The organism is Caballeronia sp. KNU42, assembly GCF_053760385.1.
In genome coordinates, this window is record NZ_CM132388.1 from 2351936 (window position 1) to 2409606 (window position 57671).

The window sequence follows — 57671 nt, forward strand, 5'->3', positions numbered from 1 at the left end:
CGCTGCATGGATGCCGGCACGAGCGTGATGCCGCCGCCCGCCGCCACCAGGTTGATCGCGCTCAACATGCGCGGCACTTCGCTCACCACCTCCGGCTTGAATCCTGCCGTCTCGCACGCGCGGATGAAGTCAGCGTACATGCCCGGCGCGCCCGGCCGCCGCACAAAGATAAACGACTCGCCGGCGAGCGCTTTCAGCGGCACACGCGGCTGTTTGCCCGGACGCACGCCTTTTGCCGGCAGCAGCTTGTGACCGACCGGCAGCACGAGCACCATCCTCTCTTCGTGCAGCAAGTCGAAGCGCAACTCCGCGGGCATCTCGATCGGCTTACGCAAGATGCCCGCATCGACGCGCCCATTCATCATCCGCTCGATGATGTCAGCCGCATTGATCTCGTTCAGGTCAATGGCGATATCCGGATGGGTCGCGCGAAACCGGCGGATCGCGGCGGTGGCAAGCGGATGGAATGCTGCGGAACTCGTCAGCGCGATCCGTACGGAGCCGAGCTGGCCGTTCGCCACCCGCCGTGCGTTGACCACGCCTTGATCGAGCGCGTCGAGCACGGCGCGGGCATCGGCCTCGAAAGCAGCGCCCGCCGACGTCAACTCCACCCCGCGCGGCAAGCGCGTGAAAAGCGCAAACCCAAGCTCGCGCTCCAACTCCTGGATCTGCTGCGATAACGGCGGCTGCTGGATATGTAACCGCGCCGCCGCCCGCGTGAACTGGCGCTCTTCGGCGACGGTGAGGAAATACCGCAGGTGACGCAGTTCCATCCAGAAGCCTCATATATTTAACCGATATGGCAATGCCATTCGATATGTATTTTACATTTGCCACTGCGTTTCGTACTCTTCGATTCAAATACACATAAATGCATCGATCCGGAGACATATGGAAACCACTTTCCCACCCAACGCGGCCGGCCATCCGCCAGCTTCATTGGCGTCTCTAAGCAAGGCGCAGATTCGCCGCGCGGTGCTGGCGTCGGTGATCGGCAACGGGCTGGAATGGTTCGATTTCCTGATCTACGGTTACTTCGCGAAGATCATCGCCCACGTGTTTTTCCCGGTTGGGAACACCGCGCTGTCCACCGCGTTGACGCTCGGCACGTTTGCCGTCGGGTTTATCGTGCGGCCGCTTGGCGGGATCTTCATCGGCGCGTATGCGGATCGCGTCGGGCGCCGCAAGACTCTGTCCATGCTCATCCTGTTGATGGCCGCCAGCACCTTGTTGATGGGCCTGACGCCCGGCTATTCGAGCATCGGTATCGCTGGGCCTTTGCTGGTGCTGCTTGCTCGGGTCATGCAGGGTTTGTCTGTCGGCGGCGAGTTCGCCACCGCTGCGGCGATGCTCACCGAATACGCGCCGCGCGGCAAGAAGATGTACTTCGGCAGCTTCCAGATGACATCGCAGGCGGTGGCGCTGGTGCTTTCGTCGGCGTTTGGTTATTTCCTGACATCGAATCTGGATCGTGCTTCGCTTGAATCGTGGGGTTGGCGCGTGCCGTTCCTCGTCGGCGCGCTGGTGGGGCCCGTGGGGTTCTATATACGGCACAAAGTCGCGGAATCGCCAGAGTTCGTCGAGTTGCGTGAACGGCTGGGGCACGCACCGCGGCAGACTATCCGCGGCTTTTTCCGGCAACGCGGCGATGCATCGTTGTGCGCGATGGGCGTGATCATCGTTGGGACTGCAACGAATTATCTGTGGCACACGTTCATGCCGCTGTATGTCGAGCGCCAGTTGCACCTGCCGCTCAGGAATGCGTTGTTTGGCACGGCGGTGTCGGGGCTGGTCTCCATAGTGGGCTATCCGCTCGCGGGGAAACTCGCGGACCGGATTGGCGCGTACCGGCTGTTCTTTCCGGTGACGATTGTCTGGGTCGTGATCGCGTATCCGCTGTTTGCATGGGTGCTCGCGTCCCCCACGCCCGGTCGCGTTTTCGCGGCGCAAATGGTCGCGACCGTCGTGCTGAGCCTGATGTCCGGGCCGCATCCCGGCATGCTCACGCAGTTGTTCCCCACCGCCAACCGATCCACCGGTGTCGCGCTCTCGTACAACATCGCGGTGACGCTGTTCGGCGGCCTCGCGCCGCTGACCGTCTCCACGCTGATCACCGTGACCGGATCGAATATCGTGCCGGCGTATTACCTGATCTTCGCAGGCTTCGTGTCGCTCGCGCTGGTCGGGCTGACACGCTCCGGGCAACGTCTGCGCCGCGATCCCGACGCCCTCCCGCTGGATTGAAATGACTGCCGTGCACCCTTCTCTTCCTAAACCTCGCAATGAGCGCCCGGTCAGCGCAGTCGGCAACGAGCGGCTGCGCGTGATTACCTCGCGCGGTGCGGGTGTGGTGCCGTTTTATCGGTCGATCGAAGAAAGCGATGCCGCGAACGTCTCGCGAATCGTGATCCTGCTGCACGGCCGGTTGCGCGATGCCGATGCCTACCTGCTCTCGGCACAACGTGCGCTGGCGGCGGCATCGACCGATCCCGCCCATACATTGCTGCTCGTCCCGCAGTTCCTGGCCACCGCGGATATTGCCGCGCACGGATTGTCTGCGGACATGCTCCACTGGGAATGGACCTCATGGATGGGCGGCGATGATGCAGTCGGCCTAGCACCGCTCAGTTCCTTCGATGTCCTCGATGCATTCATCGAGCAATTCGCCGATCTCGCGCGCTATCCGGCTCTGCGCGACGTAGTGGTCGCCGGGCATTCGGGCGGCGCGCAGGTCGCGCACCGGTACGCAATCGTAGGTGCCGGTTGCAACGTGGCCGGCGTGCGGTGCCGGTACGTGATCGCGAATCCATCGTCGTATGTGTACTTCGATTCGATGCGCCCCTACACGGACGGCGTTTTGCGTCCCGCCGATACCATCGCATGCCCGGGTGTGGATGACTGGAAGTACGGCGTGCGGCGCGCGCCGCGCTACGCAGAGTCCACGTCATTCGATGCGCTCGAAACACGTTACGCGGCCAGTGACGTCATTTATTTGCTCGGCCAACTTGATTGCGATCCACACCACGACGCACTCGACCGTTCTTGTGCGGCACAAGCACAAGGGGCCCATCGGCTCGCGCGTGGACGTTCTTACTTTTCTTACCTCAAAGCCCGCCACGCAGGGCTTGGACATCGCTGTTGGGAAGTCGCCGGCGTAGGCCACAACGGCGCAGCGATGCTCGGTTCGCATGAAGGCGTGCAAGCGTTGTTCGATGCACAACGGCTCGCGAATGTAGTCGATTCAGCGACCGCCGGCGCGACGGACTAGACACCTCGCAACACACCACGATAGTAAAGAACGTTGCCTCGGCGACGGGACCGCTGTCGTCCGGACGGCGCGCCGTTTTCTTTATCGGTTCATCGGCAAGCGTTTGGTTGGCTCGTTTGCCCAATGCAAGCAGCACTCAATAAACATACGGAGACAGCATGATGAAAACCACCCTCGCCGCTTGCGGCGTATCCCTTGTCGTCGCTGCGCTGGCCGGTTGCGGCGGATCATCGTCGAATAACGGCGGCACGCCACCCACACCACCCATTTCGTCTGCCGCTGCATGTTCCGCGCTCGGCGGGACCAAGATTGCAGCGACATCGATAGGCGCGCCCAGCAACGGCGCAACGGTGGCGAGCGCGACGCTGGTCGCGGCGTCGGCTACGTCCGGCGAGTATTGCCAGGTGAACGGCACCATTGCACCCGTCGATGCAACCGCGCCGAACATCAATTTCGAGGTGAACTTGCCGACGGCATGGAACAAAAAGGCGCTCCAGTACGGCGGCGGCGGTTTCGATGGCACGCTCATCACCGGCCTTGCCGCACTCGACATGGCGCCCGCCGGTTCCTCCACACCGCTCGCGCGCGGCTACGCGACCTTCGGCGATGACTCCGGTCACCAGAGCAAAAGCATCACCGACGGCTCGTTCGCCGCGAACGACGAAGCACTCGCCAACTACGGCGGCCTGACGCTGAAAAAGACCCACGACGTCGCCATGCTGCTGCTAAATGCGCGTTACGGCGTGGCCCCCACGAAAACCTATTTCTTCGGCAGCTCGACCGGCGGCCGCGATGGCCTCACCGTGATCCAGCGATGGCCCACTGACTATGACGGCATTGTCGTCAACCGGCCGGCGCTCAACTACACGGGTCTGCGGCTTTCAAACATCGTGCTGGGCCGCGCCCTTTATCTGAATGGGGGCGCGGGCTGGCTCGACGTGAACAAGACCGTGCTGCTCGAGAACGCCGTGACGAAAGCCTGCGACTCACTCGATGGCGTTGCCGACGGCATCATCTCGAACGTCGCAGCCTGCAAGCTGCAAGCGCCCACGGTGCTCGCGACCCTGCGCTGCCCGGCTGGAAAGGACACGGGGGACACCTGTCTCTCCGACGCCCAGATCGCAACCGTGAACACCATTGCCTCGCCATTGCTGCTGCCCTATCCGCTCGCGAACGGCGTCACCCGTTACGCCGGGTACAACATCCTCGCGGGTTCCGTGTTCGCGGGTCAGTACACCACGCGCAATTTCGGCACTTCACCCACACCGGCCAACCCCGCCGGCAAGAACGACGCCAACCAGTGGGTCACGGGCGACCAGTGGGTGAAGTACTTCATCACGCGTATCCCAACATTCAATTCCCTCACCTTCGATCCGCTGAATCCAGGCGCGTACCAGGCGCAAGTCCAGCAAGTTTCCGCTGAAAGCGATGCCACCAACCCCGACCTCTCGGCGTTCATCGCGAAGGGTGGCAAGGCGATCATCACTCACGGTCTCGCCGATGAAATCGTCAGCACCGATTCGTCCGTGGACTACTACAACGCGCTGGTGCAGAAGTTCGGTCAACCCTCGGTCGATAGCTTCGTGCGCTTCTACCTCATGCCGGGTGTCGGCCACGGCACCGGACCGTTCCTGCCGCAAGTCGATTCACTCGGCGCGCTGGAACAATGGGTCGAAAACGGCACCACGCCGGAAACACTCACCGTCACGGACTCGACCGCAGCAACTGCCGGACGGTCGCGCCCTCTGTGCCGTTACCCGACCTGGCCGAAATACTCCGGCGGAGACGTCAATTCAGCCGCGAGTTTCACTTGTAGCCAGTAATTGCCGCGGGAGGATGGAATCGGTCAAACGATCGTCCGGAAGGCTTGTCGCGCAAGAGAAGCAATCGCTTTCTGCTCTGCTATAGTCTTTCCCATCCTCCCTTTCCAGATCGCGCGTGGACCACATTCCCTTATGGGCGCAAATCTGCGCCATTTTCCTGCTGTTGTTTCTCTCCGCATTCTTCTCGATTTCCGAAACGTCGATGATGGCGCTCAATCGCCATCGGCTGAAACACCTCGCCAACCAGGGTTCGCTGCGCGCGCGCGTCACGCAGGGCCTGCTTGGCAAGACTGATCAGCTGCTGAGCGTGATCCTGATCGGCAACAATCTGATCAACACGATCATTCCGGTGCTGACAACGTCCATCGCACTGCGCACCTTTGGCCATAACAATCTGGTGTTGTCGGTGACAACGGGGGTCGTTGCGTTCTTCATCATTGTGTTTGCGGAGATTGCGCCGAAGATTGTCGGCGCGACGTACCCGGAAAAGGTCGCGCTCCCGGCCAGCCTGGTTTTGTCGCCGTTGATGCGCGTCGCCAGGCCGGTCGTGTGGTTCGTCAACCTGTTCGCGAACGGCGTACTCAAGGTGCTGCGCATCAATACGAAAGGCGGCCGGGACCAACGGCTCTCCACTGAGGAACTGCGCACCATCGTGCTGGAATCGGGCAATTTCATGCCGACCAAGCATCGCAGCATTCTGCTGAACCTGTTCGATCTGGAGAACATCACCGTCGACGACGTGATGATTCCGCGCCGCCGGATCGAAGCACTGGATTTCGATGCCCCCTTCGACACCATCCTGCATCAGCTCGAGACCTGTTATCACAATAAGCTGGTGGTGTATCAGGGCGACATCGATCGCGTGCTGGGCGTTCTGCACGTGAGAAAGACGCTCTCGGCACTGCATAACCAGGAATTCGAGCGCGAGACCTTGCGCGAATTGTTGGCCGAGCCGTACTTCGTTCCGGCAGGCACGCCCGTATTTCAGCAACTGCAATTCTTTCAGGAGAGCCGGCATCGAATTGCGATTGTGGTGAACGAGTATGGCGAGCTGCAGGGCCTGGTGACGCCGGAAGACATCATTGAAGAATTGATTGGCGAATTCACCACGACCATTCCGCGCGGAGCCGGTTCGCGTAGCGGATGGAACGAGGAAGGCGAATGCATTGTGGCGGGCAGCATGCCGTTGCGCGAGCTGAACCGCTGGCTGAAACTGACGCTTCCCACCGACGGCCCGAAGACCCTCAACGGCCTGATCCTCGAGACTCTGGAAGAGATTCCGGACGGCGACGTGAGCGTGCGTATAGCGGGCGTCCACTTTGAAGTCATGCGCAGCGATGATCAGGCCATACGCACCGTAAAGATATTCCGGCCGCAAGGCGTGGTGCTGAGAAAGCAAGCGTAGCAACGAAGTTCGGTTCATGGCGTATAGGGATCGGGTAGGGCTTCTGGATGCATCAGCTTGCGCTGTTTTCGCCTTCAGAAACCACCTTCCTGGCCGCGTTAGCCATTCGGTCGACTTTTCAGCATTGCCAAGCGTTAGCCATTCGGACGAGTTGGAACGAGGGACGTGGAGGGACAAGATCGGGGTATCCCGTTCACCGAGCTATGTCCATGCAACCTTCTCTCCCGGTTACGTTTTCTCGGCCGCCGCCGCAGCTGTCCACGCGCCCGGTTGATGCAATCCCCGACGCCGACAACGCACCCGCCGTTGCGCTGCTCACCGAGACCTTGCGCGAAGCGGCTGCACGCGGCGCATCCGATATCCACGTCGAACCGGGCGAGCACGAGTGGCGCATCCGCCTGCGGATTGACGGTGCGTTGCACGTCTTTCTCAAGCCGCCACCACATTTGCGCGACGCGTTCATCACGCGGATCAAAGTGCTTGCGCGCATGGACATTGCCGAGCGGCGCGTGCCGCAGGACGGGCGTCTGCGGTTGCCGCTTGCGAACGGGAATCCGGAAGACTATCGCGTGAATTCGCTGCCGGTCCTGTTCGGTGAAAAACTGGTGCTGCGCCGTCTGGAGTCACTGCCGGCGGATTTGTCACTGGCGGCGCTGGGGCTTGCCCCCGGTCAGCAGAAGACCGTGGAAGCCGCGATCCACGCGCCGCACGGACTCGTGCTGGTCACCGGCCCCACGGGTAGCGGCAAAACCCTGTCGCTGTATTGCTTTTTGCAAATGCTCAACGCGGAGTCGCGCAACGTCTGTTCCGTCGAAGATCCCGCCGAAATCCAGCTTGCGGGTATTAATCAGGTCAGTGTCCGTGACAAAGCGGGCCTCACTTTCGCGGTCGCGTTGCGCGCGTTCATGCGGCAAGACCCGGACGTGATCATGGTCGGTGAAATCCGCGACGCCGAAACCGCCGACGTTGCCGTGAAGGCCGCGCAAACGGGCCATCTCGTGCTCTCCACGCTGCATACCAACGATGCACCCGCAGCCATCGCACGATTGATCGATATTGGCATTGCGCCGTACAACCTGGCGTCGGCGCTGAGGCTTGTCACAGCGCAACGGCTGGTGCGGCGGCTTTGCGGCGCTTGTCGTTTGCCTTCGGACCTGGAGTTCGAACCCGGCTTCAAACCGTTCGAGCCCCATGGATGTGCCGCGTGCCATGGCATTGGTTATCGCGGCCGAGTGGGCGTGCATCAACTGATGCCCGTCTCCGACACGTTGCGCGAACTGATCGTCGCACGCGCTGCCACGCACGCCGTCACACGGCAGGCGCAAAGCGAGGGCATGCCGAGCCTGCGCGACGCGGCCTTCGCCCGCGTACGCGAAGGCATGACAAGCGTAGCGGAAGCCGCCGACGCGACGGAGCTCACATGAACATGAGCCCACTATCCTTCGATACACGCTTCGGCTGGCGAGGCGTTGACGCAAACGGCGCAGACAAACGCGGCAAGACGATCGCAGCGGATTCAGCCCATGCCCGCGCCACACTAAAACGCGATGGGGTCACGGTGCTGGAACTCACCGCGCTCGGTTCGGCGCCGCCGCCCAAAGCCCGCGCTGCCGACGTCACGCTGTTCACGCGGCAACTCGCCGGCTTGCTGCGCGCCGGCTTGCCGCTTGCGTCGTCGCTGGATCTCATCGCCAACACCCCTTCACGCGGCGGCCTGCCGCGCATTGTCGGATCGGTTGCGCGGGATATCACGCAGGGCATTGCGTTCTCGGAAGCGCTCGCACGTCATCCCGCGTGTTTCAACGCACTGTATTGCCAGTTGGTTGCCGTCGGCGAAGTGGCCGGCGCGTTGCCGGTCGTGCTCGCGCGGCTGGCCGAGGACCGCGAACGGGCGGGCGCTCAACGGGCGAAACTGCGTGCCGCGCTGACCTATCCGGTTGCGGTGCTGTTGTTATCGCTTGCCATTACCGCAGGATTGCTGATTGGCGTAGTGCCGACCTTCAAGACCATCTTCGATGGTTTCGGCGCTAAATTGCCGGCGCCGACGTTGTTCGTGCTCGCGTTATCGGATGGCGTCACGCGCTGGTGCGGACCGTTCGCGCTCTTTTGCGCGGTGTCGGGCATTGCATTCAAGCGGCTTCTACGACGAGTCCCCGCAGCGAGAAGCGCGTTTGACCGCACGTTGCTGAAGCTGCCGCTCGCCGGCTCCCTCCTGCGCGCGCTGGCGGTGGCACGCTGGAGCCGCGCGCTCGGCACGTTACTGGCGGCGGGCACACCGTTATCGGATGCATTCGATTCCCTGGCGAGCGCCACGGGCAACCGTATCTTCGATACCGCCACCGTCGAGATCGCCCGGCGCCTTCGGCATGGCGAGCGGCTCGCCGCCGCCATGCGTGCGGTCGGCTGCTTTCCGCCTGATGTGGTGCAGCCTATCGCCGTGGCCGAGGAATCCGGTTCGCTAGACGCCATGCTGCTCGATCTCGCTACACTGGGCGACCGTCAGGTGGACGAACAGACCGGCGCGTTCGCGAGCCTGTGCGAACCGGTGGTGATCGTGGTACTTGGTTCGTTGGTGGGCGGTCTCGTCGTCGCCATGTATCTTCCGATCGTTCAGCTCGGGAACGTGGTGTAGGTGGTGTAGGATCGCAGCCGAATTCAACCCAGGATAGTCATGCAGCCTTTGTATCAGGCGGAGTTTTCAGGCCGCTATCTCGACGCTTACGGTTCCGCTTTCGGCGCTTTGCCGCTCGTGGCGCAGTATGGTTTCGCGATCGTCTTCGGGCTGGTGATCGGCAGCTTTCTGACGGTCGTCGTGCACCGCCTGCCGATCATGCTGGAACGCGCGTGGAAGGCCGAGAACGTCAACGACCACGAGGACGACACGCGTGTAGACGCGCCACCCGCTCGCTACAACCTCGCCGTACCCCGCAGCGCCTGCCCGCATTGCGGCCACGTGTTGCGCGCGTGGGAGAATATTCCGGTCGTGAGTTACGCGCTGCTGCGCGGCCGTTGTGCGAAATGCAAAGCACGCGTGAGCCCACGTTATCCGCTGACCGAACTGGCTACCGCGCTGTTCGCGGCCCTCTCGCTATTTGCGTTTGGACCTACGCTGATCGCGCTCGCAGCATTCGGCTTATGCGCGACGCTGCTGGCCGCGAGCCTGATCGACTTCGACACCCGCTATCTGCCCGACACGCTGACCTTACCGCTGCTGTGGGCCGGCTTGATCGTCAACCTCAGCGACACCGCCTTCGTTCCGCTGCGCGAAGCAGTGATCGGCGCCATCGCGGGTTATCTGTTTCTCTGGTGCGTGTATTGGCTGTTCAGGCTGGTGCGCGGCGTAGAAGGCATGGGTTACGGCGATTTCAAGCTGCTCGGCGCGCTGGGTGCCTGGCTTGGCTGGCAAGCGCTGCCGCAGATGGTGCTGGTGTCGGCGGTGGCGGGCGCGATCTTCGGATTGGCGGCGACGGGTATCGGCAAGATGCGCTTCGAAGAACCGCTGCCGTTCGGGCCGTTTCTCGCGGCAGGCGGCGTGATTACGCTATTTTTTGGGACGCCGCTTTACGGATTGTTCGGCGGATGAAGCGAAACAAGAAGAGGAGTTGAACGATGTTCAGCATCGGCTTGACTGGCGGGATCGGCAGCGGCAAGACCACGGTGGCGGACATGTTCGCCGCGCGCGGCGTCCCCGTCATCGATACGGACCTGATCGCGCACCAGATTACCGCGCCGGGCGGCATCGCGATGCCGCTGATTGAAGGCACGTTCGGCCCGGAATATGTCGCCGCCGACGGATCGCTGGATCGCGCAAAAATGCGCACCCGTGTTTTTTCCGACAACACCGCCAAAGCGCAGCTCGAATCGATCACGCATCCGCTGATCCGCGCCGAAAGCGAGCGTCAACGCAATGCAGCACAAGGGGTTTATCACATCGTCGTGGTGCCCTTGCTGATTGAAGCGGGCGAACGCGCGAGCAAGGTGGAGCGGATTCTCGTGGTCGACTGTCCTGAGGACACGCAAATCGAACGCGTGATCCAGCGCAACGGCTTTACGCGCGATCAGGTGCTCGCGATCATCGCGCGTCAGGCCACGCGTGAAGCGCGCCTGGCGGCCGCCGACGACGTCGTCGTCAATGACTCGGCCGCCACCCTGGAAACGCTGCAGCGCGAGGTGGACGCCCTGCACGCGCGCTATCTGGCGATGGCCTCGAAGGCAGGCAAAACAAGGGGTGAAGCGAGGAGCAAACCGGGGAGCAAACCGCGTACCTAACAAGTGCATGCAACGCGCTCGAACTCCTCACAAACGGCGCTGAATATGCGCACCGGATGCTATTAAACGTGCGGATTTGCCGTGGGTTTGATGCGGCATTAGAATGTCCTCACTTTCTGCCATCGAACCCTTCGACCAACGCCGAGGCGAGCGCGCTTGATCCTTTACGAGTACCCCTTCAACGAGCGAATCAGAACGCTGCTGCGTCTCGAAGACCTTTTCGAGCGCTTCACCTTCTTTCTGACTCAAGAAGACCCGCGCGAACATCACGCCGCACTGACCACCTTGTTCGAGATTGCCGAAGTCGCGGGCCGCACGGATTTGAAAGCGGACCTGATGAAGGAGTTGGAGCGGCAACGTCAGACGCTCGCGCCCTTCCGCGGAAACCCCGGTATCGAGCAGGAAGCGCTGGAGTCGGTGCTTGGCGAGATCGAGCAGACATTAGCCGGCCTCGGACAGATGCAGGGCAAGACAGGCCAGCATCTGGCCGATAACGAATGGCTCGCAAGCATTCGCAGCCGCACGATCATCCCGGGCGGAACCTGCCGCTTTGATCTGCCGTCATACTTCGCCTGGCAACAAAATCCTGCCGAAGAGCGTCGCGGGGACATCGCGAAATGGGTCACTCCCATGCTGCCGTTACGCGACGCCGCCACTATCGTGCTGCGTCTTGCACGGGAATCGGGCCAGGCGTCCAAGGTGATGGCAATGCAAGGCAGCTATCAGCAGATGCTCTCGGGTCGAACTTATCAACTGATGCAGGTGCGGGTGCCGTCCGACACGCGCCTGATCCCCGAAGCGAGTGCGAACAAGTACATGCTATGGGTGCGCTTTACGGTGCAGGACGGCGATCTGAGGCCACGTGCGGTAGACGCCGACATCCCGTTCCACCTGACGCTATGCAGTCTTTAAGTTGGGCTTGAAAACCCCATTTACTGAACTCAACCTCTTTAGATCCGCTCTGCAGAATGACCACTATCGTTAAATGCCCGACTTGCGAGAAGGACGTCCGCTGGGTTCCCGAAAGCCGCTTTCGTCCGTTTTGTTCAGACCGTTGCAAGCAGATCGACCTCGGTGCCTGGGCGACCGAGAAGTACAAGATTGGCGGCAGTCAGCAAGACACGCCGCCCGATGAAGACTCGCATAGCGGCCTGAATTAGCCGCCGCGAATCAAAGCGCCAGAGCTAAACCGCTTCAGCCGCGAGCCATTCCAGTACAGGAATGGCTGCAGGCAACAACGGCGCGACATCGGCGGGAAGATGCTGCCAGGCCAGCGCCTGGCCTTCACGTCCGATCGGCTCACCGCGCCACGCAGTCACCTTGCAGAAGTAGAGCCGCACGTACGCATGGGGGTAATCGTGCTCGAGGGTCCGCCAGCGCTCGCAACCGGTCACATCGATACCCAATTCCTCGTGCAATTCCCGCGTGAGCGCCGCTTCAACGCTTTCCCCCGCTTCCAGCTTGCCGCCGGGAAACTCCCAGTAACCTTCATACGGCTTGCCTTCCGGACGCTGAGCCAGCAGGTAGCGGCCATCCGGCTGCACGAGCACGCCGACTGCGACGTCCGTCACCTTGCGCCCATCGGGCGCCGTGTTTGAAACGCTCATAGCAGAAGCCGTCATGCCTTGCGGCCCGACCAGTCGCGCGCGAACTGCCACGCCACACGTCCCGAGCGCGAACCGCGTTCCAGCGCCCACACGAGGGCATCGCCGCGAGCACCGGCAATCTCTTCTGCCTCGCATCCGAAATGCTTCAGCCAGTGCCCGACGATCGTCAGGTAATCGTCCTGCTTGAACGGGTAAAAGCTCACCCACAGGCCGAATCGCTCGGACAGCGAAATCTTCTCTTCAACCACTTCGCCCGGATGAATCTCACCGTCGGACGTGTGTTTGTAGGTCTCGTTGTCGCTCATGTATTCGGGCAACAAATGGCGCCGGTTCGACGTTGCGTAGATCAGCACGTTGTCGGACTGCGCAGAAATCGATCCGTCGAGCGCCACTTTCAGCGCCTTGTAGCCAGACTCGCCCTCCTCGAACGAGAGGTCATCGCAGAAAACGATGAACCGTTCCGGCCGCGCGGAAATCAAATCGACGATATCGCCGAGATCGTGGAGATCGTCTTTATCGACTTCGATCAGACGCAGCCCTTCCGTGTGATACGCATTCAGGCATGCCTTGATCAGCGATGACTTGCCGGTGCCGCGCGCGCCCGTCAGCAACACGTTGTTCGCCGGCGACTTGCGCACGAACTGCCGCGTGTTCTGCTCGATCAGCCCCTTCTGGCGCTCGATGTTGCAAAGATCGTCGAGCGACAACGACGACAGGTTCGGTACTGGCTGCAGGTACCCGCGCCCCTGACGCTTGCGCCAGCGAAATGCCACGGCGCTGTTCCAGTCGATTTCGGGCGGAGCCGGCGGCAACATCCCTTCTACGCGCGCCAAAACAGCTTCAGCACGCGTCAGAAATTGTTCGAGTTTATCCATGGGAAATGTGCGGTTCAGGACCGGTAATCGGCGTTGATGCTGACGTAATCGTGCGAGAGATCGCACGTCCAGATGGTGGCGTCGGCCTGACCGCGGCCTAGCAGCACGCGGATCGCGATCTCGCTTTTCTTCATCACGCGCTGGCCGTCTTCCTCACGATAATCAGGATTGCGGCCACCGTTCTTCGCGACCAGGACGTCGTCAAGATATAGATCGATCTTGTTCACATCGAGATCCGCCACACCGGCATAACCGACAGCCGCGAGAATTCGGCCGAGGTTGGGATCCGACGCATAAAACGCGGTCTTGACGAGCGGCGAATGACCGATCGCGTACGCGATCAGGCGGCATTCGGCTTCGCTCGTGCCGCCTTCGACCGTCACCGTCATGAACTTCGTCGCGCCCTCACCGTCGCGCACGATCAGTTGCGCCAGCTCCTGCGCCACCGATTTCACCGCGTCACGCAACGCGACATACGCGTCCGAATCCGTCGAGGTGATCAAAGGCAGCGTCGACTTGCCCGAAGCAATCACGATGAACGAATCGTTCGTCGAGGTATCGCCGTCAATGGTGATGCAGTTGAACGAGCGATCGGCGACGTGCTTGATGAGCGTATCGAGCACGGGTTGGGTGACGGCGGCGTCGCAGGCGAGGAAACCAAGCATGGTCGCCATGTTCGGCCGGATCATGCCGGCGCCCTTGCTGATACCCGACAGCGTGACCGTATGGCCATCGACCTGAACCTGACGCGATGCGGCCTTCGGCAAGGTATCGGTGGTCATGATGGTTTGCGCAGCGTCGTACCAGTGAGCCGGCTTTTGATTCGCCAGCGCGGCGGGCAATCCCGCTTTCAAACGATCAACCGGCAGCGGCTCGAGAATCACGCCGGTTGAAAACGGCAGGATCTGCGTGGCTTGCAAATCCAGCAGCGCCGCCAGCGCCTCACAGGTTTCGCGCGTGTGCGCCATGCCCGGCTCGCCGGTTCCCGCATTCGCGTTGCCCGTGTTCACCACCAGCGCACGAATACCCTTGGCGCCCGCACGCACGGCGTCCAGATGCTCGCGACAGACCGTCACCGGCGCCGCGCAAAAACGGTTCTGGGTGAACACGCCGCCGACCGTCGCACCTTCTTCGACCTGTATGACGAGCACGTCCTTGCGGTTCGGTTTTCGAATGTTCGCCTCGGCCCAGCCTAGCGTGACGCCGGCGACGGGAAACAGGTGGGCGGGATCGATCGAGGGGAAATTGACGGCCATGTTCGCGACTCGCTGAAAGTGGCGAGTGCCGGCGCGCAGAAAGCACAACGGCACGGAGATGAAAGAAACGGAGCCTGACTTGATTGCAAGACGGACGCCCGCGGATACCAAAACCTAAAACCAGCCTGCCAAAGACAAACGACGCATCGCTGCGTCGCCTGTCTTCAATACTCTTTGTTACTGGCTACTGCTCTTCAAGCGTCGATTATGCGAGCTTGCCGTGACAGTTTTTGTACTTCTTGCCGCTGCCGCATGGGCACGGGTCGTTGCGCCCGACCTTCGGCACCTCGTCGGTCGCCACGCGGGTAGCGACTGTGGTGTCGTCGCCATACGCCATCGCCTGATTGATCATCTGCGTGGTGGCGCTCGCTGCAACGGCTGCCGCTGCCGCGCCGCCTTCCTCGAAGTCCGCATGCTGGAACGACACGTTCTCCAGATGGCTGCCCTTCTCTTCGTACTGTTCAGCGGCTTCTTCAAGCTGTTCCGGCGACTGGATCTGCACGTTCATCACGACGCGCGTGACTTCCTGCTTCACCGAATCAAGCATGGCGGCGAACAGTTCGAACGCCTCACGCTTGTATTCCTGCTTCGGATTTTTCTGCGCGTAACCACGCAGATGGATGCCCTGACGCAGGTGATCGAGGGCGGCGAGGTGCTCGCGCCAGCGGCTGTCGAGCGTCTGCAGCATGATCGAACGCTCGAAAGAGCTGAACGATTCACGTCCGACCAGCGCGACCTTAGCGTCGTAGCTTTCATCGGCGGCGGAAACCACGGCTTCCAGAATCTCGTCCGCATCGATGGAATTCGACTCGTTGATCATCTCCTGAACCGCGAGATCGAGCGACCACTCGTTGCGCAGCACTTCTTCCAGTTCCGGCGCGCTCCACTGCTCTTCAATGCTTCCCGCCGGAATGTACGTGTGCGTGACTTCACCGATCACGCTCTGGCGCATGGCAGTGATCGTCTCGGCCACGTCGGTCGCTTCGAGCAGTTCGTTGCGCTGCTGGTAGATCACCTTGCGCTGATCGTTCGATACATCGTCGTATTCGAGCAATTGCTTGCGAATGTCGAAGTTACGCGCTTCCACCTTGCGCTGCGCCGATTCAATCGAACGCGTGACAATGCCCGCTTCGATCGCCTCGCCTTCGGGCATCTTCAGGCGGTCCATGATCGAACGCACGCGATCACCCGCGAAAATACGCAAAAGCGGATCGTCGAGCGACAGGTAAAACCGCGACGAGCCCGGATCACCCTGACGTCCGGCACGTCCGCGCAATTGGTTATCGATACGACGCGATTCGTGCCGTTCCGTACCAATGATATGCAGCCCGCCCGACGCCTTCACGCGGTCGTGCAGCGCTTGCCATTCGTCTTCAAGATGCTTGATGCGGCGTTGTTTTTCTTCGTCTGAGAGCGCTTCGTCCGCTTCGATAAACGACGACTGCTTCTCCACATTGCCGCCCAGCACGATGTCCGTACCGCGACCGGCCATGTTCGTCGCAATGGTGACCGCAGCCGGGCGCCCGGCTTCCGCAACGATCGCCGCTTCGCGTGCGTGCTGCTTCGCGTTCAGCACTTCGTGCTTGAGACCGGCTTGCGTGAGCAAACCGGACAGCAATTCCGACGCCTCGATGGACGTGGTACCCACCAGCACCGGCTGCCCGCGCTCGACGCAGTCGCGGATATCGCGCGTCACGGCGTCGTAGCGTTCCTTCGCCGTCTTGTAGATCTGATCCTGCTTGTCGATCCGCTTCGGCGGCCGGTTCGTCGGGATCACGACCGTTTCCAGCCCGTAGATCTCGTTGAACTCGTACGCTTCGGTGTCCGCCGTACCGGTCATGCCGGACAGCTTCGAATACATGCGGAAGAAGTTCTGGAACGTGATGGACGCAAGCGTCTGGTTCTCGTTCTGGATCTTGACGTGTTCCTTCGCTTCCACGGCCTGATGCAGGCCATCCGACCAGCGGCGGCCGGTCATCATGCGGCCTGTGAACTCGTCGACGATCACGACTTCGTTGCCCTGAACCACGTAATGCTGGTCGCGGAAAAACAGCGTGTGCGCGCGCAACGCGGCATACACGTGGTGCATCAGCGTGATGTTCTGCGCTGCGTAAAGGCTTTCGCCTTCACCGATCAGGCCCCACTCGGCCAGCAGGCGCTCGGCCTTTTCGTGACCTTGTTCGGTGAGGAAGACCTGACGCGCTTTTTCGTCGAGCGTGTAGTCGCCTACTTTCTCGACGCCCGTGCCGTCCGCCTTCTCTTCGCCGATCTGCTGTTCGAGCAGCGGCGGCAGCGCGTTCATGCGCACGTAGAGTTCGGTGTGATCTTCGGCCTGGCCGGAAATGATCAGCGGCGTACGCGCTTCATCGATAAGAATCGAGTCCACTTCGTCGACCACCGCGAAATTCAGCGGACGCTGCACGCGCGCGTGGGTCTCGTAGACCATGTTGTCGCGCAGGTAGTCGAAGCCGAACTCGTTGTTCGTGCCGTACGTAATGTCCGCGGCATAGGCTTCCTGCTTCTGCGCGTGTTCCATCTGCGACAGGTTGATGCCCCACGACAACCCCAGGAAGTTGTAGAGCTTGCCCATCCACTCGGCGTCGCGTTGTGCGAGGTAATCGTTCACCGTCACCACGTGCACGCCGCGTCCGGACAACGCGTTCAGATACGCGGCCAGCGTGGCGACGAGCGTCTTGCCCTCGCCCGTGCGCATTTCCGCGATCTTGCCGTAATGCAGCACCATGCCGCCGATCAGCTGGACGTCGAAGTGACGCATCTTCAGCACGCGCTTGCTGGCCTCGCGGCATACGGCAAACGCTTCGGGCAGCAAGCGGTCGAGCGATTCGCCGCTCGCCACGCGCTGCCGGAATTCATCGGTTTTCGCGCGCAGTTGCTTGTCCGTGTACTGCTCGATCGTCGGCTCGAAAGCATTGATCGCCGCAACGGTCTTTTGGTACTGCTTGACTAGGCGCTGGTTGCGACTGCCAAAAAACTTTTGGAGGAAACCGGTGGTCATCGGATCAGTGTCTGCGTCGCGGTATCGGCTTAGAGCGCGCTGGGTGCGTCCCGGTTCGGGGAACCTCGGCGGCTTAAGTCCATGGGTGAAATCGAATCGGGGATTTTAGCACGCGCCCCCGATGGAGCTTGCGCGCACATCGTTTCCGGCACATCCGCCCGGCGGCATGCTAGCGCGCTTTCAACCGGAAAGCGCGCTGCCATGCCGCACGGTGCGCAGCGTTACAATCGGCACATCGCCGCCAGCCCCACAGAAACGAAAAATGAGCCGATTTCCGCCGAATTCAAGGCCCCCGCCACGTTTCGATCCCCGCAAGCCGCAGGCGCTGACGGACGTGCTCGGGCGCACCAGCGAGTTTCTCGCGCTGCGCGCGGGCGTCGAACAGGTCACGGCGTTGCAGCGCGATCTGGCGGCGTTGCTTCCTGATTACCTTGGATCCAACGTGGAACCGGGTTTCATCAAAGAGGGCGTACTGGCGCTTTTCGCCGGACATAATGCGCTCGCCGCGCGGCTTCGGCACATCGAACCACGTCTTTTGGTCGATTTGCAACAGCGCGGCTGGGCCGTGAACGCTCTGAAGATTCGCGTACGGCCGCAGGCGATGAAAGATGTAGTGCCCCCCAAACAAGCGCGCATGTCTGCAGCCGGGGCCGACGCGTTGCAAACGCTCGCCGAAACGCTCGAGCCATCGCCGCTTCAGGAAGCGCTCGCCAGAATGGCCGCGCGCCATCACGTGAAAACACAAAAAAAATGAGCGGCGCTCGAAAGCAGCCGCTCATTTCATTCTGACTGGGTAAATACTTTACGCGAATGCCGTCTGGGTATCGAAAGCGAAACCACGCGGCGCCGCTTGCTTATCTTCAAACGTGACGATTTCATACGCGTCTTCGTGCGCCAGTAATTCACGCAACAACATGTTATTCATTGCGTGACCGCCTTTATACGCGGCATACGACGCCAGCAGCGGATGACCGACCACATACAGGTCGCCAATCGCGTCCAGCATCTTGTGCTTCACAAACTCGTCTTCGTAACGCAGACCGTCGTTATTCAGAATGCGGTATTCGTCCAGCACGATGGCGTTATCCATACTGCCGCCGCGCGCCAGGCCCAGTTCGCGCATCATTTCCACTTCATGCGCAAAACCGAATGTCCGTGCCCGGGCAATATCCCGAACATACGATGTATTCGCAAAATCGACTTCAAGCGCCTGACCGGTTTTGTCGACTGCCGGATGGCGGAAATCAATGGTGAATTTCAGTTTGAAGCCGAAATACGGATCGAGACGTGCGAATTTATCGCCGTCGCGGATTTCAACCGGCTTCGTCACCTTGATGAATTTCTTTGCCGCGTTCTGCTCTTCAATACCCGCCGACTGAATCAGAAACACAAACGAAGCAGCGCTGCCATCCATAATAGGAATTTCTTCAGCTGTTACATCGACGTACAAATTGTCGATACCCAGCCCCGCGCACGCCGACATCAAATGTTCGATGGTCGACACGCGCGCGCCGTCCTTCTGCAACACCGAAGCCAGGCGCGTGTCGCCGATAGCCAAGGCCGACACCGGAATGTCCACCGCCACAGGCAGGTCGATACGCGCGAAGACAATACCGGTATTGGCCGGCGCGGGCCGAAGCGTCAAATCCACCTTACGGCCCGAGTGCAGGCCGATCCCGACAGTTTTGACGATGGTCTTAATGGTTCGCTGCTTCAACATGATTTTTTTCGCTTCGATTGTAACTCTCGATTGAGAGAATCAATCGTGAATTTGTATTCAATAGCGCGGAGTATACTCTAATCGCTTCGCGTCGTCCCGGGAGGAGCCTTGCAACTTGTTTCCTCAAGTTACCGGGTAACTTCAGCACGCCCGATGCCATGCCGCGCGAAAACGAGGAGGGTCGGGCCGATGACCGGAATGGAGGCATTCCCGGACATCGGCGCCGCGTTACGGCTTTGTTAAGACTTTGTTGCGGCGTATTTCAATAGCCGGGCCGAACGTCATTTTATGTGGCACGAATGCAACATAACGCCCGCTTATTGACCACTGCTCGGCCTGAAATGAGCACAACTTCAGCTCAACATTGCTTCCAGCATCAGCCCAACGTCGCCAATACGCTCTCAGCGCTGCTGACTTCAAACTTGCCCGGTGCTTCAAGATTCAGCGTCTTGACCACGCTGTCCTCGACCACCATGGCGTAGCGCTGGGAGCGAATTCCCATGCCACGCTCCGACAAATCCTGCTCCAGGCCGAGTGCCCGGGTAAAACGTGCGCTGCCGTCGGCGATCATCTTCACCTTGCCCGAGGTTTGAAGATCGCGTCCCCACGCGCTCATCACGAACGCGTCGTTGACGGAGACACACCAGATTTCATCGATACCCGCCGCAGCCAGCTTCTCTGCATTGTCGATAAACCCTGGCACGTGCCTGGCGGAACAGGTGGGCGTGAACGCGCCCGGCAATCCGAAGATCACCACGCGCTTGCCCGCCGTCCGCTCGCGCACCGAGAAACCGTTCGGTCCCACGGCGCAACCCTCCGTCGCCACATCGATAAATTCGAAAAGGCGTTCGTCGGGCAGCGTTTCACCAGTCTTGATCATGAATCGGCCTTTCACTGAGTCAGTGCTGGTCACGCCAGCGTTTTTGCACCTTGATTCATCACATAAGAAGCCCGTTCCACCGCCGCCCAGCGTATCGATCTCATCCCAATATAGACGATGATGAACGCAATCGAAGCGGTCACTCAGCCACAGTCCAGCGTCCAGGAGACGCGGCCCGAGATTGAGGCAGAACATCCTTCGCCTGAGACTTTTGCCAACGGGCGCTTAAATAGAACCAGCCGCCCCGGCAAAAATCATCAGTCTGCCTGCTTACGCAAGAACGCCGGAATGTCGTACGTATCCACGCCCTTTTCCTGCAACGCCTGCACGTGCGAAGCCGCCGTTTCACGCGTCTGACGCCACACAGCCGGAGCGTCCAGATGAGCGTAATCCGTGCCGCTCGATTGCTGCGGAGCGTAACTATGCTGCGCGTGCGCGATCGGTGCGTTGTCCGTGCCGGTACGCAGCAGGGTCATCGGTGCAGCTTGTTGCTTCTTCGCTGCACGGCCGAGGCCCGTTGCCACTACCGTCACGCGCAATGCGTCGCCCATCGCGTCGTCATACACCGCACCGAAGATCACGGTCGCGTCTTCCGCTGCATACGACTTGATCGTGTTCATCACTTCGCGCGTTTCCGACAAACGCAGCGAACGGCTCGACGTAATGTTCACCAGCACGCCACGCGCACCCGACAGATCCACGCCTTCCAGCAGCGGGCTTGCCACAGCTTGTTCAGCAGCCAGACGCGCACGATCGACACCGGCGACCGTCGCCGTGCCCATCATTGCCTTGCCCTGCTCGCCCATCACCGTCTTCACGTCTTCGAAGTCGACGTTGACCAGCCCGTCGACGTTGATGATTTCCGCGATGCCGGCAACAGCGTTGTTCAATACGTCATCAGCGCACTGGAAGCACTTGTCCATTTCAGCGTCATCGCCCATCACCTCGAACAGCTTGTCGTTCAGAACGACGATCAGCGAGTCGACGTGATCCTCCAGTTGCTGCGATCCCGCTTCAGCCACGCGCATGCGGCGGCCGCCTTCAAACTCGAACGGCTTGCTGACTACGCCCACCGTCAAGATACCCATTTCCTTCGCGATCTGAGCTACCACCGGCGCTGCGCCCGTACCCGTGCCGCCACCCATGCCTGCAGTGATGAACACCATGTGCGCGCCGCGCAATGCATCGGCAATACGCTCACGCGCATCTTCCGCTGCGGCCTTGCCCATGTCCGGCTTCGCACCAGCGCCCAGACCCGTGTTGCCCAACTGGATTACTTGAGTAGCACGCGAACGCGCGAGCGCCTGCGCATCCGTGTTCATCACGATGAAGTCCACGCCCTGGACCCCACGGTTAATCATGTGCTGCACTGCGTTGCCGCCTGCACCACCAACACCAACGACCTTGATGATCGTTCCGTTGGTTTCCGTTTCCAGCATTTCGAAATCCATATTGCCTCCGTCAAGAATGAAAATCGGCGTTATTCGGCAAGAGATCGGGCAACCTCTTGTCGCGCGCCAGCCGCCGGCACCAGCGCGAATTCTGTGTGTTCAGAAATTTCCCAGGAACCAATCTTTCATGCGTCCCAAAACCTGTCCCATCGATCCGGACTGCACAGCAACCTTGCGGCCGCGCATGCGTTGTGAACGGCCTTCGACGAGCAAACCCATTGCTGTGGAATAACGCGGATTGCGAACGACATCGGCGAGACCGCCTGCGTATTCGGGCACGCCAATGCGCACCGGCTTCAGGAAGATGTCTTCGCCGAGTTCGACCATGCCGGGCATCATCGATGCGCCGCCGGTCAGCACCACGCCGCTGCTCAACAATTCTTCGTAGCCCGACTCCCGCACCACTTGCTGCACGAGCGAGAACAACTCTTCGACGCGCGGCTCGACAACAGCCGCCAGCGCCTGCCGCGACAACGTGCGCGGACCGCGCTCGCCGAGTCCCGGCACTTCGATCATTTCATCCGGGTCCGCCAGCGCCTGCTTCGCGATCCCGTAGCTCACCTTGATGTCTTCGGCGTCGGGCGTCGGCGTGCGCAAGGCCATGGCCACGTCGCTCGTGATCTGATCCCCGGCGATAGGAATCACCGCCGTGTGACGGATCGCGCCTTCGCTGAAGATCGCGATGTCCGTCGTGCCGCCGCCGATATCGACCAGCACCACGCCGAGTTCCTTTTCGTCTTCCGTCAGCACCGCCAGCGACGAAGCCAGCGGCTGGAGAATCAGATCGTTCACTTCGAGCCCGCATCGACGCACGCACTTCACGATGTTCTGCGCCGCGCTCACCGCACCCGTCACGATGTGCACCTTCACTTCGAGCCGGATACCGCTCATGCCGATCGGCTCGCGCACGTCCTCCTGCCCATCGATGATGAATTCCTGCGTCAGGATATGCAGCACCTGCTGATCGGTCGGGATGTTGATCGCCTTGGCCGTTTCGATCACGCGCGCCACATCGGTCTGCGTGACCTCCTTGTCCTTGATGGCGACCATGCCGCTCGAATTGAAGCTTCGAATGTGACTGCCGGCGATGCCGGTGAACACGTTCGTGATCTTGCAATCGGCCATCAGTTCGGCTTCTTCGAGCGCGCGCTGGATCGACTGGACCGTGGCCTCAATATTCACCACCACGCCCTTCTTCAATCCCTTCGAGTCGCTCTGCCCGAGCCCGATCACCTCGTAGTGGCCTTCGCCTTTCAATTCGGCGACGATCGCCACCACCTTCGACGTCCCGATGTCGAGGGCGACCAGCAAGTCTTTATAGTCTTTGCTCATAGGGTGCTCATTGCCTGTGATGTCTGCTTACTTCTTTGCTTTGTCGGTGTCGCTGATAAAGCGCATGTTCGCGGCCTTGATCGCAAAGCCGTTTGGATATCGCAAATCCGCGTATTCGATGTCATTTCCCCACCGCCCCGTCATCGCCGGCCACGCCGCCACGAACCGTCGGCTGCGATCAAACAACGTGTCCTGATTGCGCTCGCGCCCCAATTCGATCTGCGTCCCGTTCGAAAGCTTTACTGTCCACGCATATCGCGGCGACAAGATGACTTCTTCCGGATGAGCATCGAGCGGTGCAAACCACTTCGTGAAATCGTGATAGCGCGCCACCACTTCTTTCGCCGATCCGTCCGGGCCTTCGAACGCGGGCAGGTCGTCATCGAGCTCGCCCTGGTTCGCCGTGAACAAATCGCCGTCAACGCTCACCAGTTGATCCGTGCCCCACGTGCCAAGCGGCTTGAATTCTTCCAGCGTCACCGCCAGCGCATTCGGCCATACGCGCCGCACGCTCGCGTGGCGCACCCACGGCATTTGTTCGAACGCGGTGCGCGCTGCATCGAGATCGACAGTGAAGTAGTTGCCCTTCAAATGACCCACCACGCTTGCGCGCACGGTCGGCGAATTGATGTGCAACGTGTCGCCGTCAATCTGGATCTCGCGCAAGCGGAACTCCGGCCGCTGGATCGCCCAGTAACCGGCGGCCCCAAGCAGCACGAACACGAGCAATACGTGCAGTGCGTTGGCCGTGAGGTTCAATTGGCGAGCGTTATTCCACATGTTTTCTACGTCTCAATCCTGCAGCGTCTTCGACAACACTTTCACCACCAGATCCTTGTAGCTGATGCCGACCGCACGCGCCGCTTTCGGCGGCAGCGAGTGATCCGTCATGCCCGGCGCAGTATTCACTTCCAGGAAGTACGGATTGCCGTCGCCGTCCATCATGAAATCGGCACGGCCCCAGTCGGTGCAGCCGAGCACGTCGAACGCGCGGCGCGAAAGCTGCTTCATGCGCGTTTCGTCGGCGGGCGAGAGGCCGCAGGGAATCGGGTACTGCGTGTCGTCGGCGATGTACTTCGCGTTGTAGTCGTAGAACTCGCCAGCCGGCACGATCTTGATGATCGGCAAGTCGAGGTCGCCCGCGATACAGCACGTGTATTCGCCGCCGCCTTCGATGCTTTTTTCGACCAGCACGATCTTGTCGAACTTCGCCGCTTCGATCAGCGCCGGCACCAGCATTTCCGCGCTCTTCACCTTGATCACCGCGACGCTCGATCCTTCGCTCGCCGGCTTCACGAACAGCGGCAACCCGAGCTTCGGAACAATCTTCAGCGCCGCAGCTTCGTAGTCATCGCCACGCATCACGACTTCGAACGGCGGCGTGGGCACACCGGTTTGCTGCCACACGAGCTTCGTGCGGAATTTATCGAGGCCGAGTGCTGAGCCCAGCACACCGCTGCCCGTGTACTTGATGCCGTAGAAATCGAGCGCGCCCTGCAACTGGCCGTTCTCGCCATACCCGCCATGCAACGCGATAAACACGCGCGCAAAGCCTTCGGACTTCAACTCGGCCAGCGGCCGTTCCGCCGGATCGAACGGATGCGCATCGATGCCCGCATCGCGTAATCCCTGCAGCACGAGACGTCCCGAATTCAGCGATACCTCGCGCTCGGCGGTTTCCCCGCCAAGCAGCACGGCCACTTTGCCGAACACCTTAGGGTCGATTACATTGCTCGTCATCTTGAAACCTTCGAATCCTGAAGTTGCGCCGTCAGCCGAGCGCATACACCGCCGATAGAACCGGCGCCCATCGTGATCACTACGTCGCCATTGCGTGCCAGCGTGGCAATCGCGTCCGGCATCTCATCCACCGTTTCGACAAACACCGGCTCCACTTTCCCCGCCACGCGAATCGCGCGAGCGAGCGCGCGGCCATCGGCGGCGACGATCGGCGCTTCGCCTGCCGCGTAGACCTCGGTAAGCACGAGGGCATCGACCGTGGACAGCACCCGCACGAAGTCTTCGAAGCAATCGCGCGTGCGCGTGTATCGATGCGGCTGGAACGCAAGCACAAGACGACGACCAGGAAATGCGCCACGCGCCGCCGCGACCGTCGCGGCCATCTCGACCGGGTGATGACCGTAGTCATCGATCAGCGTGTACGCGCCGCCTTCGGACGCCCTCACGTTCACTTCGCCGTAACGCTGAAAACGCCGGCCCACGCCGGTGAATTCTTGTAGCGCCCTCTGGATATCGGCATCTGCGACTTCAAGTTCAGTCGCAATTGCAATAGCCGCCAAAGCGTTCTGCACGTTGTGCGTGCCCGGCAGATTCAACACGATGTCCAACGGCGTCGCGTCTTCACGCAACGTTGTGAAATGCATCTTGCCGTCGCGCGCTTCCACATTCACCGCGCGCACTTGGGCTTCGGCGCCGAGGCCGTATCGGATGATCGGCTTCGACACGAACGGCAGGATTTCACGCACGTTTGGATCATCCACACACAGCACCGCGATGCCATAGAACGGCAGCCGATGCGTGAATTCGATAAACGCCTGCTTCAGCCGCGCGAAGTCGTGGCCGTAGGTGTCCATGTGATCTGCATCGATGTTCGTGATGACTTCGATCACCGGGAAAAGATTCAGGAACGACGCATCGGATTCATCGGCTTCAGCCACGATGAAATCGCCCGTTCCCAGCCGCGCATTCGCGCCCGCGCTGATCAGGCGCCCGCCGATTACGAACGTCGGATCGAGCCCGCCCGCGGCCAGCACGCTCGCCACCAGCGACGTAGTCGTGGTCTTGCCATGCGTGCCGGCAATCGCGATGCCCTGCTTCAGGCGCATCAGTTCCGCGAGCATCACGGCACGCGGCACGATCGGAATCCGGCGATGACGCGCGGCCAGCACTTCGGGGTTATCGGAGCGCACGGCGGTCGACACGACCACGGCGTTCGCGCCGTCGATATTCTCTTCACGATGCCCGATCGCCACGCGCGCACCCAGCGTGGTGAGCCGATCGGTCACGCCGTTGCTCGTCAGATCCGAGCCGCTGACCTGATAGCCCAAGTTGAGCAACACCTCTGCAATGCCGCTCATCCCCGCGCCGCCGATGCCGACAAAGTGAATGTGTTTGACGATATGTTTCATGGCTGGATTTCCTTCGGCGCTTGTATCAGCGCGCTCAAGCCGGCTACATCGGCGCAGACTCGGCCGACGCGTTCAGCTGCGTCGGGTTTCGCCAAGGCGCGAGCTTTCACGGCCATCGAGGCGAGCGTCTCGCGAGTCTGTTCGCGCAACCAGCCGGCGAGCTTTTCCGCCGACAAATCGCGCTGTTGTATCAAATGGGCCGCGCCCGCATTAGCGAGGAACGCGGCGTTGGTGGTCTGGTGGTCATCGACGGCGAAAGGGAACGGCACGAACAACGCGGCCACCCCAACGGCTGCGATCTCGGACACGGTCATCGCCCCCGAGCGGCAGATCACGAGATCCGCTGCGGCGTAGGCGCTCGCCATATCGTCGATGAACGGCACTAGCTGAACGTCGCCATCCGCCGATAAACCCGCTGCCGCGTAGTTCGCTTTCAACGCATCGATATGCTTCGCGCCCGCCTGGTGCACGACGCGCGGACGCAGTGCCGGGTCGAGCAACGCGAGCGCTTTCGGTACGGTTTCATTCAAAGCGGCTGCACCCAGACTGCCCCCGACGACCAGAACGTTGAGACGCGCGTCAGCATCATTGCGAGCGGCGTAGCGTTCTTTGGGTGGCAAAGCCTCTGCAAGTTCCGCACGAATCGGATTTCCGGTCCATTCAGCATTCGGCAGCGCATTCGGGAACGCGACCAGCACGCGTTTGGCCACGTGCGCGAGCACCTTGTTCGCCAGTCCCGCGATTGAATTTTGTTCATGCAGCACGAGCGGCGTACCGCTCAGCTTCGACATCAAGCCAGCCGGAAACGTGATGTATCCGCCCATGCCGAGCACTACGTCCGGCTTCACAGTGCGCAGCGCGCGCAGGCTTTGCGAACACGCACGCAGCAGGTTCACCGGCAGCATCAGCTTCGTCTTGATGCCCTTGCCGCGCACACCGCCAAAGCGCACGTATTCCATCGCGATGCCGTGCTTCGGCACGAGCGTCGCTTCCATGCCCGACGCGTTGCCGAGCCACACCACACGCCAGCCGCGCGCCTGCATCCAGTGAGCGACCGCGAGCCCCGGGAACACGTGTCCCCCGGTGCCGCCGGCCATCACCATCAGCGTGCCTGCGCGAGATGACGTCGAAACCGTCATACCTTTCCTCCGCGCATCAGCACCCGGTTTTCGTAATCCACGCGCATCAGCACCGCGATCGCGACGCAGTTCAGCAAGATGCCCGATCCGCCGTAGCTCACCAGCGGCAACGTCAAGCCTTTGGTCGGCAGCAAGCCGAGATTCACGCCCATGTTGATGAACGTCTGCGCACCGAACCACAGGCCGATACCCTTCGCCATCAAACCGGCAAACGTACGGTCAAGCGCGAGCGCCTGACGGCCGATTTCGAACGCGCGCCGCACGATCCAGTAGAACAGCAGGATCACGATCAACACGCCGACAAACCCAAGTTCCTCGCCGATCACCGCGAGGATGAAGTCGGTGTGCGCTTCCGGCAGGTAGTTGAGCTTTTCGACACTGCCGCCCAACCCAACGCCAAACCATTCGCCACGGCCGAACGCGATCAGCGAGTGCGTCAACTGGTACGCCTTGCCTTGCGCATAGCGGTCGTCCCACGGATCGAGGTAAGCGAAGATCCGTTCACGCCGCCACGGCGATGCCCACACGAGCAATGCAAACGTGCCAACGGCCGTTGCCACCAGGCCGCCGAACAGCTTGGCGTTCACGCCGCCGAGGAACAGCACACCCATGGCGACGACCGCGATCACCATGAACGCGCCCATGTCCGGCTCGAGCAGCAGCAACGCGCCGACGAAGCCGACCGCGACGGCCATCGGCAAAAAGCCGCGGCCGATGCTGTTCATGAACTCTTGCTTGCGCACCGTGTAGTTGGCCGCGTAGATGGTCACGGCGAGCTTCATGATCTCCGACGGCTGCATGTTCGTGATTCCGAGCGGAATCCATCGACGCGCCCCGTTCACGCCCTTGCCGATGTGCGGAATCAGCACGATCACCAGCATGAACAGCGCGACCAGGAAGAACTTCGCTGCGTACTTGTCCCACGTGGACACCGGAATCTTGAACGCGATGATCGACGCCACGACGGCGGTCGCTATCGATACAAGATGGCGCACCAGGAAGAAGTAGTCGCGGTACTGAGCGTATTTCGGCGAATCCGGCATGGCGATGGACGCTGAATACACCATCACGATACCGAGTCCGAGCAACGCGATCGTCACCCACAGCAGCGAATAGTCATAGTCAAGCATGCGCGAGCGGATGGGCGTCACGCCATTGACCGCGCTCGAAATTCCGCTTGCCCGCTCAGCCACGCGCGCACCAATACCGCCAAGCCCGCCCACGCCGCCCGTGCGGTCGGTACGCGAGGTACGGCCGCCGAGCGTCGCGCTGTCGTTCGCAACAGCGTTGCGTTGACCGGTCAGTTTCGAGCCAAAACGTTCGGACCAGCTCATAACATCACCCCCCGTTCTGCCGCAATATCAGCCACCGCTTGTCGGAATACGTCCGCGCGATGTGCGTAGTTCTTGAACATGTCGAAACTGGCGCAGGCGGGCGAGAGCAGCACCGCGTCGCCCGGTTCAGCCAGTTGTGCCGCCGCTTGCGTTGCGGCTTCGAGCGTCGCGTGGTCGTGCAGCGGCACGTCCGTGTCCGCCAGCGCCTCACGAATGCGCGGGGCATCGCGGCCAATCAGCATCACCGCGCGGCACCAACGTGCGACCGGCGCCGAAAGCGGTGAAAAATCCTGTCCCTTGCCGTCGCCGCCGGCGATCAGCAGCGTCTTTTGCGCCAGACCGTCGAGCGCCGCGACGGTCGCGCCGACGTTCGTGCCTTTGCTGTCATCGACGAAATCAATGCCGTCTATTTGCGCGATCACTTCCACGCGATGCGGCTCGCCCTGGTATTCACGCAAGCCATGCAGCAGCGATGCGAGCGGCAAATCGATCGCCCGTGCAAGCGCCAAACCCGCCAGCGCATTCGCTGCGTTATGAAGGCCGCGAACGCGCAGTGCATCGACGGGCATCAGGCGCTTGGAATACACATTCGGCTCGGCCGCGACATCGCTCTTGCGCCGACGCGTGGGCGCGGGTTCATCGCTGAGATCGCGATCGTTGCCTTGCACGAGCCACGCGATACCGTTCTCGCGCAGCAGACCGTAATCACCGAGACGCTTCGGTTCGTTCAGGCCGAACGTGACCACCGACGCGGGATTTCCCGATCCCAGCGCCATGGTCCGCGCGTCATCACGATTGAGCACGCGCACCGTCTTGTCACCAAAGATGCGGCCCTTCGCTGCAGCGTAAGCGTCGAGGCCGCCATGCCAGTCCAGATGATCCTGTGTAATGTTCAGCACAGCAGCAGCGTCCGGCTCGAACGAGTGTGCCGTCTCAAGCTGAAAACTCGACAACTCGAGCACCCAGACATCGGGCAGCGCGGTGTTGTCGATTGCTTCACTTAACTTGTCCAGCATCGCCGGGCTGATGTTTCCCGCCACCGCCACGGTCTTGCCGGCACGTTCACACAACAACCCGGTCAGCGCGGTCGTCGTGGTCTTGCCGTTGGTGCCCGTAATGGCGATCACCTTCGGCGTATAACCGTTCGCGCCAAGCGACTTCAACGCTTGCGCGAACCATTCCAGCTCGCCCCACACAGGGACGCCGCGTTCCCGCGCGGCGTCGAGGAGCGGCCTCACATCGTCAGCCAGAGGCGACAGTCCCGGGCTGATTGCAACTATTTCGATACCGCCATCGAGCAACGCTGGCGTGAATTCACCGCCGACGAAATCCGCATCGATGCCGTGGACCGCGAGTTCCGACAGGTTCGGCGGCGTGGCGCGGGTATCGGCCACGCGCAGACGGCACCCGTGACGCGCGCACCAACGCGTCATCGCGAGGCCGGATTCACCGAGCCCCAGCACAAGCACCATCGGACTCGGCCGATCGAAGAACTTCTCGCCAAACATCGCTTTACCTTTTCCCTGAACAACTAAAAACCAACGTACGAATTTGCGTCACTTATTAACGCAGCTTATTAACGCAACTTAAGCGTCGACAAACCGAACAGACACAACATCAGCGTGATGATCCAGAAGCGCACGACAACCTGCGTTTCCTTCCATCCCGACAACTCAAAATGGTGATGCAGCGGCGCCATCTTGAAGATGCGCCGCCCTTCGCCGAAGCGTTTTTTCGTGTACTTGAAGTAGGTCACCTGCATCATCACGGAGAGCGTTTCCGCGACGAACACGCCGCCCATGATGAACAGCACGACTTCCTGCCGCACGATCACGGCGATGGTCCCGAGCGCACCGCCGAGCGCGAGCGCGCCGACATCGCCCATGAAGACTTGCGCGGGGTGCGTGTTGTACCAGAGAAACGCAAGCCCCGCGCCTCCCATTGCGGAACAAAAGATCAATAGTTCGCCGGCCCCTGGAATGTGCGGGAACAACAAGTACTTCGAGTACACCGAGCTGCCCATCACATAAGCAAAGGCGCCCAGCGATGCGCCCACCAGCACGACCGGCATGATGACGAGACCGTCGAGGCCATCGGTGAGATTCACCGCGTTGCTCGAACCGACGATCACCAGGTACGTCATCGCGATGAAGCCCCACGTGCCGAGCGGATAGCTGATCGATTTGAGAAATGGCAGCATCAGGTCGGCGCGCGCGGGCAAGCCCATCGACAAACCGCTGCGCACCCACGCCATGAAGAGGTCGAACACGCGTGCGTTGTTCGCCTCGGACACGCTGAACGCGAGATACACGGCGGCGAACAAACCAATCACCGATTGCCAGAAATACTTTTCCCGCGACGACATTCCGCGCGGGTCTTTATGCACGACTTTGCGGTAATCATCGACCCAGCCGATCACGCCGTAGCCGAACGTGACGAGCATCACGATCCACACGAAGCGATTCGTCAGATCGGCCCACAGCAACGTGGAAAATGCGATGCCCAACAGAATCAACACGCCACCCATGGTCGGCGTGCCGGACTTCACCAAATGTGTTTGCGGGCCGTTCGTACGCACGGCCTGACCGACCTTCAACGAGGTCAATTTGCGAATCACCCACGGACCGCAAACGAGGCCGACGAACAACGCCGTGATCGTCGCGCCGACTGCGCGGAACGTGAGGTAGGTAAACACGCGCAGAAAACTGGCGTCATTCTGAAGCCATTGCGCGAGTGCGAGTAGCATGCTGGTCCTTCTTCTTCAGTGCGCAGCAGGCATAGCGCCGGCTGCGGGTTGGTGTGGACTCGTCACGGCGTCCACCACGCGTTCCATCTGCATGAAGCGCGAGCCTTTCACGAGAAACGTGGCGTCGGGTCCGAAGCCGGCGCCGGTGAGTGCTGCAATGAGTGAGGTGATATCGGTGAAATGTTGTCCTGCTGGTCCGAACACCTTGCTTGAATCGATGCTGGCGTCGCCAAGTGCGTACAGCACGTCGATACCGCGCTGCGCCGCATACGCTCCCACTTCGCGATGAAACGCCGGACCCTGGTCGCCGACTTCGCCCATGTCGCCCATCACCAGCACGCGCGGTGACGGTTGCGACGCGAGCACATCGATGGCCGCGCGCATGGAGTCGGGATTCGAGTTGTACGTATCGTCGATAACAGTCGCGCCTTCGATCGGTTTGAGCACCGCGCGCTTCACTTGCAGGCGGCCCTTGACCGGTTCGAAAGCTTCGAGCCCGCGCTTGACGGCATCGAGTGAGACGTTTGAGGCAAGAGCCGCAGCCGTCGCCGCCAAAGCGTTGCGCGCGTTGTGTTCGCCCAGCACTTGCAATGCAACTTCAAGCGAGCCATTCGGCGTGTTGATCTCGAGCGTGGCGCCAACAAGCTTGCCGGTCACTGCCGCTTGCGTTTGCGACGCGTCCGTATGCAGCGCGAAATCCAGGATCGGATTGCCTGTCGCGGCGACGCGCCAGATGCTGGCGTATTTGTCGTCGGCGGGGAAAACGGCCGTGCCGTTCGTGCCCAGCGCGTGAATCACCGACGCATGTTCCAGCGCGACCGCTTCCACCGTCGCCATGAATTCCTGATGCTCGCGCTGCGCGTTGTTAACAACAGCAACAGTCGGCGCGGCGATCTTCCCGAGCGCTTCGGTTTCGCCCGGATGATTCATCCCGAGTTCGATGACCGCCAGCTTGTGCGTTTCGTTCAGGCGAAACAACGTCAACGGCAAGCCGATGTCATTGTTGAAATTGCCTGCCGTCGCGAGGCGCGCGTTTTCGCCCACAGCCGCCGCGAGGATCGACGCGATCATTTCCTTGACCGTGGTCTTGCCGTTACTGCCGGTAACCGCGATCAGCGGAATCGTGAAGCGCTTACGCCAGCCGTGAGCCAACGCGCCAAGCGCCACGCGCGTGTCCTTCACCTTCATCGCGGGCACAGCGAAATCATCCGGCGTGCGCGTGACCAGCACCGCCGCGATGCCCCGCTGCGCCACTTGCGGCAGGAAATTGTGGGCATCGAAACGATCGCCCTTGATCGCGATGAACAGATCGCCCGGACCCGCCGTGCGGCTATCCGTCGATACACGGTCGAACGCGACGTTTTCATCGCCTATAACTATCGCGCCCGGAATCTGCAGCGCGGCGTCGCGCAGTGTGAACAGCGTCATTCGCCACCTCCGCGTGCTTGCGTGGCGCGAGCGGCGAGCGCCAGACGTGCGTGATCCTGATCGGAGAAAGCGCGCTTTTTTCCCATGATTTCCTGTGTGGCTTCGTGGCCCTTGCCGGCCAGCACGACCACGTCCTCGCGAGCCGCGGTGCGAATCGCCTGGAGGATCGCGCTCGCGCGGTCTTCTATGCGGCGCGCTTTCGATGCGTCCTGAAAGCCTGCTGCAACCTGATCGATGATCGCCAGCGGATCTTCACCTCGCGGGTTGTCGCTCGTGATCACGACGTGATCCGCATTCTTCTCCGCGATAGCACCCATCAGCGGACGCTTGCTCGCATCGCGATCGCCCCCGCACCCGAACATGCAGATCAACTGGCCACCACGCGTTTTGGCGATCGGCCGCAGCGCTTCCAGCGTTTTTTCGAGCGCGTCCGGTGTATGCGCGAAATCGATCACCACCAGCGGCTCATCGTTCTGCAAACGGCCGCCAAGGCGTTGCATCCGTCCATTCACCGGTTCGAGCTTCGCGATCTGTGCGAGCGCTGCGTCGAGCGGAACCTGCGCCGCCAGCAACGCGCCCAGCACGCCGAGCAGATTGCTCACGTTGAATTCGCCGAGCGTCGAGACTTCCACGTCGGCGTCGCCCCAGTCGGAACTCAGGTGGAACGCGGTGCCGGTCGCGGTTGCCCGGACACGGCTGGCGAGCAGCGACGCGTCGGCTTTGACTTCAGCGCCGGCAGCGTTTTCAGCAATGCCGTACGCAATCGTTCGCGTCCTGCCGTGACACGATGCAATCAGACGCTGACCAGCCGGATCATCGCGATTGATGACAGCGGCTTTCAAAGCCGGCCAGGCGAACAGCTTCGCCTTCGCGCCTTCGTACGCGGCAAACGTGCCGTGATAGTCCAGATGATCCTGCGTGAGATTCGTGAAGATGGCGATATCGAACTTCGTGCCGTTCACGCGCCCCTGATGCAGCGCATGCGACGAAACTTCCATCGCCACGGCCTTCGCGCCGTCGGTCTTGAATTGGGCAAACGTGCGTTGCAGCTGCGGCGCGTCCGGCGTCGTAAAACCCGAATACACAAGCTTGCCCGGCATGCCGCTGCCGAGCGTGCCGACCACCGCGCACGGCGTGCCTAGCGCCGACAGCGCCGTTGCCAGCCAATGGCTGCACGACGTCTTTCCGTTCGTGCCGGTTACGCCCGCGACCAACATGGAGTCGGTGGGCTCGCCATACCACGCCGACGCGATCGGCCCGGCCAGTTCATTCAGCCCCTTGACCGCCAACGCACGCGACGCGTCCGGCTTGCCGGTGAAATTCTCCGGCTGATACAGCACGGCAGCGGCGCCGTTTTTGAGCGCAGCGTCGATAAAGGGACGACTGTCCGCGCCATCCACGGCGTAGGCAAAAAACACGTCGCCGAGTTTCAGCGAGCGCGAATCGGCGTGCAATTGCGCACTGGCGTCCGCGTGCGCACGCAACCACTCAACCGCTTTCGCGATCTGTGCCTGCTGCTTGACCAAATCCAAACCGCTCATCGAACGACTCCCGGGTGATTCTTCGGATTCGTCGATACCTTCAGCTTCTTCGGCGGATTCGTGCTCGTGTTCGTATTCGCATTCGCATTCGCATTCGCATTCGTCGCGTTCGGCTTCTTGATGTCAGTGGCGGGCGTGCTTGACGCGGGGTCATCGGACACCACCATCTGCTTCACCGCCATGTCCGGCGGAATATTCAGCGAACGCAGGGTATCGCCGGCGATTGCCGAAAACACCGGACCCGACACCTGGCCGCCGAAGTGGCTGCCGGCCGTCGGTTCATCGACCGAAACCGCCACCACGATGCGCGGATCCGGCATGGGTCCCATGCCGACAAACGATGCGCGATACCGCGATTTATCGTAGCCGCGTCCCGCGTGCTTGTACGCCGTCCCTGACTTGCCGCCCACGCGATACCCCGGCACAGCCGCATCCGGCGACGTGCCGCCCTTCGCCGTCACCGTTTCCAGCATGGCGCGCACTTCCCGCGCAGTGGTCGGCGCAAATACCTGCGGACCCGTCACGGGCGCATCGCCCGGCGTGCGGAAAATGGAGACCGGCAACACCTGCCCGTCATGCGCGATAGCCGTGTAAGCGCGCGCCAACTGGAACAGCGACGCCGACAGGCCATAGCCATACGACATGGTCGCCTGTTCGATCCGGCGCCAGCTCTTCCACGGACGCAGCCGACCCGACACCGCGCCCGGGAAACCCACCTTCGGCGCCTGCCCGAGCCCGATGCTCGTATACATGTTCCACATCTCTTCCGGCTTCAACTGCATCGCGATCTTGGTCGCACCGATGTTGCTCGACTTCTGGATCACGCCACCCACAGTCAGGACGCCGAACGCCGAGTCGTCAGTGATGCGCGCGCCGTCGAGCACGAACGAACCGCCGCCGGTATCCACCAGCGTATTCGGTGTGACGCGATGCAGATCGAGCGCAAGCGAAACGGTGAACGGCTTCATGATCGAGCCCGGCTCGAACGTGTCCGTCATGATCCGGTTGCGCAACTGCTCGCCGGTCATGCGTGAGCGGTCGTTCGGGTTGTAGGTCGGATAATTGACGAGCGCGAGCACTTCGCCGGTCTTCACGTCGATCACGATCGCCGCGCCCGCTTTCGCCTTGAACTTCTCCACGGCGGCTTTCAGGTTCGTGTACGCGATGTACTGGATCTTGCTGTCGATCGACAACTCCACGTCGTCGCCGTTATGCGGCACGACTTGCTCGTCCACGTCCTCGACGACGTGCCCCATCCGGTCCTTGATCACGCGACGCATGCCCGGCGTGCCGGCGAGAACGCCCTGATCGCCGAGTTCAACGCCTTCCTGACCCTTGTCTTCAATATTAGTAAAACCGATCAGATGCGCCGTGATCTCGCCTTCCGGATAGAAGCGCTTGTATTCACCACGTGAATAGATGCCGGGGATATCGAGAGCCGCGACTTTCTGCGCAACCTCGATGGACACCTGCCGCTTCACATAGACAAACGTCTTGTCCATGGACAGCTTTGCGCGCAATTCCTTCGGCGACATTTCAAGCAGCGTGGCGAGTTCGCCGAGCTTGTCTGCGCTGAGGTCGTCGGGCACGGCTTCGGGGATCGCCCAGATCGCCTTCACCGGCAAACTGGTCGCGAGCACGAGGCCGTTGCGGTCCTTGATCTGGCCGCGCGTGGCCGGCATTTCGAGCGTGCGCTGATAGCGGCTTTCGCCCTGCTTCTTGAAGAACGCGTTGCCCGGACCCTGGATCCAGAACGCGCGCCCCGCGAGCGCGACAAATGCCATGAACAGCATGAACACGACGAGCTTCGAGCGCCACATTGGGAGGCGCACCGAGAGGATGGGATTGGGCGTGAAGGCGACGCCCTTGTTCTTCTTTGGCGACGGTTTCATCGTTTCACCCCGCGTGCGGGAGGAGCCGACGCCGGAACGGGCGCAGGCAACGGTGCGTCCGTGGCCTTCGACGTAGCCGGGTCATAGTTCAGATATTGCGTGCGGCCCGTGGTGACGGGCTGCATCTTGAGGGACGTAGTAGCCAACTGCTCGATGCGCGACGTTTTCGACAACGCGCTCTGCTGATATTGAAGCTGCGAAAAATCCTGCTGCAACTGACGCTCTTCCGACTGCGCCCTTTGCACATTGATGAAAATCTGCCGTTGCTTGTTCGAGGCGCTCACCGCCGACAACGCGCAACCGAGCACAATGATCAGCAGGAAGATGTTGAGACGATTCATGGCGCCATCTGCCCGGTAGTCTGAGCAGTCACGCGCTCGGCAATCCGCATGACGGCGGAACGCGCGCGCGGGTTCGCCGCGACTTCAGCGTCAGACGCGAATACTCGGCCAATCAGCTTGAGCGGCGGACTGGGCAGATCGGCGGCGCGAATCGGCAGGCGACGATCGATCGCAGGCCCGCTTGCGTGGGCCTGCATGAAACGTTTGACGATCCGGTCCTCGAGCGAATGAAAGCTGATCACGACGAGGCGCCCCCCTTGCTCCAACAACGCCAATGCTGCGTCCAGAACTACTTGCAACTCCGCAAGCTCTTGATTGATGTGAATCCGTATAGCCTGAAAGGTGCGGGTTGCCGGATCCTTACCCTTCTCACGGGTTTTGACGACATGACCCACGATTTGGGCAAGCTCGCCCGTGGTGACGAGAGGCCCAAGACGATCGGACTCTGCCCGGCGAGCAACAAGCGCCTTTGCAATCTGAAAAGCAAACCGTTCTTCCCCATAATCTTTGATCACCTCCGTCAGTTCCTGCACCGTTGCCCGCGCCAGCCATTCCGCGGCAGATTCGCCACGGCTTGGGTCCATCCGCATGTCGAGCGGGCCATCGGCCCTGAAGCTGAAGCCGCGATCCGGATCGTCCACTTGTGGCGACGACACCCCCAGATCCAGCAACACGCCCGACACTTTCCCTACTCCTCGCTCGGCAGCGGCATCGGCTAACGAGGCGAAACTCTCATGCACTATGGAAAATCTTGAATCCTGAATCTGTGCCGCTGTAGCAATGGCCAACGGGTCTTTGTCGAAGGCAATCAGCCGGGCGCCTTCTGCCAGCTTCGTCAGGATCAGACGGCTATGGCCGCCACGTCCGAACGTCCCATCTATATAAGTACCGTCCACACGCGTAACCAGCGCATCTACCGCCTCATCCAGCAGCACCGTGCGATGCTGCAATTCGTTTTTCATCGCAGGGCTCATGTTCTTTAGCGCCGCGTCAAAACGTAAAATTCTTCAGCGCGTCCGGCATGCCTTGCGCCATTGCCGCTTTTTCCTTCTCGGTGTAAGTCACCGCGTCCCATACTTCCAGGTAGTTGCCCATGCCGAGCAGCGTCACTTCTTTAGTCAGCGATGCCGCCGCACGCAATTCGGGCGATACCAATACCCGTCCGGCGCTATCGAGTTCAACATCCATAGCGTTGCCCAGATAAATCCGGCGAACCCAGATTGCGTCCATAGGGAGTGCAGCGATTTTCGAGCGAAAGATTTCCCACTCAGGGCGAGGAAACAGCCACAGGCATCCATCCGGGCTCTTTGTGAGCGTGACCCGGCCTTCTGCCTGCCCTTGCAGCGCTTCCCGATAGCGAGACGGGACGGACATCCGTCCTTTCGCATCGAGCGATAGCGCCGAAGCCCCTTGGAACACTCGCCCTCTCCTCTTCGCGCCTTGGCGACGCGTCACTACTTTGTTGGAATATGCCTGAAAGTGCGCGCTGAATCACACAAAAATACACTTTCTCACACCATTTCCCACTGTAGAGGAAGGCATTTCGCCGGTCAATACGATCTGGCGTTTTTTGACTAAATTTGTTTTTTAGAACAATGACTTAGCGCAGACCGCTAAAGTAGGGTGAAATTTCGAAAATCGTTATGAATGAATGACGTAGTGGCGAATGTGAAGGTAGTACGTGAAATGACGGACAAAGACTAGAGGGTGTTTTGTTCCGCGAAGGCCCACACGAGGAATTGCGGGTCAGATGGAACGCAGAAAACGGGAGAGAGATGAAAGCGCATCCCGCCGAATGGGGCGAGATGCGTGATTGCTTAAATATAGTACGCCGTGCGGGTCATGACTTTCGATGTCGCGCGCATCAGCGCCCGCACCGGAAACGGCAATTCGACGCCGCCTGCGTTGATGGCCGCAACGGCATGCGCGGCTTCATCGATGCGCATTTGCTCGACGATTGCGCGCGATGCGTGGTCGTTCACAGGCAGGCTGGTCATGTGGCTGTCCAGATGCTTCTCTACCTGACGCTCGGTTTCCGCCATGAACCCGAGACTGACTCGGTCGCCAAATCTTCCAGCAATAAACCCCAGCGCGAGGGAACCCGTGTACCACAAGGGGTTCAGCAGACTGGGCCGCGAGTCCAGGTCGCGCAAGCGCTGCATGGTCCACGCCAGATGGTCTTCTTCCTCGCGCGCCGCGTCCTCGAAGCCGCGCTTCAAAGCGCTCGACCCGGTCGCGAGTTTTTGCGCCTGATACAGCGCCTGTGCGCACACTTCACCTACGTGATTCACGCGCATCAACGCCGCCGAATGGGCCTTCTCTTCTGCGCTCAGCGTTGTATCCGCTGCGTCGGCGGGCGACTCGGCACTATCTGCCTGAACCGGAGGCGCCGCCGGTATGGGGCGTGACATCCGGGATACACCGGTCATCGACCGCAGTCCACGATCGAACTCAGAGATAAGTTCATCGAGTGTCATTTAATAACTCCTGTTTCGATCTCCTGAGCGATCCTGCACCGGGCGGAGACCGATCGTCCAACTAACAAATTACCCACTCTTCAAAACGTGTAATTAGGGCAAATACGGGTCGCAAATAGCCGAAAAACCCGATTTTACCGCATGTTGCGTAAACGTCACACGAAGGAAACGAAGGGGCCGCTTTTCCTTTGTCACTAAAAGCCTCTTTGTTACATTACGTTCAACTTCAATTTTGAAGTACCGGCGGGGACGTCAACACACTGGCGCTAAGAACAGTGACCTTGCCAAACAGTTTCAACACTTTGGAGATCATCAATGAAAAAGTCGCTTCTCGCACTGGCTGCGCTGGGTACATTCGCAGGTGTCGCGCATGCTCAGAGCAGTGTGACGCTGTACGGTATTGTCGATGCAGGTTTCGCTTACAACAATAACTCGGGTGGCCATAAGCTCTACGAAACGAGCGCCGGCAACCTGCAAGGCGATCGTTGGGGCCTGCGTGGCACGGAAGATCTGGGCGGTGGCCTGAAGGCGCTGTTCGTGTTGGAAAACGGTTTCAACGCGTTCACCGGCAAGCTGGGTCAGGGCGGTGACGAATTCGGCCGTCAAGCTTACGTTGGCCTGTCGAGCCAGTTCGGTACGGTTACCCTCGGTCGTCAATACGACTCCGTGGTGGACTACACCGGCGCGTTCGAAGTGGGCAGCCAGTGGGCGTCGTTCTACGCTGCGCACCCGGGCGACCTGGACAACCTGAACAACTCGAATCGGGTGAACAACTCGATCAAGTACGCGAGCGCGAACTATAGCGGCATCACGTTCGGCGGCTTGTACAGCCTGGGCGGCGTTGCTGGTCAATTCAACCGCAACCAGATTTTCTCGGGCGGCGTTGGCTATTCGCAAGGTCCGTTGCAATTGGGCGCAGGTTACTTGAACGTCAAGAACCCGAACTTCTCGTTCTTTGGCAACACCGCGTCGTCGTCGGCTACGGCAACGAACATGGGCGCCTCGCAAGTGTATTCGGGCTTCGCATCGGCCAAGACGCAGCAAGTGATCTCCGCTGCCGGCGCTTACACGTTCGGCGCAGCAACTGTCGGCGCAACGTACAGCAACACGCAGTTCAAGGATCTTGGCCAAACCGCAGTGACCGGCCAACCGACTGGATCGGCGACGTCTGGCAACGCCAAGTTCCACAACGCCGAAGTCAACTTCAAGTATCAGTTGACCCCGGCGTTGCTGCTCGGCGCAGCGTACGACTACACGAAGGCGTATAGCATCGCCAACGAAAAGATCCATCAAGGTGTCTTGGGCGCGGACTACTTCCTGTCGAAGCGTACCGACCTGTACGCCGATGCGATCTATCAACACGCATCGGGCACGAACTCGGTCGGCGGCGCAGCTACGGCGCAGATCAACGGCCTGTCGGCGTCGTCGACGTCGAACCAGGTTGCTGCTGTTGTCGGCATCCGTCACAAGTTCTAATAAGTTGTAATAAAAACAGTTGTCTTGAAAGGCGCCTCCGGGCGCCTTTTTTTCGTGCCGATTCCGGACTGGATCGGGCAGGTTCCGTGCATGCGACGAAAAAAAGGCCTCCGCATCTTGCGATGCGGAGGCCTGCTTTTTATTTTTGGTCTTTGGCGGCTGAACCGTGTTCAGGCGTTGCCGTCGCGCAACTCCCGGCGCAGTATCTTGCCGACATTGCTCTTCGGCAACTCCGTGCGGAACTCGATCACACGCGGCCGCTTGTAGCCCGTCAACCGTTCCTTACAGAAGGCCATCACATCGGCTTCGGTCAAATGCGGATCCCGGCGAACGACAAACAGTTTGACCGCTTCGCCCGAGGTCGCGTCCTTCATGCCAACGGCTGCCACTTCGAAAACGCCCGGCAGCTTCGCCACCACATCCTCGATCTCGTTCGGGTACACGTTGAAGCCCGACACCAGGATCATGTCCTTCTTGCGGTCCACGATCTTCACGTATCCACGTTCGTCCATGATGCCGACGTCACCCGACTTGAAGAAGCCATCGGAGGTCATCACTTTCGCGGTCTCATCGGGCCGGTTCCAGTAACCCGCCATGACCTGCGGACCGCGAATGCAGATTTCGCCCGGTTGGCCGAGCGGCATATCGTTGTTGTCGTCGTCGCGGATGGCAAGTTCGGTGGAGGGGAAAGGCAACCCGATCGTGCCGGTGTATTCGGTAGCGGTCACCGGATTGCACGTCACGCACGGCGATGTTTCGGATAACCCATAACCTTCGATGATCGGCGAACCCGTCGTCTCGAACCATCGTTTCGCCACGGCTTCCTGCACGGCCATGCCGCCACCGTTCGCCGCGATCAGCTTCGAAAAATCGAGCCTGGCGAATTCCGGATTGTTCAGCAGCGCGTTGTACAGGGTGTTCACGGCCGGAAACGTGTTGATCTGGAAGCCTTTCAGCTCCTTGATCGTGCCCGGGATATCGCGCGGATTTGGAATCAGGATACCCATGCCACCCGTACGCAGGGTCAGGAAACCGCAAACAGTCAGCGCGAAGATGTGATAAAGCGGCAGCGCCACGACGGTCACGAATTGATCGATGTCCGGCCGGTTCTTGCGTCCGGGATCGAGCCAGACTTCGGACTGCAAGACGTTCGCGATCAGGTTCCGATGCAACAGCATCGCGCCCTTCGCTACGCCTGTCGTACCACCGGTGTACTGGAGAAAAGCGATGTCGTCGGGACCTTGCTTGACGGGTTTGAGCGTTTCGCGCGCACCTTGTCGAAGGGCTGCGTTAAAACTCACATGGCCGGGTAGCGTCCACGCAGGCACCAGCTTCTTCACACGCCGCACGACGAAGTTGACGATCACGCCTTTCACGCCCATCAGGTCGCCCATCGACCCCACCACCACGTGCTTGATCGCTGTGTTCTTCACAACCGCCTGCACGGTATGCGCGAAGTTCTCGAGGACGACAATTGCCTCGGCTCCGGAATCCCTCAACTGGTGTTCAAGTTCGCGCGGCGTATAGAGCGGATTCACGTTCACGACGACATAACCCGCACGCAGAATGGCCGCAATCGCAACCGGGTACTGCAGCACGTTCGGCATCATGATCGCGACACGCGCACCGGTCTTCAGCCCACGCGATTGCAACCACGCTGCTAGCCGGGCGGACAGCGTATCGAGTTCACCATAGGTGATCGCCTTGCCCATGCAGACAAACGCGTGTTTGCTGCGATGTTCCCGAAAACTCTCTTCCAGCAGGTCGGAAAGCGAGTTGTATCGAGTCTCGTCGATTTCCTCGGGCACGCCTGCCGGATAGGACTTCAGCCAAATTTTTTCCATACGGCGTCTCCTCTATATGATTTTAGAATGGTCGTGCGAAAATTGTCCGTAGCGCATCGTAGCCGCTCGATCGCATTCCGACAACCGGGTTAGACGCCAGCTTCCAATCTCACCGCCCGGCGCGTCCCCTTACGCCTGCTGGCTTCAACCCGATTTTTCTCATCTCGTTTTCTCAACTCATGTTCTCGACTCAGTAAGCCGCCTCGACCTCCACGAGACAGTCATAGAATGTCGCCGACCCACCGAGATCGGTCAGCGCCTGGCTGGTCACCTGGTTGGCGTTGCAGCCATCCGGCGCGAGTTTCTTCCACCATACCGATAACCCCACCACGACACCTTCACGAGCGCGATCGGTGACCCGCACGCGTGCCTGCATCGAACCACGGTCGTTGAATACGCGCACCAGCTCGCCTTCGGTGATCTCACGAGCGTGGGCGTCGGCGGGATGCATGTCGAGATGCGGTTCACCCTCGGTCGATCGCAGGCTTTCCACATTGACGAAGCTGCTGTTGAGGAAGTTCCGCGCCGGCGGCGAGATCATCGCGAGCGGATAACGCGCGGCGAGTGCCGGCGCGTACTCGGCCGACTCGTACGGCGGCAGGTAATCGGGCACCGGCTCCAGTCCTGCGCGCTGCAAACGCTCACTGAAAAACTCGCATTTCCCCGATGGCGTGTGGAAACCGCCCTCGGCAAACGGCGCCTCCGCCAGCTTCAGTTGTGCCCAACCTTTTGTCTTCAGCGTGTCCCAGGTCACGCCGGCCAACGCTGGATCGTCCCAGCGGAATGCCTTCGATGCCAGCTCTTCATCGCTTTCGAATAACGCCGGATGCGTCAACCCCATCGCCTTGGCCAGGCCGCGGAATATCTCCGTGTTTGCGCGTGACTCACCCACCGGAGCAATGGCCGGCAGATTCGCCATCACATGCGTGTGGCCGTACGACTTGTGGGCATCCAGGTGTTCCAGCTGCGTGGTCGCCGGCAGGATGAGGTCGGCGTAGTCGGCGGTATCGGTCTGGAAGTGTTCGAGCACGATCGTGAAGAGATCCTCACGCGCGAACCCCGCTGCAACCTTCGCGGAATCCGGGGCGACTGCAACCGGGTTAGAGTTGTAGACGATCAGCGCTTCGACTTTCGGGCCGAAGCTGGCGTCACCGGCGTGCAGCAACGCGTCGCCGATAGCATTCATGTTCACCGTGCGCGGCAGTTTCGATGGCCATCCCGGGAGCAAGTCAGGCCGTTCGAGCGCATTGACATCCACCGGTGCCCAACTCGACGACGACAGCAGCAAGCCCCCCGAGCGCTCGCGCCATGCACCTGTGAGCGAAGGCAGACACGCGATCGCGCGAACCGCATTGCCACCGCCTCGCACGCGCTGCATACCGTAGTTGAGGCGTATCGATGCTTTTTTCGTCGATCCGAAAGTTCGCGCGAGATCGATCACTACCTGTTCTTCGATCCCGCATATTTGCGCAACACGCGCCGGCGGATAGTCTTCGGCGCGGGCCTTGAGTTGATCGAAGCCGAGCGTATAAGCATTGATGTAATCCTGGTCGATCAGACCTTCCCCGATCATCACGTTCATCATGCCGAGCGCCAGCGCGCCGTCCGTACCCGGTTTCAACGCAATGTGCTGATGGCATTTTTCAGCCGTCAGCGAGCGGTACGGATCGATGGCAATCAACCGCGCACCGCGGCGCTTGGCTTCCTGCGCCCGCGTCCAGAAGTGCAGATTCGACGCGATCGGATTCGATCCCCAGATCAGGATCAATTCGCTTTCCTCGAAATACTCGGTGTGCATGCCGAGACTTCCGCCGTACGTGTAGCGTAGGCCCGCCGCGCCGGCTGCAGCACAGATAGTGCGGTCCAGACGCGACGCGCCAAGCACATTGAAGAAGCGCGCGGCGATGCTCTCGCCTTGCACCAAGCCCATCGTGCCGGCGTAGCTGTACGGCAAGATGGCTTCGGGCGCGCGATTCGCGATTTCGTTCAGGCGTTCGGCGGCAAATGTCAGCGCATCGTCCCAGCTCACCGCTTCGAAGCGGCCCTCTCCCTTCGCGCCGACGCGACGCATCGGCGTCAGCAACCGGTCTGGATGATGAGTTCGTTCCGCATAACGCGACACCTTCGTGCAAAGCACCCCTTGTGTGGGCGGATGATCCGGGTCGCCAGTCACCTTGATGGCGCGGCCGTCCTTCACGGTGACGCGCATCGCACAGGTATCGGGACAATCGTGTGGACAGACAGCACGAGCGAATTCGACGGGAGCATTCATGCGGGTATCCGGTGGGAATGTGCAAAAAGCAGACAGATAAGGCGATTTTATTACGGTTGGCCGACCTGACCGTCTCGCGCTTCGATAAATAATCGCGGGCGTAGAATGGTGCAATCGACGCGGACGTAAGCACGCGCAACGTTAATTTTTCAGACAGAGGCCAGTTTCATGAATCTGATTCCAGAAATCGAAGCGTCGCATGAGGAAATCAAAGCGCTGCGACGAACGATCCATGCGCATCCCGAGTTGCGTTATGAAGAGGTCGGCACGGCAAAGCTGGTTGCCGAAAACCTCGAACGATGGGGCCTGGAAGTCCATCGCGGCATGGGAAAAACCGGCGTCGTCGGTGTGCTGAAACGCGGTTTGGGTAAGCGATGCGTGGGCCTGCGTGCCGACATGGACGCATTGCCGATCGCCGAAATCAACACTTTCGGTCATCGATCGCAAAACGAAGGCCGCATGCACGCGTGCGGACACGATGGCCATACCGCTATGTTGCTGGGGGCGGCGAAACATTTGGCCGAGCACGGCAAGTTCGACGGCACCATCGTGTTCATCTTTCAGCCGGCCGAGGAAGGCGGAGCCGGCGCCAAGGCGATGATCGAGGATGGGCTATTCGAACAGTTTCCCGTCGATGCTGTGTTTGGTATCCACAACTGGCCTGGTATTCCTGCGGGTCACTTTGGCGTCACGCCGGGTCCGATCATGGCGTCGAGCAATGAATTTCGCATCATTATCAAGGGCGTTGGGTCACACGCAGCGTTACCGCACAGCGGACGCGACCCGGTTTTCACGGCAGTTCAGATCGCCAATGGGTTGCAAGGAATTATCACGCGCAGCAAGAAACCTATCGACACTGCCGTCCTTTCGATCACGCAGATCCATGCTGGAGACGCATCGAATGTTGTCCCCGACGACGCCTGGCTCGGTGGCACGGTGCGAACCTTTACCGTCGAGACACTCGATCTGATCGAGCGCCGGATGCGGACGATTGCGCAGGCGACTGCGGCAGCCTACGAGTGCGAAGTTTCCATCGATTTTTATCGCAACTATCCGCCCACCATCAACGACGCTGAACAGACGCGCTTCGCGGCGTCGGTGATGGCGGAGGTTGTCGGAAAGGAAAACGTGAACGCCACCGTCGAACCGACGATGGGCGCCGAGGACTTTGCTTTCATGTTGCTCGCAAAGCCAGGCTGCTATGCGTTTCTGGGGAATGGCGAAGGGTCGCATCGTGAAGCCGGACATGGATTAGGGCCTTGCACGCTTCACAATGCAAGCTACGATTTTAACGATGCGCTGTTATCCGTTGGATCAACGTATTGGGTTCGGCTTGCAGAAAAATTTCTCGCTGTGTGAGGGGATCACGCGCAGCGCGTTGAATGAGTGAAATCGCGTCTAACGCCAATACGTCCACTTTGTTGAAGTGGGCGCTTTTTGTTTTCCCTTCGCTGAGCCAGCGTGGGTGACTTGGATTTGGTTCACGCAGAATATGCCCCTGTTGAACCGTCGAAAATAGCAATGTGTATGCGCCGAAGTCACCGCTCTAGTCCTAGTCTGCTGCGATGCGAGTTCATGTGTTGCTGTATCGCGTGTTGAAGGATGCAAAAGCCGGAGTATTGAGTGTCTGGCGCGAGTGGTCTGAAGGGTGTGGCCCGAAACGCAAAAACCCCACCTTTGCGGGGTGGGGTTTTTGTTTAGCTGCGGTGGCTTGCAGCGCATAAGGAGCCTGACGATTACCTACTTTCACACGGGTATCCGCACTATCATTGGCGTGGAGTCGTTTCACGGTCCTGTTCGGGATGGGAAGGGGTGGTACCAACTCGCTATGGTCATCAGGCATGAGGGGGTGTTGTAGCGCTTGAGGGCGCTACAACCAATCTGGGGAAGAAGTAGTCGAGAGTGTCTCTCGTTATTACTGGTGTTGCTTTGGGTTGTGTTTGTTACTAGGCACAACATGATCTCAACCTTGGCGTGTGTGAGCCTTTCGCTCATCAAGACCCCGCGCTTCGCGCGGGATGGGGCATCCATAAGTGCTAAAGCACTAACGGCTGCCGACACACACTGGTTATAGGATCAAGCCTTACGGGCAATTAGTATCAGTTAGCTTAATGCATTACTGCACTTCCACACCTGACCTATCAACGTCCTGGTCTAGAACGACCCTTCAAGGAGCTCGAAGCTCCAGGGATATCTCATCTCAAGGCGAGTTTCCCGCTTAGATGCTTTCAGCGGTTATCTCTTCCGAACATAGCTACCCGGCGATGCCACTGGCGTGACAACCGGTACACCAGAGGTTCGTCCACTCCGGTCCTCTCGTACTAGGAGCAGCCCCCTTCAAATATCCAACGCCCACGGCAGATAGGGACCAAACTGTCTCACGACGTTTTAAACCCAGCTCACGTACCTCTTTAAATGGCGAACAGCCATACCCTTGGGACCGGCTACAGCCCCAGGATGAGATGAGCCGACATCGAGGTGCCAAACACCGCCGTCGATATGAACTCTTGGGCGGTATCAGCCTGTTATCCCCAGAGTACCTTTTATCCGTTGAGCGATGGCCCTTCCATACAGAACCACCGGATCACTATGACCTGCTTTCGCACCTGCTCGACTTGTCGGTCTCGCAGTTAAGCACGCTTATGCCATTGCACTATCAGCACGATTTCCGACCGTACCTAGCGTACCTTCGTACTCCTCCGTTACACTTTGGGAGGAGACCGCCCCAGTCAAACTGCCTACCATGCACTGTCCCCGATCCGGATCACGGACCAAGGTTAGAACCTCAAACAAACCAGGGTGGTATTTCAAGGACGGCTCCACCGAAACTAGCGTTCCGGTTTCATAGCCTCCCACCTATCCTACACAGATCGGTTCAAAGTCCAATGCAAAGCTACAGTAAAGGTTCATGGGGTCTTTCCGTCTAGCCGCGGGGAGATTGCATCATCACAAACACTTCAACTTCGCTGAGTCTCGGGAGGAGACAGTGTGGCCATCGTTACGCCATTCGTGCAGGTCGGAACTTACCCGACAAGGAATTTCGCTACCTTAGGACCGTTATAGTTACGGCCGCCGTTTACCGGGACTTCAATCAAGAGCTTGCACCCCATCATTTAATCTTCCGGCACCGGGCAGGCGTCACACCCTATACGTCCACTTTCGTGTTTGCAGAGTGCTGTGTTTTTATTAAACAGTCGCAGCCACCAGTTTATTGCAACCCCTTCACCCTTTGCGCGCAGGCGCATCAAGCTACAGGGGCGTACCTTATCCCGAAGTTACGGTACCAATTTGCCGAGTTCCTTCTCCCGAGTTCTCTCAAGCGCCTTAGAATACTCATCTCGCCCACCTGTGTCGGTTTGCGGTACGGTCTTGTTAAACTGAAGCTTAGAGGCTTTTCTTGGAACCACTTCCGATTGCTTCTTCGCCTAAGCGAATGGCCTCACACCCTTGAATTCCGCGCCCGGATTTGCCTAAGCGCCTTCTCCAATGCAAGGACCGGGACTTCCAACACCCGGACAACCTTCCGCGATCCGTCCCCCCATCGCATTTAACAATGGTGCAGGAATATTAACCTGCTTCCCATCAGCTACGCATTTCTGCCTCGCCTTAGGGGCCGACTCACCCTACGCCGATGAACGTTGCGTAGGAAACCTTGGGCTTACGGCGAGGGGGCTTTTCACCCCCTTTATCGCTACTCATGTCAGCATTCGCACTTCCGATACCTCCAGCACACTTTTCAATGCACCTTCACAGGCTTACGGAACGCTCTCCTACCATGCGAGATAAATCTCGCATCCGCAGCTTCGGTATATTGCTTAGCCCCGTTACATCTTCCGCGCAGGACGACTCGATCAGTGAGCTATTACGCTTTCTTTAAAGGGTGGCTGCTTCTAAGCCAACCTCCTGACTGTTTTAGCCTTCCCACTTCGTTTCCCACTTAGCAATATTTGGGGACCTTAGCTGGCGGTCTGGGTTGTTTCCCTCTTGACACCGGACGTTAGCACCCGATGTCTGTCTCCCGTGATTGCACTCTTCGGTATTCGGAGTTTGCTATGGCGTAGTAATCCGCAATGGACCCCACAACCATGACAGTGCTCTACCCCCGAAGGTGATACACGAGGCACTACCTAAATAGTTTTCGGAGAGAACCAGCTATTTCCAAGTTTGTTTAGCCTTTCACCCCTATCCACAGCTCATCCCCTAATTTTTCAACATTAGTGGGTTCGGTCCTCCAGTACGTGTTACCGCACCTTCAACCTGGCCATGGATAGATCACTTGGTTTCGGGTCTACGCCCAGCAACTGAACGCCCTATTCGGACTCGCTTTCGCTACGCCTGCCTTAATCAGTTAAGCTTGCTACTGAACGTAAGTCGCTGACCCATTATACAAAAGGTACGCCGTCACCCCTTGCGAGGCTCCGACTGTTTGTATGCATGCGGTTTCAGGATCTATTTCACTCCCCTCCCGGGGTTCTTTTCGCCTTTCCCTCACGGTACTGGTTCACTATCGGTCGATCACGAGTATTTAGCCTTGGAGGATGGTCCCCCCATCTTCAGACAGGATTTCACGTGTCCCGCCCTACTTGTCGTACACCTAGTTCCACACATCCGCTTTCGCCTACAGGGCTATCACCTGCTATGGCCACACTTTCCAGAGTGTTCGGCTAACGGTCGTGCTAAAGAGTACAGGCTGATCCCATTTCGCTCGCCACTACTTTGGGAATCTCGGTTGATTTCTTTTCCTGCGGTTACTTAGATGTTTCAGTTCACCGCGTTCGCTTCACGTAACCTATGTATTCAGTTACGGATGACCCAGAAGGGCCGGGTTTCCCCATTCGGACATCGACGGATCAAAGCTCGTTTGCCAGCTCCCCGTCGCTTTTCGCAGGCTACCGCGTCCTTCATCGCCTGTGATCGCCAAGGCATCCACCACATGCACTTGTTCGCTTGACCCTATAACGAGTGTGTCTCTCCAAACACCACCCAGGTTGCCCCGGACCGTGTTTTTCTTCACCCCGCTATAGGTTGAGTATTCGTGTTGCGCCGTATTCCAAAGCGATCTTTCGATCACCTTTTCATACATTGATACAATCACAACCCTGATCAATCTACTCACACCCATCTCTAAGTGCTTTCACATTGACCTTTACTACTTCTTCCAGATTGTTAAAGAACGACAGCATCATTTAAAGCGCCATGCCTTAAATGATTTACTGACTGGCTCAATCGCCAATGCGTAATCACTCTCTTTACAAAGAATGCTATGCATTGATGATTGGTGGAGGATGACGGGATCGAACCGACGACCCCCTGCTTGCAAAGCAGGTGCTCTCCCAGCTGAGCTAATCCCCCAGTACCTTGATGCTGAAGGGTCCGTAATTCCTCTTTTATGACGCTTAACGCATTCGTTAATCATCACTCAAGGAATCATGGTGGGTCTGGTTGGATTCGAACCAACGACCCCCGCCTTATCAAGACGGTGCTCTAACCAACTGAGCTACAGACCCTTAGCCTGTCTTCTTACAGCCGATAAGCGTGAGCGCTTTAGCACTTCACTTTAATACGTTTGAGCTCGAGAAAGGAGGTGATCCAGCCGCACCTTCCGATACGGCTACCTTGTTACGACTTCACCCCAGTCATGAATCCTACCGTGGTGACCGTCCTCCTTGCGGTTAGACTAGCCACTTCTGGTAAAACCCACTCCCATGGTGTGACGGGCGGTGTGTACAAGACCCGGGAACGTATTCACCGCGGCATGCTGATCCGCGATTACTAGCGATTCCAGCTTCACGTAGTCGAGTTGCAGACTACGATCCGGACTACGATCGGTTTTCTGGGATTAGCTCCCCCTCACGGGTTGGCAGCCCTCTGTTCCGACCATTGTATGACGTGTGAAGCCCTACCCATAAGGGCCATGAGGACTTGACGTCATCCCCACCTTCCTCCGGTTTGTCACCGGCAGTCTCCTTAGAGTGCTCTTGCGTAGCAACTAAGGACAAGGGTTGCGCTCGTTGCGGGACTTAACCCAACATCTCACGACACGAGCTGACGACAGCCATGCAGCACCTGTGTATCGGTTCTCTTTCGAGCACCCCCACCTTTCAGCAGGGTTCCGACCATGTCAAGGGTAGGTAAGGTTTTTCGCGTTGCATCGAATTAATCCACATCATCCACCGCTTGTGCGGGTCCCCGTCAATTCCTTTGAGTTTTAATCTTGCGACCGTACTCCCCAGGCGGTCAACTTCACGCGTTAGCTACGTTACTAAGTCAATGAAGACCCAACAACTAGTTGACATCGTTTAGGGCGTGGACTACCAGGGTATCTAATCCTGTTTGCTCCCCACGCTTTCGTGCATGAGCGTCAGTATTGGCCCAGGGGGCTGCCTTCGCCATCGGTATTCCTCCACATCTCTACGCATTTCACTGCTACACGTGGAATTCTACCCCCCTCTGCCATACTCTAGCTCGCCAGTCACAAATGCAGTTCCCAGGTTAAGCCCGGGGATTTCACATCTGTCTTAACGAACCGCCTGCGCACGCTTTACGCCCAGTAATTCCGATTAACGCTCGCACCCTACGTATTACCGCGGCTGCTGGCACGTAGTTAGCCGGTGCTTATTCTTCCGGTACCGTCATCCCCCCACTGTATTAGAGCGAAGGTTTTCTTTCCGGACAAAAGTGCTTTACAACCCGAAGGCCTTCTTCACACACGCGGCATTGCTGGATCAGGGTTTCCCCCATTGTCCAAAATTCCCCACTGCTGCCTCCCGTAGGAGTCTGGGCCGTGTCTCAGTCCCAGTGTGGCTGGTCGTCCTCTCAGACCAGCTACAGATCGTCGCCTTGGTAGGCCTTTACCCCACCAACTAGCTAATCTGCCATCGGCCGCCCCTATAGCGCGAGGTCCCGAAGGATCCCCCGCTTTCTTCCGTAGATCGTATGCGGTATTAATCCGGCTTTCGCCGGGCTATCCCCCACTACAGGACACGTTCCGATGTATTACTCACCCGTTCGCCACTCGCCACCAGGGTTGCCCCCGTGCTGCCGTTCGACTTGCATGTGTAAGGCATGCCGCCAGCGTTCAATCTGAGCCAGGATCAAACTCTTCAGTTCAATGCCTGTTACTGTTTTCTATTCTTGCGAATAGGTCGCTCACTCAACGTACTGACAAGTTCCTCCCATCTTTCCTTTGACAGAAAGACGCTCAAAACCTACCTTAATACTAGTGTGAGACTTGATACTTTCGCTTCACGGCAGCATCTGCCGAGTTACCCCGGAAAACACCACCACGCTTTAAAGCCAAGCACCAAGCGCCCACACTTATCGGCTGTTAGTTTTTAAAGAACATTCGCTACCCACCGCACGATTCCCAACCCTCAGAACCCTGCCGCTTTCGCGTCGCTGCATCTGCAGCACAGAAACGAGATTATGTCCTGCGTTTCGCTTTTCGTCAACAGGTTTTTTACTCAACCCCGACTTTCCGATTCGCTGCGAAGCCCGTCCTGCTTGGCTCTGCGGCATCCTCTAAAACGATACGCACCCACCACTTTCTCACTTCCCTTCGCCTCTTCGTGAAGCGAAGGAACGGAATTCTAGTGCCCGTTTCTCACTCGCGCAAGGGGTTCGCGAAAAGAATTTCAACGATGCTTAAAAACCGGTTTCCGCTTCTCGACAAACGCGGCCATTCCTTCCTTCTGATCTTCAGTGGCGAAGAGCGAATGGAACATGCGACGCTCGAAGTGAACTCCTTCTGCCAACGTCGATTCATATGCACGATTGACGGACTCCTTCGCCATCATTACCGCCGGCAGCGAGAAGCTCGCGATTATCGATGCCGCGTCCAATGCTTCGTCCAACAAGCTTGCCGCGGGCACAACGCGAGATACCAGGCCTGCGCGCTCCGCTTCCTCAGCGCCCATCATGCGTGCCGTCAGGCACATGTCCATCGCCTTCGCCTTCGACACCGCGCGCGGCAGGCGCTGCGTGCCGCCGGCACCCGGGATCACGCCAAGTTTGATTTCCGGTTGACCGAACTTTGCGGTATCGGCGGCAATGATGATGTCGCACATCATGGCTAGCTCACAGCCGCCACCAAGCGCGAAGCCTGACACCGCAGCAATGATCGGCTTGCGAATAGTGCGGATCGTTTCCCAGTTGCGCGTGATGTAGTCGCCCTTGAATGTGTCCATATAGGAATAGCCGGCCATCATGCCGATGTCCGCCCCGGCAGCGAACGCTTTTTCGCTGCCGGTTAATACGATCGCGCCAATGTTCTCGTCGGCATCGAATTCCTTCAGCACGACGCCGAGCTCATCCATCAGGGCGTCGTTTAGCGCGTTCAGCGCCTTCGGCCGGTTCAGCGTGATCAAGCCCACTCGTCCGCGGACTTCGGTCAATAGATTCTCGTAAGCCATTCATTCCTCCTATGTGAACTCGCGCGAAAAACGCTTCGCGCACGCGTCTCGAAAATGCTAACATTCGCAAACCAACCGGTCGGTCAATTAATTGACCGAGCGTCCATTACCGTTACTCATCCCTTGCCGCCATGACACATCCGCTATTCACGAAGCACGAAGCGACGCTTAATCAAGCGCTTGCCGCCATTGCAACGCGTGGCTACTGGAGCCCGTTTCCCGAAATGCCTAGTCCCAAAGTGTACGGTGAAACGGCTAGTTCGGACGGCGAGGCGGCCTTCAAAGCGCACCTGAACCGGACGTTCGATCTGGACCAGCCGACAACCGGCGAGACGGTCGGCAATGAGCGTTCGCCCTTTGGGCTCTCGCTGGGAATTCGCTATCCGAAAGCGAACGTCGACGCTCTGCTGGCTGCATCCGGAGCGGCGCAAAGTCAGTGGCGCGCCGCCGGCCCTGACGCGTGGGCGGGTGTAAGCCTCGAAATACTGACCCGGCTGAACAAGGCGAGTTTCGAGATCGGATACAGCGTCATGCACACGACCGGGCAAGCCTTCATGATGGCCTTTCAGGCTGGCGGTCCGCATGCACAGGATCGCGCGCTGGAAGCAGTGGCCTACGCTTGGGACGAGCTCCGCCGAATTCCGGCCAACGCTTATTGGGAGAAGCCCCAAGGCAAAAATCCCCCGCTCGCGATGCACAAGCGTTTCACTGTCGTGCCGCGTGGCACGGGTCTCCTGCTCGGTTGCTGCACATTCCCCACATGGAACGGCTATCCGGGCATATTCGCCGACCTGGCCACGGGTAATACGGTCATAGTCAAGCCGCATCCTGGCGCCATCCTGCCGCTGGCAATTACGGTACGTATCGCTCGTGACGTTTTGCGCGAAGCCGGATTCGACCCGAACGTGGTCACGCTGCTTGCGACCGAAGCGAACGATGGCCCCCTCGTTCAAGATCTTGCGCTGCGCCCCGAGATCAAGCTGATTGATTTCACCGGCAGCACGCAAAACGGCAACTGGCTCGAGCGCCATGCGCACCAGGCGCAGGTCTACACGGAGAAGGCCGGCGTGAATCAAATCGTGATCGATTCCGTCGACAACCTCAAAGCCGTTGCCAGCAATATTGCGTTCTCGCTGGCGTTGTACTCCGGCCAAATGTGCACGGCACCGCAAAACATCTACGTGCCACGCGACGGCATCCACGCCAGCGAAGGCCGCACGAGCTTCGACGACGTCGCGAAGGCGCTCGCGGCTGCCGTTGAAAAGCTCATATCCGATCCGGCCCGCGCTGTCGAACTGACGGGTGCCATTCAGAATGATGGCGTGATGGCGCGCATTGCCGACGCCCGGCAACTGGGCGAAGTGCTCACGGACAGCCAATCGCTTGCTCACCCCGCGTTCCCTGATGCTCACGTGCGCTCTCCCCTCATGTTGAAAATGGACGTTCGCACCGACGCCGAAAAATTCACGCAGGAATGGTTTGGCCCAATCTCGTTTGTCATTGCGACGGACTCGACGGCGCAGTCTCTCGACTTGGCGGGATCGATTGCTGCGGAACACGGTGCCCTCACGTTCTCTGTGTACAGCACAGACGATGCAGTGGTCGACGCAGCCTACAACGCCGCGATTCGCGGCGGTGTCGCACTCTCGATCAATCTGACCGGTGGCGTGTTCGTCAACCAGACAGCCGCATATTCGGACTTCCACGGCACCGGCGCCAATCCTGCAGCTAACTCGGCGTTGTCAGACGCAGCGTTCGTCGCCAACCGCTTCCGCGTTGTTCAAAGCAGAGTGCATGTTGCACCCAAGACCGCGCCGGCAACAGCTGGCCAAACGGCATAGGTGCCCGCCCCGCAACGCCGCGTGAAAGCATAGGCCATTCGGCCTAGTGGAAAGCGGCGTTGGGCGCGGCTAGTATCGAAGGCATGCTTATTTGCACAACTTAGCCAGCAAGGAGACACCATGTCCGGCAACGGCAATTCAATCGTCATCAGTATCGACGCCGGCACGCGTGTCGCCACGCTGACGCTCAATCGTCCCGACAAGCTGAACAGCTTCACGAGGACGATGCATGAGGAATTGAGCGAAGCGCTCGATCAGGTCGAAGGAAGTAACGCCCGGGCATTGGTGATCACGGGGGCAGGCCGCGGTTTTTGCGCCGGCCAGGATCTCGCGGATCTTGACTTCACACCTGGGGCGATGACCAACCTGGGCGAGCTGATCGACCGGCATTTCAACCCGCTCGTGCGCCGCCTGCAGGCGTTGCCGTTGCCCGTGATCGCCGCCGTCAACGGTATCGCTGCCGGTGCCGGAGCGAATCTCGCCATGGCATGCGACCTGATCGTCGCGGCGCGTTCGGCAAGTTTCGTCCAGGCTTTTGTGAAAATTGGTTTGTTACCGGATTCCGGCGGCACGTGGCTCTTGCCGCGGCGCGTTGGTGAAGCACGGGCGCTGGGCCTCGCGTTGACCGGCGACAAGCTGGGCGCCGAACAAGCTGAAGCGTGGGGACTGGTCTGGAAAGTGGTCGACGACGAGCAATTGCAGAGTGCGGCGCTCAAGCTTGCCACGCAGCTCGCACTCCAGCCCGCGAAGGCCATTGCTGCAATCAAGCACGCTATCCGCGCTGCAGCGAACAATACGCTCGATCAGCAACTGGATCTGGAGCGCGACGTTCAACGCGAACTGGGTGACTCGCACGACTACGTCGAGGGTGTCGCCGCCTTCAAGGAAAAACGCGCGCCCCGCTTCGACGGCCTCTGAAACTCGATCAGAAAACTCCGGGAGAACGCAGCAATGACGCCTGAAGAACTCGCCAACGCGACCGCACAAGCCATGTACGACGCAGATGCATGCAGCCGTGCACTCGGCCTCGAACTCAAGGAAGTTCGCCCCGGGTACGCACGCATGCAAATGAACGTCCGTAACGACTTTCTGAACGGCCACGGCATCTGCCATGGCGGACTCATTTTCACGTTGGCCGACTCCACGTTCGCGTTCGCCTGTAACTCGCACAACATCAATACGGTGGCGGCGGGCTGTTCCATTGAATTTCTACGTGCGGTGAAGGGCGGAGACCGCTTGTCGGCAGAAGCCGTCGAACAATCGCTGACGGGACGAACCGGCATCTACGACATTCGCGTCACGAACCGTGAAGGCGAAACAGTCGCCATGTTTCGCGGCAAGTCATCGCAGATAAAAGGGAATCTGGTTCCCGTCGGGTCCTGACCCACTCTACAAAACACAGCGCCCATACGAAGTTGATTCGGGCGATTGATTGACGATCAAGAAGGAGACACTCGATGAACAACACGCTTCCGCTGGACCCGATCGAGACGGCCAGCCGCGACGAACTAATGGCGCTGCAACTGGAACGCCTCAAGTGGTCGCTCGCCCATGCATATGAAAACTCGCCGGTGTACCGCCGCAAGTTCGACGAAGCAGGCGTTCATCCGGATGACGTGAAAACCCTGGCCGACTTGGCGCGGTTCCCGTTCACGACAAAGAAGGATCTCCGAGATAACTACCCGTACGGCATGTTCGCAGTTCCGCACGACCAGATTTCGCGCATCCACGCGTCGTCGGGGACGACGGGCAAACCGACCGTGGTTGGTTACACGGCGAAGGACATCGACACCTGGGCAAATCTCGTCGCGCGTTCCATCCGGGCTGCGGGCGCACGGCGTGGAGACAAAGTGCATGTCAGCTACGGTTATGGCCTGTTCACGGGTGGCCTCGGCGCTCATTACGGTGCGGAGCGAGCCGGGTTGACCGTGATTCCGTTCGGCGGCGGCCAGACTGAAAAGCAAGTCCAACTTATCCAGGATTTTCGCCCCGACATCATCATGGTGACGCCGAGTTACATGCTGTCGATCGCCGACGAACTCGAGCGCCAGGGCGTACATCCCGCCGATTGTTCGCTGCGTATCGGCATCTTCGGTGCGGAGCCGTGGACGAACGACATGCGCACGGCTATTGAGAAGCGGATGGGCATCGACGCTGTCGATATATACGGACTGTCGGAAGTAATGGGACCGGGGGTGGCGTCGGAGTGTGTCGAAACGAAGGACGGGCCGACGATCTGGGAAGACCACTTCTATCCCGAGATCATCGATCCTGAGACCGGCGAGGTCTTGCCAGACGGCGAACTGGGCGAACTCGTATTCACTTCGCTGACCAAGGAGGCGCTGCCGATTGTCCGCTACCGGACTCGTGATCTCACCCGGCTTTTGCCGGGCAGCGCGCGAACGATGCGTCGGATGGAAAAAATCACGGGGCGCTCGGACGACATGATGATCGTGCGCGGCGTAAATGTATTTCCAACGCAGATTGAAGAGCTGCTGCTCAAACAACACGCGCTCGCACCGCATTATCAGATCGTGCTGACGAAGGAAGGTCCGCTCGACGTGCTCACGCTGAATGTCGAACCCTGTCCTGAAACGGCTCCGGATATCAGTGTTCTCGATCAGGCCAAAGCCGCCCTCGCTTACGACATCAAAGCCTTGATCGGCGTCAGTGCAGTGATTCAGGTGTTGGGTGTGAACGGCATCGAGAGGTCAGTCGGAAAGGCGCGGCGCGTGATCGATCGGCGAAAAGCCCCGGGTTGATCGTGCAACCGGAGCTTAAATCGGGCGCTTAAAGCCAGTCACGAATTTGGCAGCAGCAACCACATCCTGCCGCCCTGCTTCATTCGACCAGCGAGATCCCCGGCATCGTCGCCCAA

At 59.7% G+C, this 57671-nt stretch carries 44 protein-coding genes, 2 tRNA genes and 3 rRNA genes (2 of these 49 running past the window's edge); 17 read left to right on the plus strand and 32 right to left on the minus strand.

Translation table 11 applies throughout. The features are described from left to right. Nucleotides 1–773 carry the 5' portion of a LysR family transcriptional regulator gene (locus tag ACSOSP_RS10495; RefSeq protein WP_455306312.1) on the minus strand. The gene continues 190 nt to the left of window position 1, outside the view, so only the first 773 of its 963 coding nucleotides appear in the window; it begins with the start codon at nt 771–773; the stop codon falls past the left edge of the window. Nucleotides 774–891: 118 nt separating this feature from the next. Between ACSOSP_RS10495 and ACSOSP_RS10500 the strand changes: the two genes are divergently transcribed. The 10 genes from ACSOSP_RS10500 (at nt 892) to yacG (ending at nt 11925) form a co-directional block, all read left to right on the plus strand. Next, on the plus strand, nt 892–2244 hold the full coding sequence (locus ACSOSP_RS10500; protein ID WP_455306314.1) for an MFS transporter: 1353 nt from the start codon (nt 892–894) through the stop codon (nt 2242–2244). A 1-nt stretch (nt 2245) separates the two neighbouring features. After that, a complete protein-coding gene (locus ACSOSP_RS10505) occupies nt 2246–3268 on the plus strand; it encodes a hypothetical protein (RefSeq protein ID WP_455306316.1) in 1023 nt (340 codons plus the stop codon). A gap of 161 nt (nt 3269–3429) precedes the next feature. Continuing rightward, complete coding sequence (locus ACSOSP_RS10510; RefSeq protein ID WP_455310923.1) at nt 3430–5091, plus strand: tannase/feruloyl esterase family alpha/beta hydrolase; 1662 nt, start codon at nt 3430–3432, stop codon at nt 5089–5091. A gap of 115 nt (nt 5092–5206) precedes the next feature. Next, nucleotides 5207–6496 (plus strand): HlyC/CorC family transporter, encoded by a 1290-nt coding sequence (locus ACSOSP_RS10515; RefSeq protein WP_455306318.1) that lies wholly within the window; start codon nt 5207–5209, stop codon nt 6494–6496. A 203-nt stretch (nt 6497–6699) separates the two neighbouring features. After that, entirely contained in the window at nt 6700–7920 is a 1221-nt protein-coding gene (locus tag ACSOSP_RS10520; RefSeq protein ID WP_455306320.1) for a GspE/PulE family protein, read from the plus strand. Next, the gene (locus ACSOSP_RS10525) at nt 7917–9128 is read left to right on the plus strand and encodes a type II secretion system F family protein (RefSeq protein WP_455306322.1); all 1212 of its coding nucleotides are present in this window, start codon (nt 7917–7919) and stop codon (nt 9126–9128) included. The genes ACSOSP_RS10520 and ACSOSP_RS10525 overlap by 4 nt, the downstream gene beginning before the upstream one ends. 39 nt (nt 9129–9167) lie before the next feature. Further along, complete coding sequence (locus tag ACSOSP_RS10530; protein WP_455306324.1) at nt 9168–10079, plus strand: prepilin peptidase; 912 nt, start codon at nt 9168–9170, stop codon at nt 10077–10079. Between the two features lie 26 nt (nt 10080–10105). Continuing rightward, complete coding sequence (gene coaE, locus ACSOSP_RS10535; protein WP_455306326.1) at nt 10106–10765, plus strand: dephospho-CoA kinase; 660 nt, start codon at nt 10106–10108, stop codon at nt 10763–10765. 156 nt (nt 10766–10921) lie between these two features. Further along, nucleotides 10922–11677, plus strand: coding sequence for a cell division protein ZapD (zapD, locus tag ACSOSP_RS10540; RefSeq protein ID WP_455306328.1), 756 nt, complete (start codon nt 10922–10924; stop codon nt 11675–11677). A 56-nt stretch (nt 11678–11733) separates the two neighbouring features. Continuing rightward, complete coding sequence (gene yacG, locus ACSOSP_RS10545) at nt 11734–11925, plus strand: DNA gyrase inhibitor YacG (protein ID WP_089162457.1); 192 nt, start codon at nt 11734–11736, stop codon at nt 11923–11925. Between the two features lie 24 nt (nt 11926–11949). Here yacG and ACSOSP_RS10550 read toward each other — a convergent pair whose 3' ends face one another. The 4 genes from ACSOSP_RS10550 to secA form a co-directional block, all read right to left on the minus strand. Then, nucleotides 11950–12372, minus strand: coding sequence for an NUDIX domain-containing protein (locus ACSOSP_RS10550; protein WP_455306330.1), 423 nt, complete (start codon nt 12370–12372; stop codon nt 11950–11952). Nucleotides 12373–12383: 11 nt separating this feature from the next. Next, nucleotides 12384–13247, minus strand: a complete 864-nt coding sequence (locus ACSOSP_RS10555) for an ATP-binding protein (protein ID WP_455306332.1) — start codon at nt 13245–13247, stop codon at nt 12384–12386. A 14-nt stretch (nt 13248–13261) separates the two neighbouring features. After that, nucleotides 13262–14503 (minus strand): bifunctional glutamate N-acetyltransferase/amino-acid acetyltransferase ArgJ, encoded by a 1242-nt coding sequence (gene argJ / locus ACSOSP_RS10560; RefSeq protein WP_455306334.1) that lies wholly within the window; start codon nt 14501–14503, stop codon nt 13262–13264. 205 nt (nt 14504–14708) lie between these two features. Continuing rightward, nucleotides 14709–17519 (minus strand): preprotein translocase subunit SecA, encoded by a 2811-nt coding sequence (gene secA, locus ACSOSP_RS10565; protein ID WP_455306336.1) that lies wholly within the window; start codon nt 17517–17519, stop codon nt 14709–14711. Between the two features lie 262 nt (nt 17520–17781). On the opposite strand from secA, the gene ACSOSP_RS10570 reads away from it, so the two are divergent. Then, nucleotides 17782–18273: a DciA family protein gene (locus ACSOSP_RS10570; protein ID WP_455306338.1), complete on the plus strand. Its 492-nt coding sequence runs from the start codon at nt 17782–17784 to the stop codon at nt 18271–18273. A 48-nt stretch (nt 18274–18321) separates the two neighbouring features. Here ACSOSP_RS10570 and lpxC read toward each other — a convergent pair whose 3' ends face one another. The 18 genes from lpxC to coq7 form a co-directional block, all read right to left on the minus strand. Continuing rightward, entirely contained in the window at nt 18322–19239 is a 918-nt protein-coding gene (gene lpxC, locus ACSOSP_RS10575) for a UDP-3-O-acyl-N-acetylglucosamine deacetylase (RefSeq protein ID WP_455306340.1), read from the minus strand. Nucleotides 19240–19615: 376 nt separating this feature from the next. Next, the gene (locus tag ACSOSP_RS10580) at nt 19616–20119 is read right to left on the minus strand and encodes a peroxiredoxin (protein ID WP_089162464.1); all 504 of its coding nucleotides are present in this window, start codon (nt 20117–20119) and stop codon (nt 19616–19618) included. A gap of 257 nt (nt 20120–20376) precedes the next feature. Next, complete coding sequence (gene ftsZ, locus ACSOSP_RS10585) at nt 20377–21570, minus strand: cell division protein FtsZ (RefSeq protein WP_031360699.1); 1194 nt, start codon at nt 21568–21570, stop codon at nt 20377–20379. 99 nt (nt 21571–21669) lie between these two features. Further along, entirely contained in the window at nt 21670–22902 is a 1233-nt protein-coding gene (gene ftsA / locus ACSOSP_RS10590; protein WP_031360698.1) for a cell division protein FtsA, read from the minus strand. Between the two features lie 27 nt (nt 22903–22929). Beyond that, nucleotides 22930–23682, minus strand: coding sequence for a cell division protein FtsQ/DivIB (locus ACSOSP_RS10595; protein WP_455306343.1), 753 nt, complete (start codon nt 23680–23682; stop codon nt 22930–22932). Nucleotides 23683–23694: 12 nt separating this feature from the next. Beyond that, nucleotides 23695–24642, minus strand: a complete 948-nt coding sequence (locus ACSOSP_RS10600) for a D-alanine--D-alanine ligase (RefSeq protein WP_455306345.1) — start codon at nt 24640–24642, stop codon at nt 23695–23697. Further along, on the minus strand, nt 24639–26051 hold the full coding sequence (gene murC / locus ACSOSP_RS10605) for a UDP-N-acetylmuramate--L-alanine ligase (RefSeq protein ID WP_455306347.1): 1413 nt from the start codon (nt 26049–26051) through the stop codon (nt 24639–24641). The genes ACSOSP_RS10600 and murC overlap by 4 nt, the downstream gene beginning before the upstream one ends. Next, nucleotides 26048–27190, minus strand: coding sequence for an undecaprenyldiphospho-muramoylpentapeptide beta-N-acetylglucosaminyltransferase (gene murG / locus ACSOSP_RS10610; protein ID WP_455306349.1), 1143 nt, complete (start codon nt 27188–27190; stop codon nt 26048–26050). The genes murC and murG overlap by 4 nt, the downstream gene beginning before the upstream one ends. Continuing rightward, nucleotides 27187–28524, minus strand: coding sequence for a putative lipid II flippase FtsW (gene ftsW / locus ACSOSP_RS10615; RefSeq protein ID WP_455306351.1), 1338 nt, complete (start codon nt 28522–28524; stop codon nt 27187–27189). Before ftsW ends, murG begins: the two co-directional genes overlap by 4 nt. Further along, complete coding sequence (gene murD / locus ACSOSP_RS10620) at nt 28521–30032, minus strand: UDP-N-acetylmuramoyl-L-alanine--D-glutamate ligase (RefSeq protein WP_455306353.1); 1512 nt, start codon at nt 30030–30032, stop codon at nt 28521–28523. Before murD ends, ftsW begins: the two co-directional genes overlap by 4 nt. Before the next feature lie 68 nt (nt 30033–30100). Next, nucleotides 30101–31270 (minus strand): phospho-N-acetylmuramoyl-pentapeptide-transferase, encoded by a 1170-nt coding sequence (gene mraY / locus ACSOSP_RS10625; RefSeq protein ID WP_455306355.1) that lies wholly within the window; start codon nt 31268–31270, stop codon nt 30101–30103. A gap of 15 nt (nt 31271–31285) precedes the next feature. Beyond that, nucleotides 31286–32698: a UDP-N-acetylmuramoyl-tripeptide--D-alanyl-D-alanine ligase gene (locus ACSOSP_RS10630; protein WP_455306357.1), complete on the minus strand. Its 1413-nt coding sequence runs from the start codon at nt 32696–32698 to the stop codon at nt 31286–31288. After that, a complete protein-coding gene (locus ACSOSP_RS10635; RefSeq protein ID WP_455306359.1) occupies nt 32695–34239 on the minus strand; it encodes a UDP-N-acetylmuramoyl-L-alanyl-D-glutamate--2,6-diaminopimelate ligase in 1545 nt (514 codons plus the stop codon). The genes ACSOSP_RS10630 and ACSOSP_RS10635 overlap by 4 nt, the downstream gene beginning before the upstream one ends. Continuing rightward, complete coding sequence (locus tag ACSOSP_RS10640; RefSeq protein ID WP_455306361.1) at nt 34236–36131, minus strand: peptidoglycan D,D-transpeptidase FtsI family protein; 1896 nt, start codon at nt 36129–36131, stop codon at nt 34236–34238. Before ACSOSP_RS10640 ends, ACSOSP_RS10635 begins: the two co-directional genes overlap by 4 nt. Then, nucleotides 36128–36472 (minus strand): cell division protein FtsL, encoded by a 345-nt coding sequence (gene ftsL, locus ACSOSP_RS10645; protein ID WP_455306363.1) that lies wholly within the window; start codon nt 36470–36472, stop codon nt 36128–36130. Before ftsL ends, ACSOSP_RS10640 begins: the two co-directional genes overlap by 4 nt. Continuing rightward, nucleotides 36469–37434 (minus strand): 16S rRNA (cytosine(1402)-N(4))-methyltransferase RsmH, encoded by a 966-nt coding sequence (gene rsmH, locus ACSOSP_RS10650; RefSeq protein WP_455306365.1) that lies wholly within the window; start codon nt 37432–37434, stop codon nt 36469–36471. The genes ftsL and rsmH overlap by 4 nt, the downstream gene beginning before the upstream one ends. 28 nt (nt 37435–37462) lie before the next feature. Continuing rightward, entirely contained in the window at nt 37463–37891 is a 429-nt protein-coding gene (gene mraZ / locus ACSOSP_RS10655; RefSeq protein WP_455306367.1) for a division/cell wall cluster transcriptional repressor MraZ, read from the minus strand. 398 nt (nt 37892–38289) lie between these two features. Beyond that, on the minus strand, nt 38290–38949 hold the full coding sequence (gene coq7 / locus ACSOSP_RS10660; protein WP_455306369.1) for a 2-polyprenyl-3-methyl-6-methoxy-1,4-benzoquinone monooxygenase: 660 nt from the start codon (nt 38947–38949) through the stop codon (nt 38290–38292). Nucleotides 38950–39264: 315 nt separating this feature from the next. Between coq7 and ACSOSP_RS10665 the strand changes: the two genes are divergently transcribed. Continuing rightward, nucleotides 39265–40425 (plus strand): porin, encoded by a 1161-nt coding sequence (locus ACSOSP_RS10665; protein WP_455306371.1) that lies wholly within the window; start codon nt 39265–39267, stop codon nt 40423–40425. A 170-nt stretch (nt 40426–40595) separates the two neighbouring features. On the opposite strand, the gene ACSOSP_RS10670 is transcribed toward ACSOSP_RS10665, so the two are convergent. Together ACSOSP_RS10670 and ACSOSP_RS10675 are read right to left on the minus strand one after the other, a co-directional pair. Continuing rightward, the gene (locus ACSOSP_RS10670) at nt 40596–42269 is read right to left on the minus strand and encodes a long-chain-fatty-acid--CoA ligase (RefSeq protein ID WP_455306373.1); all 1674 of its coding nucleotides are present in this window, start codon (nt 42267–42269) and stop codon (nt 40596–40598) included. Between the two features lie 190 nt (nt 42270–42459). Next, a complete protein-coding gene (locus tag ACSOSP_RS10675) occupies nt 42460–44541 on the minus strand; it encodes a molybdopterin-containing oxidoreductase family protein (protein ID WP_455306375.1) in 2082 nt (693 codons plus the stop codon). Between the two features lie 168 nt (nt 44542–44709). Here ACSOSP_RS10675 and ACSOSP_RS10680 point away from each other — a divergent pair, with 168 nt between their 5' ends. Then, nucleotides 44710–45900: a M20 aminoacylase family protein gene (locus ACSOSP_RS10680; protein ID WP_455306377.1), complete on the plus strand. Its 1191-nt coding sequence runs from the start codon at nt 44710–44712 to the stop codon at nt 45898–45900. A gap of 368 nt (nt 45901–46268) precedes the next feature. Here the strand turns inward: ACSOSP_RS10680 and rrf are convergent. The 6 genes from rrf to ACSOSP_RS10710 form a co-directional block, all read right to left on the minus strand. Continuing rightward, nucleotides 46269–46381, minus strand: a 5S ribosomal RNA gene (gene rrf, locus ACSOSP_RS10685). Nucleotides 46382–46613: 232 nt separating this feature from the next. Further along, nucleotides 46614–49494, minus strand: a 23S ribosomal RNA gene (locus ACSOSP_RS10690). A 323-nt stretch (nt 49495–49817) separates the two neighbouring features. After that, nucleotides 49818–49893, minus strand: a tRNA-Ala gene (locus tag ACSOSP_RS10695). 78 nt (nt 49894–49971) lie between these two features. After that, a tRNA-Ile gene (locus ACSOSP_RS10700) sits at nt 49972–50048 on the minus strand. Nucleotides 50049–50118: 70 nt separating this feature from the next. After that, a 16S ribosomal RNA gene (locus tag ACSOSP_RS10705) occupies nt 50119–51651 on the minus strand. Together the 16S, 23S and 5S rRNA genes with 2 tRNA genes alongside form the textbook arrangement of a ribosomal RNA operon. Before the next feature lie 524 nt (nt 51652–52175). Beyond that, the gene (locus ACSOSP_RS10710; RefSeq protein ID WP_455306379.1) at nt 52176–52952 is read right to left on the minus strand and encodes an enoyl-CoA hydratase; all 777 of its coding nucleotides are present in this window, start codon (nt 52950–52952) and stop codon (nt 52176–52178) included. Nucleotides 52953–53083: 131 nt separating this feature from the next. On the opposite strand from ACSOSP_RS10710, the gene paaN reads away from it, so the two are divergent. From paaN to paaK, 4 genes are all read left to right on the plus strand, one after another. Then, a complete protein-coding gene (paaN, locus tag ACSOSP_RS10715; protein WP_455306381.1) occupies nt 53084–54793 on the plus strand; it encodes a phenylacetic acid degradation protein PaaN in 1710 nt (569 codons plus the stop codon). Between the two features lie 120 nt (nt 54794–54913). Continuing rightward, complete coding sequence (gene paaG / locus ACSOSP_RS10720) at nt 54914–55711, plus strand: 2-(1,2-epoxy-1,2-dihydrophenyl)acetyl-CoA isomerase PaaG (protein ID WP_455306383.1); 798 nt, start codon at nt 54914–54916, stop codon at nt 55709–55711. A gap of 33 nt (nt 55712–55744) precedes the next feature. Next, a complete protein-coding gene (gene paaI / locus ACSOSP_RS10725) occupies nt 55745–56176 on the plus strand; it encodes a hydroxyphenylacetyl-CoA thioesterase PaaI (protein WP_455306384.1) in 432 nt (143 codons plus the stop codon). Nucleotides 56177–56250: 74 nt separating this feature from the next. Then, a complete protein-coding gene (gene paaK, locus ACSOSP_RS10730; RefSeq protein ID WP_455306386.1) occupies nt 56251–57555 on the plus strand; it encodes a phenylacetate--CoA ligase PaaK in 1305 nt (434 codons plus the stop codon). Nucleotides 57556–57593: 38 nt separating this feature from the next. On the opposite strand, the gene mltA is transcribed toward paaK, so the two are convergent. Then, a protein-coding gene (gene mltA / locus ACSOSP_RS10735) for a murein transglycosylase A (RefSeq protein ID WP_455306388.1) crosses the window boundary here: on the minus strand, nt 57594–57671 show its 3' end. The gene runs 1089 nt beyond the window's last position; only the last 78 of its 1167 coding nucleotides appear in the window; its start codon lies off the right edge, out of view; the stop codon is at nt 57594–57596.

Excerpts from the sequence above, each read along its gene's own strand:
- ACSOSP_RS10505 (WP_455306316.1), top strand. The coding sequence starts at position 2,246 with ATGACTGCCGTGCACCCTTCTCTTCCTAAACCTCGCAATGAGCGCCCG.
- ACSOSP_RS10665 (WP_455306371.1), top strand. The coding sequence starts at position 39,265 with ATGAAAAAGTCGCTTCTCGCACTGGCTGCGCTGGGTACATTCGCAGGT.
- paaN (WP_455306381.1), top strand. The coding sequence starts at position 53,084 with ATGACACATCCGCTATTCACGAAGCACGAAGCGACGCTTAATCAAGCG.
- paaI (WP_455306384.1), top strand. The coding sequence starts at position 55,745 with ATGACGCCTGAAGAACTCGCCAACGCGACCGCACAAGCCATGTACGAC.
- ACSOSP_RS10570 (WP_455306338.1), top strand. The coding sequence starts at position 17,782 with ATGAGCCGATTTCCGCCGAATTCAAGGCCCCCGCCACGTTTCGATCCC.
- ACSOSP_RS10630 (WP_455306357.1), bottom strand. The coding sequence starts at position 32,698 with ATGACGCTGTTCACACTGCGCGACGCCGCGCTGCAGATTCCGGGCGCG.
- ACSOSP_RS10670 (WP_455306373.1), bottom strand. The coding sequence starts at position 42,269 with ATGGAAAAAATTTGGCTGAAGTCCTATCCGGCAGGCGTGCCCGAGGAA.
- ACSOSP_RS10675 (WP_455306375.1), bottom strand. The coding sequence starts at position 44,541 with ATGAATGCTCCCGTCGAATTCGCTCGTGCTGTCTGTCCACACGATTGT.
- paaK (WP_455306386.1), top strand. The coding sequence starts at position 56,251 with ATGAACAACACGCTTCCGCTGGACCCGATCGAGACGGCCAGCCGCGAC.
- yacG (WP_089162457.1), top strand. The coding sequence starts at position 11,734 with ATGACCACTATCGTTAAATGCCCGACTTGCGAGAAGGACGTCCGCTGG.
- argJ (WP_455306334.1), bottom strand. The coding sequence starts at position 14,503 with ATGGCCGTCAATTTCCCCTCGATCGATCCCGCCCACCTGTTTCCCGTC.
- ACSOSP_RS10500 (WP_455306314.1), top strand. The coding sequence starts at position 892 with ATGGAAACCACTTTCCCACCCAACGCGGCCGGCCATCCGCCAGCTTCA.
- ACSOSP_RS10520 (WP_455306320.1), top strand. The coding sequence starts at position 6,700 with ATGTCCATGCAACCTTCTCTCCCGGTTACGTTTTCTCGGCCGCCGCCG.
- murG (WP_455306349.1), bottom strand. The coding sequence starts at position 27,190 with ATGACGGTTTCGACGTCATCTCGCGCAGGCACGCTGATGGTGATGGCC.
- ACSOSP_RS10600 (WP_455306345.1), bottom strand. The coding sequence starts at position 24,642 with ATGACGAGCAATGTAATCGACCCTAAGGTGTTCGGCAAAGTGGCCGTG.
- ACSOSP_RS10550 (WP_455306330.1), bottom strand. The coding sequence starts at position 12,372 with ATGAGCGTTTCAAACACGGCGCCCGATGGGCGCAAGGTGACGGACGTC.
- ftsL (WP_455306363.1), bottom strand. The coding sequence starts at position 36,472 with ATGAATCGTCTCAACATCTTCCTGCTGATCATTGTGCTCGGTTGCGCG.
- ftsW (WP_455306351.1), bottom strand. The coding sequence starts at position 28,524 with ATGAGCTGGTCCGAACGTTTTGGCTCGAAACTGACCGGTCAACGCAAC.
- ACSOSP_RS10555 (WP_455306332.1), bottom strand. The coding sequence starts at position 13,247 with ATGGATAAACTCGAACAATTTCTGACGCGTGCTGAAGCTGTTTTGGCG.
- murD (WP_455306353.1), bottom strand. The coding sequence starts at position 30,032 with ATGTTTGGCGAGAAGTTCTTCGATCGGCCGAGTCCGATGGTGCTTGTG.
- secA (WP_455306336.1), bottom strand. The coding sequence starts at position 17,519 with ATGACCACCGGTTTCCTCCAAAAGTTTTTTGGCAGTCGCAACCAGCGC.
- ACSOSP_RS10710 (WP_455306379.1), bottom strand. The coding sequence starts at position 52,952 with ATGGCTTACGAGAATCTATTGACCGAAGTCCGCGGACGAGTGGGCTTG.
- ACSOSP_RS10580 (WP_089162464.1), bottom strand. The coding sequence starts at position 20,119 with ATGATCAAGACTGGTGAAACGCTGCCCGACGAACGCCTTTTCGAATTT.
- ACSOSP_RS10525 (WP_455306322.1), top strand. The coding sequence starts at position 7,917 with ATGAACATGAGCCCACTATCCTTCGATACACGCTTCGGCTGGCGAGGC.
- ACSOSP_RS10680 (WP_455306377.1), top strand. The coding sequence starts at position 44,710 with ATGAATCTGATTCCAGAAATCGAAGCGTCGCATGAGGAAATCAAAGCG.
- ACSOSP_RS10595 (WP_455306343.1), bottom strand. The coding sequence starts at position 23,682 with ATGTGGAATAACGCTCGCCAATTGAACCTCACGGCCAACGCACTGCAC.
- ACSOSP_RS10635 (WP_455306359.1), bottom strand. The coding sequence starts at position 34,239 with ATGAGCGGTTTGGATTTGGTCAAGCAGCAGGCACAGATCGCGAAAGCG.
- mraY (WP_455306355.1), bottom strand. The coding sequence starts at position 31,270 with ATGCTACTCGCACTCGCGCAATGGCTTCAGAATGACGCCAGTTTTCTG.
- lpxC (WP_455306340.1), bottom strand. The coding sequence starts at position 19,239 with ATGTTGAAGCAGCGAACCATTAAGACCATCGTCAAAACTGTCGGGATC.
- coq7 (WP_455306369.1), bottom strand. The coding sequence starts at position 38,949 with ATGACACTCGATGAACTTATCTCTGAGTTCGATCGTGGACTGCGGTCG.
- coaE (WP_455306326.1), top strand. The coding sequence starts at position 10,106 with ATGTTCAGCATCGGCTTGACTGGCGGGATCGGCAGCGGCAAGACCACG.
- ftsA (WP_031360698.1), bottom strand. The coding sequence starts at position 22,902 with ATGAGCAAAGACTATAAAGACTTGCTGGTCGCCCTCGACATCGGGACG.
- paaG (WP_455306383.1), top strand. The coding sequence starts at position 54,914 with ATGTCCGGCAACGGCAATTCAATCGTCATCAGTATCGACGCCGGCACG.
- rsmH (WP_455306365.1), bottom strand. The coding sequence starts at position 37,434 with ATGAAAAACGAATTGCAGCATCGCACGGTGCTGCTGGATGAGGCGGTA.
- ACSOSP_RS10510 (WP_455310923.1), top strand. The coding sequence starts at position 3,430 with ATGAAAACCACCCTCGCCGCTTGCGGCGTATCCCTTGTCGTCGCTGCG.
- murC (WP_455306347.1), bottom strand. The coding sequence starts at position 26,051 with ATGAAACATATCGTCAAACACATTCACTTTGTCGGCATCGGCGGCGCG.
- ACSOSP_RS10530 (WP_455306324.1), top strand. The coding sequence starts at position 9,168 with ATGCAGCCTTTGTATCAGGCGGAGTTTTCAGGCCGCTATCTCGACGCT.
- ftsZ (WP_031360699.1), bottom strand. The coding sequence starts at position 21,570 with ATGGATTTCGAAATGCTGGAAACGGAAACCAACGGAACGATCATCAAG.
- ACSOSP_RS10640 (WP_455306361.1), bottom strand. The coding sequence starts at position 36,131 with ATGAAACCGTCGCCAAAGAAGAACAAGGGCGTCGCCTTCACGCCCAAT.